Below are 57,671 nucleotides of genomic sequence, written 5' to 3'. Positions count from 1 at the left end.
TGCTAATATCACAATGATTGAGGTGAACCAACCGGTATCTTTATTCACAACAGGTTGTAAATTTGAAAATGTAAAATCATATGTAAAGAATGACCCGATAAACAGTAATACTACAACGACTGCTAAAATGACACAGAATATATATTGTAAATTCCCAGAAAAACTAGATCCTTTTATACTAATCCATGCGAAAAGCACTAATATAAGTGATGATAATATAATTTCAGTAATATATACATCCCAGCCTGCTACTGTATAAAGTTTTCCTTGTTCTAAAAATCCTGGCATTATAAATTTAAATAGTAAACTAAATGCCGATGCGTTTAAAGCTACGATACATATATACCCAAATGTTAAAAACCATGATGAGAAGAAGGATACATATTTCCCGAATCCTAAATAACCAAATGCAAAAGCGCCACCTGACACTGGGAACTTCTCAACTAATGCACCATAACTAACTGCAATGACAATCATTAATAAAGCACCAATAAATATCCCGATTGAAGCACCTATTGGGCCAGCTTGTCCTATCCAATCTCCAGGTAGGATAAATGCACCCCATCCTATACTTGAGCCATATGCTATCGCCCAAACGAATTTTTCGGATAGGTTTTGATCTAAATTACCTCTCGATAAATCTTTCTTCTTCCTTGCCATAAAATATGTTCCACCCTTATATTTTTAGTTTCGTGAAACTCTACAATTTCTTATCTATAACTTCCAAACAGCTATTACTAATAATAACCAACTAACAATAAATAATACACCACCGATTGGGGTAATTGCACCTAATATATTGATTTGAGTAACAGCTAAAATATATAACGAACCGCTAAAGAATACGATACCAAATGTCATTAACCAACCTGCAACATTTAAATTTGCCGTTGTCGTTCCTGATATAATTCCGATTAGAATTAACCCTAGTGCATGATACATTTGGTAAGTTGTTGCTTTTTCCCAAATATCTAAATATTTGGCCGATAATTTGTTTTCTAATCCGTGTGCACCAAATGCCCCAGCCGCGACTGCGATCATTGCATTGATTGCACCTATTATAATAAATAATTTCATAATTTTTCTCCCTTTCAATTTAAAAATCAAATAATGAATCGCCATTACCCACACCATCGTCGGTAGCTAATAGGTTATCATGTACCTTTATGTCTGGTTGTTGTGTTATTTTTCCACCCATTTTTCTAATTTCTTCATCAGAAACTTGTGGTTTCGATTGTTTAATCGATGTTGTGGAAGTCGAAGAAATGTTTTGTTTCACGTTTATATCGTGAGTATTCCCTTCTTCCTTAACAATTAACCCACTTAATGTGTGAATAGCATGTAAATGACGATTCAATACTTCGTTACTTGTTGCATTATCTGCTCCAACTAATTCTTGTTCAATTGCAGCTATTAATTGTTCTTTACTTATCACTTTCTTCACCTCCACACCAATTTATCGGCGTTTTGCCTTTAGAAATTAAGTATTGGTTTGTTTCACTGAATGGTTTCGATCCAAAGAAACCTCTATATGCTGATAAGGGACTCGGATGTACTGACGTTATAATATGATGTTTAGTTGTATCAATTAATTTAATTTTAGATTGAGCAGGTTTTCCCCATAAAATAAATACAACATCATCTAAATTTTGAGAAATGCTTTTAATCACTTCATCCGTAAAAACTTCCCAGCCAATATTTTTATGAGAATGTGCTTTATGAGCTTCTACCGTTAAAACAGTGTTCAACAACAGCACACCTTCTTTAGCCCAATCTTGCAGGTGAGGCGTTATTCTCTTACAACCGATATCTGTTTCTAATTCTTTAAAGATATTTCGAAGAGAAGGTGGTAAAGCAGCATCTGGTTGAACTGAAAATGCTAAACCATGTGCTTGATTCGGCCCATGATATGGGTCTTGGCCTAATATGACAACTTTAACATTGTCTAATGGTGTTAAATCAAATGCTTGATATATATTTCCTCTATCAGGATATACAGTTTGATTCTGATATGCATCTTCTAAAAACGCATCCATATCTGAAAAGTCATGCTGTGCTTTTATGTTGTGGAAAATTTCTTGCCAATTCATCATTTTCACCTCAATAAAAATGATAACATAGCACCGATAAAAAGGTCATAATTATTTTTTACATTCAAAAAACATGATATGATAAAAAATATGAATTATTGGGAGGAACAATCATGTCATTAAAAAAAGTTTTAACAATCGCAGGATCTGATACAAGTGCTGGAGCTGGAATGCAAGCAGATTTAAAAACATTCCAAGAACACGATACTTATGGAATGGTTGCTTTAGCAGCAATTGTCACAATGGATCCAAAAACTTGGTCTCACAATGTTACACCATTACCATTAGATTTATTAGACGAACAATTAAACACTGCTATCTCAATCGGACCTGATGCAATTAAAACAGGCATGCTAGGTTCAGAAGAAGTCATTAAACGCGCTAGACAAGCATATGATGAATCAGGATCTGAAATTTTCGTTGTAGACCCTGTTATGGTATGTAAAGGTGACGATGAAGTACTTAACCCGGGAAATACTGACGCAATGATTAAAGAATTATTACCTAAAGCAACTGTCGTTACACCGAACCTTTTTGAAGCGGGACAACTTTCAGGATTAGGTAAACTTACTTCAATAGAAGATATGAAGAAAGCCGCTGAAAAAATTCATGACCTAGGCGCTGAAAATGTAGTAATTAAAGGTGGTAAGGCATTAGAATCTGATAAAGCATTCGATTTATTCTATGACGGTAAGAAACACGTCTTACTTTCAACAGATAAATTCCAATCAAGTTACAATCACGGCGCAGGATGTACATTCGCAGCTGCAACAACAGCTAACTTAGCTAATGGGCAATCACCAGAAGAAGCCATTAAAAATGCAAAAGCATTCGTAGCATCTGCAATTAAAAATGGTTGGAAAATGAATGAATTCGTAGGTCCAGTAGATCACGGCGCAAGCAATAGAATCGAAAAAATCGAAGTATTCACAGAAGAAATTTAATCAAATATTATATACGCATGAAAAAGCCGGAACAAATACGTTCCGGCTTTTTTAATGTTCGATATATTAGGAAAGGGAGGCTAAATTCACCCATCTTATGGATTAACTGCCGCGTTTTTCCATGACTTTGCCTATCTCTTTAACTATCGAGTTTTTCCATGACTTTGCCTATCTCTTGGATTAACTTCCGACTTATTCCATGATTTGCACTATCTCTTGGATTAACTATCGAGTTATTCCATGACTTTGCCTATCTCTTGGATTAACTGCCCCGTTTTTCCATGACTTTGTCGTCCACTACAATAGTTGAAACAATACTTAACGAGAAAGGATGTTCAACCATGAAAAAACGAGAAAATCACTTTTCGCCATGATTTTCTCGTTTTGATTAAGCCTGAATCGCATGATGCTTCAGGCTTATCTATTTCATTTAACTACTTATGCTAAATTCTGCTACGATTTTAGCTATAACTTTATGATTCTTAAACAACTTCATTTGAAATTTATATAAAGTAATTCCCGCTGTCGTCTTTTTATCAAGGCATTCTAATGCTGCATTATATTGTTCTAAAGCCATTATACGTTCTGATTGTTCGAATTCACTTTTAATTTGTTTTAATTTGTTCTTTCTACTCATGAGAGGCTTAAAACTATCAAATTTGCGAAGAATACTCAACAAATACTGTACTGGTACTTCTTCATAGTAATGATATCCCATAATATTGCAATAATCCAAAACTGATTCGTCATTAAATGTGATACACTTTGTCTCCACTACTTTCACCCGCCGTTTCTTGAGGCTTATGTCTGTAGTTATTGTACGTTAAACCATATCATCATTCAAGCTAATCTATTACATCTAGCTTTTCTTTATCTGTTTCACTTAAATATGCATTATTATCTAGGATGATTTCTACGTTCGGATGATTGTACAGTGCTGATGCTGGTAAATCAGTTGTAACTTCACCTGTCAGTAGTTTTTGAATAGCTTGTGCTTTCTTAGGACCGTATGCTAATAATATGATACGTTTAGCTTTAAGTATAGATTTAATACCCATTGATACCGCTTCTTTCGGGACTTCTTCTACCGCTTCGAAATATCTACTATTTGCTTCTATTGTTGATTCCGTTAATCCAACTACACTTGTTAGACTGTTGAAATCTGTTCCTGGTTCATTGAACCCTATATGACCATTTTCACCGATTCCAAGTATTTGAATATCAATTGGCCCTTCTTCGTCTATTAATTTTTCATATCTTATTACTTCTTCTTGCAAATTTTCACTTGAACCATTTGGCAAATGAATACGTTCTTCGTTCCAACTCGGTAAATGATTGAATAATACATCATGCATATATGTGTAATAACTTTCTGGATGATCATAATCAATTCCGATATATTCATCTAAATTAAATGTGGTAATTTCACTTAAATCAATTTCATTTATTCTAATTAAATTTACCAACTGTTCATACACTCTTACCATTGTGCCACCTGTTGCTAAACCTAGCACACTGTTTTTGTTCTCAATTATTTGCTTTAATAATTCGTTTGACACGTAGTGACAAGCTTCTTCTTTAGTACCTAAATTAATTACTTTCATTATTATCCCTAATTTCTTTAACAAAACGTTTCGTAATTTCTAATGGTCTTGTAATAGCGCCGCCAACAACTGTACAATGTACGCCTAAATCTGTAACACGTTTGAGCATTTCTGGTGTGATCACATTTCCTTCAGCAATGACTTTAGCATTTACATTGTTTAGTACGTCTTTTAAAAATTGAAAATCATGTTCGTATAATACATGACCTTTCGTATATTCTGTATAACCTCTCAATGTTGTTCCTACATAATCAAACCCTAATTTATCAGCATTGATTGCTTCTTCTAAATCTGAAATGTCTGCCATAATTTCAACTTGTGGTGATTGTTCTCTAATATAACGTACAAGTTCTTCAAGAGATTCTTTAGGTCTTGTTTGTTTAGTAGCATCTAATGCTATGACGTCACATTTACTTTCTATTAACTCATCTACTTCTTTAGTTGTTGCTGTAATAAATACGCTTGACCCTTCATAATCACGTTTCACTATACCAATCACCGGTAAGTCTACTTCTTCTTTAATTGCTATAATATCTTCTTTAGTGTTTGCTCTAATTCCTTGAGCACCGCCTTGGTATGCTGCTAGTGCCATTTTACTCATAATAAATGATGAATGTAACGGCTCTTCTGGTAAAGCTTGACATGAAACGATTAATCCTTGTGGTAACATACACATACACTCCTTCTATTCTTCTAATGCTTCTTCTACTTCATTCTTAATAGTTGTTACGTGTGGTCCATATATAATTTGAACACCAGTACCATTCTTAATGATACCTTTCGACTCTGTAGTTTTAATGGTTTCTTCATTGAATAGATTAGGGTCATTAATTGTAATTCTTAACCTTGTTGCACAACAATCAACTGTATCTATATTGTCTTTACCACCTAATCCTTCAATAATTGTCTTCGCTCGTTCACTTGCTTCTACTACTTGAATATTCTCATCCTCTTCACGTCCAGGTGTCTTGAAATTGAACTTCGTTATAACAAATCTGAACGTTATATAGTATAAGAAGAACCAAACGATACCAATCGGTATAACTAATAAATAATTTGTTTTGCTATTCCCTTGTAGCACACCAAATAAAATATAATCAATAAAACCACCACTAAATGTTTGACCAACTGTAATATTAAAAATATCTGCCATCATAAATGCTAACCCATCAAATATCGCATGTAAAACATACAGTACTGGTGCTACAAATAAGAAACTAAACTCTAATGGTTCAGTTATACCTGTTAAGAAGGACGTCAATGCAGCTGATAACATCAAACCACCGACTACTTTTTTCTTTTCAGGTTTAGCTGTATGATAGATTGCCAGTGCTGCTCCAAGTAAGCCAAACATCATCGTAATAAATCTACCTGACATATATCTAGAAATCCCTGTATAGTAATGCGTTAAATCAGCATCACCTAATTGAGCAAAGAATATATTTTGAGTTCCTTGAACAACTTTACCATTGATTTCCATAGTTCCACCAAGCGCCGTTTGCCAGAATGGTAAATAGAATATATGATGAAGCCCAAATGGCCCCAACATTCTTAAAATAAATCCATAGAAAAATGTGCCAATTACGCCTGTTTTATTCACCAATCCACCTGCTGCAAAAATCCAACCTTGTATTGTTGGCCAAACAAAGAACAATATAACACCTAATCCAATTGATGCCACAGATGTGACAATTGGTATAAATCTTGACCCACCAAAAAACCCTAAAAATGGTGGTAAAGATATTTTGTTATATTTATTGTGTAATAGTGCAGTCATTATCCCTACTATGATTCCACCAAACACACCCGTCTCAACTGTTTGAATACCTAGAACCATTCCTTGACCTGCTTTAGCTAATGTTGCTTCACTTGCCAGATCATCCGTTATAGTTAATAACGCATTCATCGTTGCATTCATAATTAAGAAACCTAGCATCGCTGCTAATCCCGCAGTTCCTTTGTCACTTTTAGCTAATCCAATTGCTACACCTATTGCAAAAATAACCGGTAAATTTGCAAATACGATGTTACCAGCTGAAGACATTAATATGAATATATACTGTAAGAATTCAATATCTAATATTGGATATGCCTTAATTGTATTTGGATTACTTAATGCACCCCCAATACCCAGTAAAAGCCCAGCCGCTGGTAATATTGCGATTGGTAACATAAATGATTTCCCGAATTGTTGCGCTTTTTCAAAAACTTTACTCACACGAACACCTCCTATTTTTACTAAATATAACACCTTGAAAACATTAGTCAATGCAATCTGTTGTTTTGAAAAATATTTTCAAATATAATGGATTATACACTTAAAATTGGAGGTTTATCATGAATTTTGAAAATCGTATTCAGCAATTTTCATATCTTTTCACTAAATCTGACGAAAAAATTGCCCATTACATATTAAAACATCCTGTTGGTGATCATTTCTCTACAATTACATCATTGGCATATGCTATCGATGTATCTCCTTCCACAATTACAAGATTTAGTCACAAATTAAATTATCAGCATTTTCAAGATATGAAATTTAGTATTCAACAAACTTATGATAAAACCGATATTAAAAACGTTCCACTTATTCAACGTATCCATGAATATCATCAGTCTATTATTCAACAAAGTGGTGAGTTTATTTCTAATAAGAAAATTAATCAGCTCATCGATGTATTATTACAAAGTAAACAGACTTTATTCGCCGGGTTAGGTAGTTCAGGATTAACTGCAACTGAATTTTATTATCGTACTATGAGAATGGGTATTAATGGTAATGCTGTCACTGATGCACATCAAATGAGAATTGGCGCTGCTTTACTCACTCACCAAGATACTTTCATCGCATTTTCAAATAGTGGTCAAACTGAAGAATTAATTGCTGCAGCAAAAATTGCCCAACAACAAGGCGCTCACGTTGTTGCAATTACAAATTATGCTGGAAGTGAACTAACAAACTTCTCGGATATTGTGATCATGACCATTGATCAAACACGAGTAAATGATAAACAATTTATAAACACGCAAATATCTGCACATTTTCTTATAGATGTCGTAAGTTATATGCTACTAGAGCATCAGAATAACTTTAGTTCTTATCAACATACTAGAAGTGTCATTTTAAATAACAATAATTAATAAGCTGTGAGCAGATTATATATAAATTTACTCAAGAATTTAGTAGAATAGTAAAGTATATACTATGAGGAGTGAAAGGCATGGAATTAATTCAAGTAGATCAAGTCCAAAATTTAATATCAGAGTTTGAGAATAAGCCAGTTTATCTCCATGTAGAAACAACAAATGGTGCTTACGCTAACCATTTTGATAGCAAAGTGTTTAATGCTGGTACGTTCTTAAGAAACATACAAGTATCATTTACACACGCGCATTTAACAGGTGGTAACAAAGAACCTTATCGCGTAGGCTTAAAACTAGATAACAATGGTTGGGTTTACGTTCAAGGCTTAACGCATTTTGAAGTAACAGAAGATAAAGAATTACTTTTAGCAGGCTTAAATTATGAAGGACAACTTGCTGCAGCCTTAGAAATAAGTAGCAAGCCTTTCAAGGATTAAGAGGTGTTTAACATGAAAGACGAAAGACAAGTTTTAGTTATATTTCCACATCCAGACGATGAAGCATTTGGTACATCAGGAACGTTAAGCCAATTTGTAGATAATGATGTGCCTGTAACATACGCTTGCTTAACTTTAGGACAAATGGGTCGTAATTTAGGTAATCCTCCTTTTGCTACACGTGAATCTTTACCACAGATTAGAGAACGCGAACTAGATGAAGCGGCTAGTGCAATCGGAATCAAGGACTTAAGAAAGATGGGCTATCGAGATAAAACAATTGAATTTGAACCTAAAGAAGAACTTGATGCTATGGTAAAATCTTTAATAGATGAACTGAACCCATCACTTATCATTTCATTCTATCCTGGTTATTCCGTTCACCCTGACCACGAAGCAACTGCAGAAGCTGTTGTAAGAACAGTCAGCAACATGGAAAAATCATCTAGACCAACACTACACCTCGTTGCTTTCAGTAACGATGCATATAGTGATTTAGGTGAACCAGATGTAAACATAGATATAACTGGTTATGAAGATCGCAAGATGAAAGTACTTCAAGCACATGCATCTCAAACCGGTCCAATGTTACAAAAACTCGCTTCAAATACACAAGAAACAGAAGCAGCTAAAGATATGTGGTTGAAAACTGAACATTTCTGGACATATCATATTGAATAATTGTTGGAGGCAATGTGTATGACACAAATCGATTTATCAACACGTGAAGCTAGATGGAGACATTTCGGCTCAGTTGATCCTATTAAAGGAACTAAACCAACTGAGAAAGAGAACATGCCTGACTTGCAAAGTTCTAAGAAAGACTTCCTTTTCGAAATTGAACATGTTGGTATTAAAAACTTAATTTACCCTGTCAGAATTGACGACTTTCAAACAGTTGGAAACTTTGAATTTTCAACAAGTTTAAATCAAGATGAAAAAGGCATCAACATGAGTCGTATCATTGAAAGTGTTGAGAAACATTACGATAATGGTGTGAATCTTGACTTTGAAAGCTTAAAAGCACTATTAAATACTTTACAATCTGTTATGTTCCAAAATACTGCATCAGTAGATGTAGATGCTAAATGGTTCTTTAACCGTTATAGCCCTATAACAAAACAAAAAGCAGTAGGACATGCAGATGTTAGATATATTTTATCTGTAAATAATAGCAAAGTAACTAGAAAATCACTCGGTATTAAAGTACCCGTTACAACATTATGTCCATGTTCTAAAGAAATCAGTGAATATTCAGCACATAATCAACGTGGTATTATAACTGTGTTAATAGATTTAGATACAGAAATAACATTACCTTCTGACTACAAAGATATCGTATTAGACGGTATGGAGGCTAACGCAAGCTCAATGCTGTATCCAATCTTGAAGCGTACCGATGAAAAAGCAGTCACAGAACGTGCATATGAAAACCCTAGATTCGTTGAAGACTTAATCAGATTAGTTGCAGCTGATTTAGTTGAATTAGACTGGATTAAAGGATTTGAAATAGAATGCCGTAATGAAGAATCTATTCATCAACATGACGCATTCGCAAGGCTTAAATATAATAAATAAAATTTATTCAACATTACTTTCAGGCAAGATTTCTGTATTCTACAGGTATCTTGCCTTTTTCATGTTCAATATTTACATTATTATGTATGAGCCATAACTTAGATACCTATCTCTTGGATTAACTACTGACTTATTCCATGACTTCCGCCATTTCTTGGATTAACTGCCGACTTATTCCATGACTTCCGCCATTTCTTGGATTAACTGCTGCGTTATTCCATGACTTTGCCTATTTCTTGGATTAACTGCCGACTTATTCCATGACTTTGCCTATTTCTTGGATTAACTAACGAGTTATTCCATGACTTTACCCATTTCTTGGATTAACTGCCGACTTATTCCATGACTTCCGCCATTTCTTGGATTAACTGCCGACTTATTCCATGACTCCCGCCATTTCTTGGATTAACTGCCGACTTATTCCATGACTTTACCCATTTCTTGGATTAACTACTGACTTATTCCATGACTTTACCCATTTCTTGGATTAACTACTGACTTATTCCATGACTTCCGCCATTTCTTGGATTAACTGCTGACTTATTCCATGACTTGCATAAAGTTCAACTCAAAAAAACAAGCATATCACTACTGACATTCAGTTAAGTGATATGCTTGTTTTTTTATGAATGGACTTCTTCTGATTCTATCCATGGATTATTCTTAATTAGTTTTACAATTTGTTCTGAGAATAGTTTAACTCGTAATTTTATATCATCAACATCTACATAATAAGTACCATCTTCAGTCTTTCCGAAGTCTGCATCTTGTGTAGATATTTGAACTGGTACTGCAATACCCAGTAAATTTCTCATAATAATTCTTAAATGTGATAGTGGTTCTGTACTTCTCATACCACCGCTATTACAAATTAAGCCTACTGGTTTCATCTTAAATTGATCCATCGTTAAATGGTCTAGTCCATTTTTCAATATGCCTGAATATGAACCGTGATAGTTTGGTGTACCAATAATAATCGCATCTGCTTCGTCTGCGCTTTCACGAAGTTCACTCGCATTTAATTTGATTCGTTCATCATTTAAATGTTGTCCTGATACATCTAGAAATGGGATAGGCTTCTCATATAAATCAAAAACTGTAACTTCTGCACCTTCTTCTTCTAAATTACCACGTACAAATTGTGCAAGTGCATGTGTATGTGAAAATTGTTTGGCGCTACCCACAATTATTAATACCTTCACTGTTGTCACCTCAAAATTATTAATATATTTATTATACTAAATAGTATAGCATACTCAATAACTAAGAGTTTCATTTCTATTAAAAATCAGTCCATTGGACTATTCTTAACGGTCATAATTTTTCAAAGCATGGATAATTGCTTTGCCGACACCACTATTTTCATTTGTATCTGTAATGTAATCCGCGATTTCTTTAACTTCTGGTGCACCGTTTTCCATTGCGACAGCAAATCCTGCTTTCTCAAGCATTGAAACATCATTTAGATTATCCCCAATGGCCATCACTTCTGACATCGGAACATTTAATTGCTCAGCTATCGCTTCTAACGCAATGCCTTTTTGCGCATCTGAATGTGTAATTTCAATGTTGCCTCTAGAAGATGATGACACTGCCAAACTTTGCGATTCTGAAATTTCAGCTTTTGCTCTATCAATTTTTGTTAAATCACTCGCAAACGCTAAAATCTTTAGAATAATTTCACCCGGACGATTATTTATCTCATCGTAACTATCTACTGTTTTCAATGTGCCATTATCTATACGACTTTGTATATTTGATCTGATTTTTTTTACGTCTGCTTTTTGTCCTGCTTTCTCAGCAATATCGACGTAAATTTCTAAATCTTTCTCTGGGTCTTCTGTATATATACCAAAGTTTGTATACACTTGATAATAAATATCCTCTTTATTTAACACACCTGTAATTTTGTTAATTAACGAACTCGTTAATTTGGATGTGTGCACAATATTAAATTCTTCGTCTCTCACTTCTGCTCCATTTAAACAAATATACGGTAACGTTAAATCTGTTTTCTCAATCGGACTATTCGCTTCATAAAATGCTCTTCCCGTAGCGATAACTACTGTAATCCCTTTTGATTGTGCATACTTAATGGCTTCATAATTTTCATTTGAAATTTCATGAGCTGCATTCAATAATGTACCATCCATATCTGTTGCGATTAACCTTATCATTGAAAGTAACCTCTTTTCTTTATATTCATTTTAAATATTAACAAACTATCTGTATAAACACTAAGAATCTGTCCTCTTTAACTTGCTTTGTTTCTTCTGCGCTCTTTTTTCTTTAAAGAATGTACGTAACATATCTCCACATTCTTCTTCTAAAATTCCCCGTTCAACAATAGCCCGATGGTTAAATCTCGGCTCTTCTAATAAATTCATTAGGCTGCCGCTACACCCACCTTTCGGATCAGTCGCACCATATACAACATGAGGAATTCTACTCATTACAATTGCACCGGAACACATTACACAAGGTTCTAACGTTACATATAAAGTTGTATCTTCTAGCCTCCAAGAACCGATAACGCTTGATGCTTCTTGTATGGCAATCATTTCAGCATGTGCTACTGGACTTTGGCTTTCTTCTCTTAAGTTATGCCCTCTACCAATTACCTCACCTTGGTACACAACAATTGCACCAATTGGTACTTCATCCAATGCCCACGCTTTCTTTGCTTCATTAATCGCAAGTTTCATATATTTTTCATGCATGCTACATCGCACTCCGTTTAATTTATGATAGAATAAGTATGTCTATTTTAACACTTGGAGAGATAAATATGAAAAAAACCTTTATAGCTATCGAAGGACCTATCGGAGTCGGTAAGAGTTCCTTAACAAAGAAGCTATCAAAAACATTGAATTACACAGTAGAATTTGAAATTGTGGATGAAAATCCATACCTTAGTGACTTTTACGAAGATATTTCGAAATGGAGTTTTCAAACAGAAATGTTTTTCTTATGTCATAGATATAAACAACTAACTGATTTGAAAAATATAAATGGTATTGTGAGTGATTACCATATTTTCAAAAATAAAATCTTTGCGAAAAACACATTAAATGCTATGGAATATGATAAATTCAGTAGAATATACGACATCTTAACAGAAGATATCCGAATGCCTGACCAAATTATCTTCCTCGATGCTTCGCTTGAAGTATTGCAACAACGCATTGCAACTCGTAATAGATCTTACGAATCTCAAATAGAAAATTCATATTTAGCTCAATTAAAGCATGATTATAATCAGTTTTATGATGAAGTTAAACATGAAGTGGATGCGATTCAAATAGATACAACAACATTAGATTTTGTTCATAATACAGATGACTACCAACATATATTAACATTATTAAAACCTTTGATAGGAGAGATCGATCATGACAAATAAAGTCATACCAAGCAATGCTATCATAACGATAGCTGGGACTGTAGGTGTTGGTAAATCATCATTAACACATGCCCTAAGTGAACGTTTAAACTTCAAGACATCTTTTGAGAAAGTAGACAACAATCCATACTTAGAAAAATTCTATCATGACTTTGAGCGATGGAGTTTCCATTTACAAATATATTTCTTAGCAGAACGTTTCAAAGAGCAAAAAAGAATGTTTGAATACGGTGGTGGCTTTGTACAGGACCGTTCAATATATGAGGACGTTGATATTTTCGCAAAAATGCATGAAGAACAAGGTACTATGACCAAAGAAGATTACACAACTTACAAAGAACTATTCGAAGCCATGATTATGACACCATACTTCCCTAAACCAGATGTGTTAATCTATCTTGAATGCGATTATAATGATGTTTTACAACGTATCAAAAATCGTGGTCGCCAAATGGAAATAGAAACTGATGAAACTTATTGGAAAAAACTATTTGCTCGATATGATAATTGGATTGAAAATTTCACAGAATGTCCAGTTGTTCGTGTAAATATCAATGATTATGATGTATACGATGAACCAGAATCCATCAATCATATTATCGATAAAATTGCTCATGTAATAGAAACACACCGTTCTATTGATACAAGAACACATTAAAATACAACATATTAAACAGACATGTCGAAAAAATCATAATTTTTTCAGCATGTCTGTTTTTTTTATTCGCATATTTCATCTATTCCATTCAAATTCATTATCATAAAATTCATTGATATCTTTATATATATAATCTGCATCATTTAAGTCTTGTGGCTTTCCTGTTCCACTTAAGACACCGATAATTTTTTTAAAGTGTGCGTTTTTACCCATTTGAATATCAGTAGGTGTGTCTCCAATTATTACAATTTCTTCAGGTGAAACATTCCATTTTTCATAGAAATGCTCTACCATTTTGGGGTTTGGTTTTTGATATCCATTTATCGACGCCGTAATCGTTTCATCTATGAGATGTTGTACATTAGCATCTTTGATAAAACGATTTGTACCATCTTGATCATCGCTCGTAATAATTCCAATATGATAACCTTTTTCTTTGAATGCACTTAATGTCTGCACTAATCCATCAATCACAACCGTTTTTGGATTGTATTCCTTAATGAGTTTTTTACTTAATTGTATAGTCCAAGATTCGATTTCATTCCCCTTATCTGTTGGTGCAAACTGTTGAAATGTACGAACGATATCTGACAATGTTCCTGATGCTAATATACCACTTGCTAAAAACTTTCCATTCTTATAACCGAGTGCTTCTTTTAATTTTTGTGTATCTTTTATATTATATTTTTCTACAAATTGATTAATCATAACGAGAGAAATCTCTGACCAAGTCTCGTCAAACTTTAGAAGCGTCCCATCTTTATCAAATAATAACCATTTAATCATCGTCTATCTCCTTTAAAAAAGACAAACCATTTAAAATCTAGAGATTTTTCAGGTTTGTCTTTTCAATATTTTTATATCTTATCTAATGTATTAAACTGTTCCAATTTGAGCTTCTTGTCCAACTACAACTCTCCAACCGAATTTATCTTCTTTCTTACCAGTTTGAATTGCTGTATATTCTTCAAATAATTTTTGAGTAATTGGACCAGTTTCATTGTTGTTAATTGTAATTTCAGCATCTTCATACTTCAAGAAGCCAACTGGTGATATAACGGCAGCTGTTCCTGTACCGAATATTTCTGTTAAACGCCCATCATGATGTGCATTAATAACATCATCGATTGAGATTCGTTTTTCTTCAGTTTCATAACCTAACTCTTGAGCTAATTCGAGTACAGTTTTACGTGTAATACCAGGTAGAATACTTCCATTCAATTCTGGTGTTACAAGTTTTCCGTCTATAACAAAGAAAATATTCATACTGCCTACTTCTTCAATATATTTCTGTTCTATACCATCTAACCAAAGTACTTGGTCAAAACCAAGTTCATTAGCTCGTGTTTGCGCAATGAGACTCGCAGCATAGTTTCCACCACATTTAGCAAATCCTACACCACCACGAACAGCACGAACAAATTCATCCTCAACATAGATACTTGTTGGTTTTAACTGATCATCGCCATAATAAGCACCTACTGGAGATAGAATAACTAAAAATTCATAATCTGTAGAAGAACGTACACCTAAATAAGGCTCAGTTGCATATACGAAAGGTCTTACATATAATGATTGGCCTTCGCCACTTGGTACCCAATCACGCTCTAAATCAATAAGTTGATTTAGGGCAGCTAATACTTTCTCTTCGTCAACTTCAGGCATTTCTAATCGTTTTAAAGACAAATTAATTCTTTTGAAGTTTTCATCAGGTCTAAATAGTGTAACCTCATTACCATCTTTGTATGCTTTCATACCTTCAAATACTGTTTGTCCATAATGTAATCCTTGTGCACTTGGTGATAACGTAATTGGCCCATAGGGAATAATTTTTGGCTCTGACCAGCCTTCACCTTTTTTATATGACATTGATAACATATAATCAGTAAAGATTTCACCGAAGACTAACTTTTGAAAGTCCGGTTTTTCTTTAAGATGGTCACGCGTCTCTACATAAAATGGTTCTGTCATAAAAATTCCTCCTAGGCTAATTAATAATTAATGTTATCTAGTATATCAGTCATAGAGGTGTTATTCAATAAGTTTTTAGAAAATTTAAAAAATATCCACAATTATTTATTTCTGTGCTAATTTGTCTTTTTCTTTAATTGCATTTAGCATTAATTCTGTCATACTATCTAAATTATATTGTGGGCTAAATCCCCATTCTTCTTTAGCACAAGTTGTATCTATCGAATTTGGCCAACTGTCAGCTATTGCTTGTCTTTCAGGATCTACATCGTAGCCTAATTCAAATTCTGGCATTAATTTTTGGATAGATTCTTTAATTGTTTCAGGATCTACACTCATCGCACTTACGTTATAAGCATTACGATGAATTAATTTACTACCGTCCGCTTCCATAAGTTGAATAATTGATTTAATAGCATCATCCATAAACATCATATCCATATAAGTATCTTTAGCTATATAACTATTATATTTACCTTCACGAATTGCTTTGAAATATATTTCTACAGCATAATCCGTCGTTCCGCCACCTGGTTCTTTAATATAAGATATTAATCCAGGGAATCTCATACTTCTTGTATCCACACCAAATTTAGTATGGTAGTAATCGCATAATAGTTCACCTGCAACTTTATTTACACCGTACATTGAAGTTGGTCTTTGGATCGTTTCTTGTGGTGTCATATCTTTAGGTGTTGTTGGACCAAAAGCACCGATAGAGCTTGGTGTAAAGAATTGCATTTGATATTCTCTAGCCGCTTCTAGTGCATTCACTAATCCGCCCATGTTTAGTTCCCAAGCAAACAATGGGTTCTTTTCTGCTGTAGCTGAAAGTAAAGCTGCCATATGCATCATTGTATCTGCTTTAAAATCTTTCACTAACTCAAATAATTTATCTTTATCAGTTACATCTAATATTTCAAAAGGCCCGTCTAATATTTCACTACCTTGTTCAGGTTCTCTAATATCTGTTGCTAAAACATTTTCATTCCCGTATTTTTTTCTTAAATTAAGTACCAATTCTGTACCTATTTGTCCTAATGCACCTGTGATTATTATTTTTTGCATAATTAAAACCCTCCTGTATTATCTATATGTTCATTTGTATTTCTGAAGAGAACAAAATCGCTTTCATTACGTTTATTTTAACTTATTTGCGTATTTTTGTATACCAGAGAAGTACATTACAAAAGTAAAATAAGTTACTTTCTACAAAAAATGTGTTTGTTATATAAATTTTGCTTAAAAAAAGACGCCCACTTAAACAATTGTTTGGGCGTCTTGTTATTTATTTAAATTAAACCTAATTCTTTTCCGATTTTCTCATAAATATCGATTGCTTTATCTAATTGTTCTTTCGTATGAGCAGCTGTTGGCATATTTCTAACACGACCAGTTCCTCTTGGTACAGTTGGGAATACGATTGCTTTCGCATATACACCTTCGTCCATAAGACGTTTACTAAATGTTTGTGCCTTCTTCTCTTCACCGATGATAACTGGCGTAATCGGTGTTTCAGAATGACCGATATCAAAGCCTTTAGCTTTCAAGCCTTCTTTTAAGTAGTTTGCATTATCCCATAATTTATCATGTAACTCAGTAGAAGCCATTAGTTTTTTAACTGATTCAGTAATAGCTTTCGTATCTCCAGGCGCTAATGATGTTGAGAATAAAAATGGTCTTGAAGCTACTTTTAACCAGTCGATTAAATCTTTCGTACCTGCTACGTAACCACCAACAACTCCGATTGCTTTTGATAATGTACCGATTTGGAAATCAATTTTGTCTTGTAATCCGAAATGCTTAACCGTTCCAGCGCCTTTACCCATTACACCAGATCCATGTGCATCATCTACATAAGTAATTAAGCCAAATTCTTCAGCTATTTCAACGATTTCAGGTAATTTAGCTACATCACCGTCCATTGAGAATACGCCATCAGTTATATACATTACTTTATTATATTGACCCGATTCTACCGCTTCTTTAGCTTTGTTTCTTAAATCTTCCATATCAGAATGGTTTACTCTAATTATTTTAGCTTTTGATAAACGACAACCATCAATAATTGAAGCGTGATTTAATTCATCAGATAAAATAGCATCATGTTTGTTCATAACAGCTGATATAGCAGCCATATTACAATTAAACCCTGATTGGTATGCGATAGCACTTTCTGTACCTTTAAATTGAGCTAGTGTTTCTTCAAGCTCTTTATGAAGATCAAGTGTACCATTAATCGTACGTACTGCCCCCGCTCCAACGCCATGAGAATCAATAGCATCTTTAGCTGCTTTCTTTAAATCTTCGTTTGTAGCTAATCCAAGATAGTTATTTGATGATAAATTGATATATTGTTTCCCACCAATTGTAATCTCTGCCCCATTAGCACCTTCAACGATATCTATTTCATTGTATAACCCATTATCTTTTAATTCATTTAGATTTGATTCTAAAAATGTATTTAACGTTTGTACCATTTTAATTTGCTCCTTTAGCACCTTTTTTTTAATCATAACACAACAAAATCAAAGTATTAAGCGTTATCATAGTAAATTGAATTGTTTAAATTTTCTATAAATTTTGCTACACTTATCATATTATATTTTGAAACATTGAAAGAAGGGTTAGCAATGATAAAGTGGCAAACGCAAATTGAAAGTAAGTTTGAACAAATGGTTGAAATGAGAAGATATTTACATATGCATCCTGAATTATCATTTCATGAGATTGAAACACACAAATTCATATTATCTCATTTAAGAAAATTAGATAAATTAGACATAATTGAACCTGTTGGGGAAAGAGGAATCGTTGCAAAGATTGAAGGTAAGAAACCCGGGAAAACAATTGCCTTTCGAGCTGATTTTGATGCGTTACCTATTCAAGATGAAAAAGATGTCCCTTACAAATCAACGATAGATGGCGCTATGCATGCTTGTGGGCATGACGGCCATACAACAACTTTATTAACTTTATGCACGTTACTTAACGAAAATTATGACGCTATAAACGGTAACGTCGTATTTATATTCCAATATGCTGAAGAAGTAAGTCCTGGCGGTGCAAATCCAATGATAATAGATGGCGCATTAGATGGCGTTGATACAGTATATGGCAATCACTTCTGGAGCGGGCATGAAACATCTTCTATTAAAACAAATCCGTCAGAAATGATGGCATCTCCAGATTATTTTAAAATAACGATTCAAGGTAAAGGCGGTCATGGAGCTAAGCCACATACATCCATTGATCCAATCGTTATTGCTGCTGAATATATTTCTAGCTTACAAAAAATCATTTCTAGAAAACTTGACCCTATTGATAGAGGTGTCCTTACTGTTGGAAAGATTGAAGCCGGGACTGCCTTTAACATTATTAGCGATACTGCAACACTTGAAGGTACTGTAAGAACCTTTAAACCTGAAGTCAAAGAAATTATCGAAGTTGAACTTGAACGATTACTTAAAGGAATCTGTATAGCAAATGACGCTACTTATGATTTTTATTATCGTCATGGATACCCTACTGTTGTTAATCATAATGAACAATATGAAATTGTAAAACAAGCTGCTGAAGAACTAGGGTTAACTTATGATGATATCGATCCAATGATGATTGGTGAAGACTTCTCATATTACCTATTAGAACGTCCTGGTTGCTTCTTCTTAACAGGCAGTGGTAATGAATCGAAAGGCTCAACAATTCCACACCATCATCCTATGTTTGACTTAGATGAAGATGCTATGAAGACGACGACCGCAATGTTTATTAAAATTCTTGAGATAGAAGGTGTTCTTTAACAAATGAACAATATATTACTTAATAAAGTCGAAGCGTACTATGATGAAATGATTCAGATTAGGAGACATTTGCATATGTATCCTGAACTATCTTTTGAAGAAGTTAAAACACCTGCATACATTGCAGATTATTTAAGAAATTTAGATATCGATGTGAGAGAAGGTGTAGGTGGCAGAGGTGTTGTCGGTACACTTAACAAAGATAAACCCGGTCCAACGTTAGCCATCCGAGCTGATTTTGATGCGCTACCTATACAGGATGAGAAAGAAGTACCATACAAATCAACTGTTGATGGTGTGATGCACGCTTGTGGTCATGATGCACATACGGCTGTCCTATTAATGACAGCTAAAATTTTATCCGAACATCGGGATGAAATTAATGGAAGAGTAGTCTTTATACATCAACATGCTGAAGAAGTAGACCCAGGTGGTGCTATTCAAATGATAGCAGACGGCTGCTTAACAGGTGTTGATGCTATTATCGGCCAACACGTTTCTAGCACTTTAGATGTTGGTAAAGTTGGTTATAAATATGGCACGACTACCGGTATTCCTGATGACTTCTGGATCACTTTAAAAGGTAGAGGTGGACATGCAGCACACCCAGATCAACTAATAGATCCTTTAGCTGCAGGTATACAATTGTGTAACGATTTACAATACATTGTTTCACGTAAAACAAATGCCTCAAATCCTGCAGTACTATCTATTACGATGTTTAATGCTGGAGAGACAAATAATGTTATTCCTGACACTTGTAAAATTGGTGGTACTATTAGAACTTTTGATTCAAATACGCAATCTAGTGTTATAGAAGGTTTCAAGAAAGTTTTAGAAGGTATCGCTACATCAACAGATGTCACTTATGATTTAAAATATAGTAAAGGTTATCCACCTGTTATAAATACAGAAAAAGAAACGGATTTAATTTTAGAAGCAACTAAAGAAATTAGTAATGTTAAAGAATTAGTTGAATTAGAAGCAAGTTTAGGTGGGGAAGACTTTTCATATTATCAACAGAGAGTCCCTGGCGCATTCTTCTATACAGGTACACGTAATGAACATTTCAAAGCAGACTTTCCCCACCATCACCCAAAGTTTGATATTGATGAAAAAGGATTAATTAATGCCGTTCAAATATTTTTATTAACGACATTCAAGTTTATGGAAGGAGATAATAAACATGAGCTTAGTTAATCAAGTCGAAACTCATTTAAACGAACTTATTGAAATCAGAAGATACTTACATCAACATCCTGAGCTATCTTTTAAAGAAGAAAATACAAAAAAATATATTGCTGATTATCTCGAAAATTTAGGGATAAAAGTAAAAAAAGATGTCGGAGGAAATGGTCTTCTCGGATATATTAAAGGCGATCATCCTGGACCTACTATTGCATTTAGAGCAGATTTTGACGCTTTACCTATTCAAGATGAGAAAGACGTACCCTATAAATCGACTGTCGATGGTGTGATGCATGCTTGTGGTCATGATGCTCATACAGCTAGTTTATTAATAACTGCTAAAATTCTTCAAGAAAATACGCAAGATATTCATGGTAATGTTGTACTTATACATCAACATGCCGAAGAAGTATTACCTGGTGGCGCAAAATCAATGGTAGATGCAGGTGCACTTAAAGATGTAGATTATTTATTTGGTACACATACTGCGAGTCATATTGATGCCAATAAAATTGGTTTTTGTGCTGGTCCAGCATATGCTGCAGCAGATTCATTTGAAATAGAAATCCAAGGACAAGGCGGACATGGTGCTATGCCTCAATTGGCTAAAGACCCTATCGTTGCTGCATCATCGTTTATCGTGCAAGCTCAAACGATTGTTTCAAGAACTTTAGATCCATTAGAATCTGCTGTAGTTACATTTGGAACCTTCAATGGAGGGAATGCATTCAACGTTATCGCAGATAAAGTTAAATTGTCAGGTACTGTTAGAACATATTTGCCGACTGTTAAACAACAAATTAAAGAACGCTTAAACGGTATATTAAATGGTATTGAATCAAGTTTTGGAGTCAAATGTCATCTATCATATCAAGATGGTTATCCTCCAGTTGTAAATCACGAAGCAGAAACAATGTGGGTCAAACAACTTGCGAGCCAAATTGATAGCGTTGAAGAAGCATTTGATTATCCACCATCATTAGGTGGCGAAGACGTTGGATATTACTTACAACATGTTCCTGGAAGTTATTTCTTTACAGGCGTGGGAAATCAATCGTTAAATTCCACATACCCACACCATCATCCAAAATTTGATTTAGATGAACAATCACTACAAAATAGTGTTAAAATCTTTCTTTCAATTGTAGAAAACAGTAAAGACTTAAAATTAAATAAATAAAAAATGGAATGGCATTTGCCATCCCACCATAAAAAGTTAAGAACAAAAAAAGAACCAATCCAAGGGATTGGTTCTTTCTTCGTTATATCAAGTTTGTTGTAAACGAATTAAGCTTCGATTACTGTAACAACGCCTGATCCAACTGTACGTCCACCTTCACGGATTGAGAAACGAGTACCGTCTTCAATAGCGATTGGTGAAATTAATTCAACGTCCATTTCAACGTTATCGCCAGGCATAACCATTTCAGTACCTTCTGGTAAGTTAACTACACCAGTTACGTCAGTAGTACGGAAATAGAATTGTGGGCGGTAGTTAGTGAAGAATGGAGTATGACGTCCACCTTCATCTTTAGATAATACATAAACTTCTGCTTTAAATTTAGTGTGAGGTGTGATTGAACCTGGTTTAGCTAATACTTGACCACGGTTAACGTCTTCACGAGCAACACCACGTAATAATGCACCGATATTATCTCCAGCTTCAGCGAAGTCTAATAATTTACGGAACATTTCTACACCAGTTACAGTAGTTTTAGATGATTCTTCAGTTAAACCGATGATTTCGATTTCTTCACCGACTTTAACTTGTCCACGTTCAACACGGCCAGTTGCAACTGTACCACGACCAGTAATTGAGAATACGTCCTCAACTGGCATCATGAATGGTTTGTCAGAATCACGTTCTGGAGTTGGGATGAATGAGTCAACAGCATCCATTAATTCCATAATTTTGTCTTCGTATCCTTCGTCGCCTTCTAATGCTTTTAATGCAGAACCAGCGATTACAGGAACGTCGTCTCCAGGGAAGTCATATTCAGATAATAAGTCACGAACTTCCATTTCAACTAATTCTAATAATTCTTCGTCGTCAACCATGTCAACTTTGTTTAAGAATACTACTAATGCAGGAACACCTACGTTACGTGATAAAAGAATGTGTTCACGAGTTTGAGGCATTGGACCGTCAGCAGCAGATACTACTAAGATACCACCGTCCATTTGAGCAGCACCAGTGATCATGTTTTTAACATAGTCAGCATGTCCTGGGCAGTCAACGTGAGCGTAGTGACGTTTTTCAGTTTCATATTCGATGTGTGAAGTATTGATTGTAATACCACGTTCTTTTTCTTCTGGAGCGTTATCGATTTGGTCGTAAGAACGAGCTTCTCCGTCACCAGAACGTTTTGCTAATACAGTTGCAATTGCAGCTGTTAATGTAGTTTTACCATGGTCAACGTGACCGATAGTACCAATATTGGCATGTGTTTTTGAGCGATCAAATTTTTCTTTAGCCATTATAAAATCTCTCCTATTCATATTAAAAAATGTATTTTTTTATTAAGCCTCATAATGGTTACTCACCATTATGAGGGTAACCTATAGTTAATTTATAAATCATTTTGAGATAAAAATCAATTTATTAGGGCGAATTAATTATTCACCTTTGTTTTTCTTGATAATATCTTCAGAAATTGATTTAGGAACTTCTTCGTAGTGATCAAATACCATAGTATAAGTACCACGACCTTGAGTGTTAGAACGTAAGTTTGTTGCGTAGCCGAACATTTCTGAAAGTGGAACAAATGCACGAACAACTTGTGCGTTACCGCGTGCTTCCATACCTTCAACACGTCCACGACGACTTGTTACGTCACCCATGATGTCACCCATGTACTCTTCAGGCATAACGATTTCAACTTTCATCATTGGCTCTAAGATTACAGGGTCACAACGTTTAGCAGCTTCTTTAAGTGCTAATGATGCAGCTACTTTGAAGGCCATTTCTGATGAATCGACATCATGGTATGAACCGTCATATAGTTTAGCTTTAACATCAACTAGTGGATATCCAGCTAATACACCGTTTTCCATAGCATCTTTAAGACCAGCTTCAACAGATGGAATGTATTCACGAGGAACTACACCACCGACAATAGCGTTTTCGAATTCGAAACCGCCACCTTGTTCGTTAGGTGTGAATTCGATATGAACATCACCATATTGTCCACGTCCACCAGATTGACGAGAGAATTTACCTTGAACTTGAGCAGCTGTTTTGAACGTTTCACGGTAAGAAACCATTGGCGCACCAACAGTACATTCTACTTTGAATTCACGTTTCATACGGTCTACTAAAATATCAAGATGTAATTCACCCATACCACCAATGATAACTTGTCCAGTTTCTTGGTCTGTATGTGCATGGAATGTTGGATCTTCTTCTTGTAATTTAACTAATGCGTTAGTCATTTTATCTTGGTCAGCTTTTGATTTAGGCTCAACAGATAAGTGGATAACTGGCTCTGGGAATTCCATTGATTCTAAGATGATGTCATCTTTTTCATCACATAAAGTATCACCAGTAGCAGTATCTTTAAGACCAACCGCACCTGCTATATCACCTGAGTATACAGTAGAAATCTCTTCACGAGAGTTAGCGTGCATTTGTAGGATACGACCTACACGTTCACGTTTACCTTTAGTTGAGTTTCTAACATATGAACCAGATGACATTGTACCTGAATAAACACGGAAGAATGTTAATTTACCAACGAATGGGTCAGTCATTACTTTAAATGCTAACGCAGCGAAAGGTGCTGAGTCATCAGGTTCTGCAATAACTTCTTCATCTTCGTTATCAGCTCTATGTCCGATAATTGGTTTAACATCTAATGGTGATGGTAAGTAATCAATAACTGCGTTCAACATTAATTGAACACCTTTGTTTTTGAATGCTGTACCACAAAGTACTGGGTAGAATTCAACGTCACAAGTAGCTTTACGGATTGCCGCTTTAAGCTCAGCAAGTGAAATTTCTTCTCCACCTAAATATTTTTCCATTAATTCGTCATTTGATTCAGCAACAGCTTCAATTAAAGCTTCACGCGCTTCTTCAGCTTGTTGTTTGTGAGATTCAGGAATCTCTACTTCTTCAATTTCAGTACCTAAGTCATTGTTATATTGGAAACATTTCATTTCAACTAAGTCAATGATAGCGCTGAAGTCATCTTCTGCACCGATTGGTAACTGAATTGGGTGAGCATTTGCTTGTAAACGTTCATGTAAAGTACCAACTGAATATTCAAAGTTTGCACCCATTTTATCCATTTTATTAATGAATACAATACGTGGAACTCCGTATGTTGTAGCTTGACGCCAAACTGTTTCAGTTTGAGGTTCAACACCTGATTGAGCATCAAGTACAGTAACGGCACCATCAAGTACACGTAGTGAACGTTCAACTTCAACTGTGAAGTCTACGTGTCCAGGTGTATCTATAATGTTTACACGGTGACCATCCCATTGAGCAGTTGTTGCAGCAGAAGTAATTGTGATACCACGCTCTTGCTCTTGTTCCATCCAGTCCATTTGTGAAGCACCTTCGTGTGTTTCACCAATTTTATGGATACGGCCTGTGTAATAAAGAATACGTTCTGTAGTGGTAGTTTTACCAGCATCGATATGTGCCATGATACCGATGTTACGAGTATTTTTCAAAGAGAAATCTCTTGCCATAGTATTCTTACTCCTTCCAAAAACATTGGATATTTTGTGATTAATAAGTAGATACTTTGATACCCTAAGTGTTTAAAATAAGAGATGTCTCGCTAAAGATATCTTTAAGATTTTAACGCTTAGGGATCTAAGTTCTATCTTACCAACGGTAATGAGCAAACGCTTTGTTAGCTTCTGCCATTTTATGAGTATCTTCACGTTTCTTAACTGCACCACCAGTGTTATTGGCTGCATCTAAGATTTCATTAGCTAAACGCTCTTCCATAGTTTTTTCACCACGAAGACGCGCATAGTTAACTAACCAACGTAAACCTAAAGTTGTACGACGCTCTGGACGTACTTCTACAGGTACTTGATAGTTTGAACCACCTACACGGCGTGCTTTAACTTCAAGTACAGGCATGATGTTGTTGATAGCTTCATCAAATACTTCAATTGCATCTTTACCTGAACGTTCTTGAACAAGTTCAAATGCTGAATAAAGAATTTTTTGAGCAGTACCACGCTTACCATCAAGCATAATTTTGTTGATTAATTTAGTTACTAATTTTGAGTTGTGAATTGGATCTGGTAAAACATCTCTTTTTGCAACTGGACCTTTACGAGGCATAATCGAAATCCTCCCTTCTCATTATAAAGTTTAAATATATTATCGTCATTTAAAAAACTGTTATTTACAGAAATTTAACGTTAGATTATTTTTTTGCAGCTTTAGGTTTTTTAGCACCATAAAGTGAACGGCTTTGCATACGGCCATCAACACCAGAAGTATCTAAAGCACCACGTACGATATGATAACGTACACCAGGTAAGTCTTTTACACGTCCACCACGAATAAGAACAACACTGTGTTCTTGTAAGTTATGACCAATACCAGGAATATACGCGTTTACTTCTAAGTTGTTAGATAAACGAACACGAGCATATTTACGTAATGCTGAGTTTGGTTTTTTAGGTGTCATAGTTCCTACACGAGTACAAACACCACGTTTTTGAGGAGAGTATACAGTAGTCATTTTTTTCTTCATGCTATTGTAACCTCTGTTTAATGCAGGTGCTGTAGATTTTTGTGATTTACTAGTACGTGGTTTACGCACTAATTGGTTAATAGTAGGCATCTTTAATGTCCTCCTCTCTTATTTTCTTAATCCCACACATCCAGGTGGTTCATTTTAAGGCAAATAAAAATAGTAAGCTCAGCTTACAGATTTATTTAAGCAACGCAACTACAGTTGCATTAACTTCTATTCCATAATGCGATCCTAGTTCTTGTCTTGTAGGACGAAAATCTATCGGAACGCCAGTCTCAAATGCTAATGATAACACTTTTGACAAAATATGAATATTGACATCTTGAGCAATAATGACCATTTGGACATTATGCTTCATTAATGCTTTAGTGGTTTGTTTTAAACCAATGACATAACTGTCTTGATTTAAGCTTCTGGCTTTTTCATTAGACATTCGATATCCTCCAAAGCGTCTGCTTTCATCAACCTTAACAATAATAACATCGTACAAATATAAAGTCAATATTTTTTGCAGTGTTTTTATAATAATATATAAGCTGTTCTAGTCACCTAGAACAGCTTATATCATTTATTCAGAAATAACTGTTTCAGCAGGTGTTTCTTTTTGTACTTTTTCAAATCCTACACCAGTATATCGTCTCATACCTGTACCAGCAGGGATCAATTTACCGATGATAACATTTTCTTTAAGTCCAAGTAAGTTATCTCGCTTACCTTTAATTGCAGCATCTGTAAGAACTCGAGTTGTTTCTTGGAATGAAGCTGCAGATAAGAAGCTTTCTGTTTCGAGTGATGCTTTAGTAATACCTAGCAAGACAGGTTTAGCAGTTGCAGGACGCTTACGAGCTGCAAATACTTCTCTGTTTGCATCAGTAAATGTATGAATATCAACTAATGCACCAGGTAATAATTTCGTATCACCAGCTTCGATAATTCTTACTTTACGTAACATTTGTCTAACCATAACTTCAACGTGTTTATCTGAAATTTCAACACCTTGCATACGGTAAACTTTTTGTACTTCTTTAAGTAGATATTTTTGAGTCGCGTTTAAGCCAGCAACAGCAAGCAATCCTTTTGGTTCAATTGAACCTTCAGTCATAACTTCACCGCGCTCTACATATTGGCCTTCTTCGACTTTAAGTCTAGCAGTACCAGGAGCAAGATAAGTACGGATTTCATTTTCGCCTTTAACTTTAATTTCTTGTTGACGATCTTTAACAATCGTAATTTCAGTTACTTGACCATTAATTTCAGAAATAACCGCTTGTCCTTTAGGGTTACGTGCTTCAAATAATTCTTGAATACGAGGTAAACCTTGTGTAATATCGGCTCCTGCTACACCACCTGTATGGAATGTACGCATTGTAAGCTGTGTACCTGGTTCACCGATTGATTGTGCAGCAATTGTACCAACTGCCTCACCAACTTCAACTTGTTCACCAGTTGCCAAGTTCTTACCATAACATTTTTCACATACACCATGACGTGTGTTACATGTAAATGCTGAGCGAATATGCATTTCAGTTATACCAGCATCAATAATTTGTTTAGCAATTTCAGCTGTGATTAATTCATTAACTTTAATGATGATTTCATCTGTCTCTGGATGACGAAGCGTTTCTTTAGAGTAACGACCTTCGATACGATCGATGAATGATTCAATAAGTTCTGAACCTTCTCTAATATCAGAAACTAACAATCCACGGTCTGTTCCACAATCTTCTTCTCTGACGATAACATCTTGTGCTACGTCAACTAGACGACGTGTTAAGTAACCTGAATCGGCTGTCTTAAGTGCTGTATCGGCAAGACCTTTACGCGCACCGTGAGTTGAGATGAAGTATTCAAGTACTGTTAAACCTTCACGGAATGATGATTTAATAGGTAACTCGATGATTTTACCAGATGGGTTGGCCATCAAACCACGCATACCAGCAAGCTGTGTAAAGTTAGATGCGTTACCACGGGCTCCTGAATCACTCATCATGAATATTGGGTTTAAAGTATCAAGAGACATCATTAATTTAGATTGAATAACGTCTTTAGCTTTAGTCCAAATATCAATAACTGCAGCATAACGTTCACTTTCAGTAATTAAACCACGGCTAAATTGTTTTTGAACTTTATCAACTTTAATTTCAGCTTTTCCGATAATATCTTGTTTCTCAGCAAGAACCACAATATCAGAAACACCAACAGTAATACCAGCACGTGATGAATATTTAAATCCTAAATCTTTCATCTTATCTAGCATCATTGAAGTATCTGTAATATGGAACTTGTTAAATATTTCTGCAATGATTTGACCTAAGAATTTTTTGTTGAATGGCTTAACGAGTTCAACGTCTTTAAGATATTCTATTAAACCACCTTCAGGTAGATCTGTTGCAGAGATAAAGTATTTATCTGGAGTTGATTTTTCTAAATTGAAATTAGTCGGTTCATTAATATACGGGAATGATTCCGGCATAATTTCATTAAATATAACTTTACCTACAGAAGTAAGTAATAATTTGCTGTTTTGCTCGTCAGTAAATGTAGGGTTCTTGAATGAACTTGCATTTACTGCGATACGTGAATGTAAATGTACATATCCGTTTGCATAAGCTTTAATAACTTCTTCTGTATCACTAAAGATATCACCTGCGCCGATTGCACCTTTACGTTCAAGTGTTAGGTAATAGTTACCTAAAACCATATCCTGTGAAGGCGTAACAACTGGTTTACCATCTTTAGGGTTCAAGATATTTTGAGCTGCAAGCATTAACATACGTGCTTCTGCTTGTGCCTCTTTAGATAAAGGTACGTGAACCGCCATTTGGTCACCATCAAAGTCTGCGTTATAGGCAGTTGTAACAAGTGGGTGAAGTCTGATTGCACGACCTTCTACCAATGTAGGTTCAAATGCTTGAATACCTAGACGGTGAAGTGTTGGTGCACGGTTCAATAGCACTGGGTGTTCTTTGATTACATCTTCAAGAACGTCCCAAACTTCTTCTTCCATTCTTTCAATTTTGCCTTTAGCATTTTTGATGTTTGTAGCAATTTCACGTTCTACTAATTCTTTCATAATGAAAGGTTTAAACAATTCTAATGCCATCTCTTTTGGTAAACCACATTGATACATTTTCAAGTTTGGTCCAACAACAATTACTGAACGACCTGAATAGTCAACACGTTTACCAAGTAAGTTTTGACGGAAACGTCCTTGTTTACCTTTTAACATATGTGAAAGAGATTTAAGCGGACGGTTACCTGGTCCTGTGACAGGACGGCCACGTCTACCATTATCGATTAACGCATCTACAGCTTCTTGTAACATACGTTTTTCGTTTTGAACGATAATACCTGGTGCACCAAGATCTAATAAACGTTTTAAACGATTATTACGGTTGATAACACGACGATATAAATCATTTAAATCACTTGTCGCAAAGCGACCACCATCTAATTGAACCATCGGACGAATTTCAGGTGGGATAATTGGTAATACATCTAAAATCATCCAAGATGGATTATTGCCAGAATGACGGAATGATTCAACAACTTCTAAACGTTTGATTGCTCTTGTCAATCTTTGTCCAGTTGCTGACTCTAATTCTTCACGTAAATTCTTCAATTCGCTGTCTAAATCAATGTTGTCTAATAGGTCGCGAATTGCTTCGGCACCCATTTTAGCTGAGAATTTACCTGGGAATTTATCATAATACTCACGATATTCCCCTTCTGTTAACAATTGTTTTTTCTCCAATCCAGTTGGACCTGGATCAATTACAGTATAAGAAGCAAAGTAAATTACTTCTTCAAGTGAACGCGGTGACATATCAAGTAATAGTCCCATACGACTTGGGATACCTTTAAAGTACCAAATGTGAGAAACTGGTGCTGCTAATTCAATGTGCCCCATTCTTTCGCGACGCACTTTAGATTTAGTAACTTCTACACCACATCTGTCACAAACCATGCCTTTATAACGTACTCTTTTATATTTACCACAACTACATTCCCAGTCCTTAGTTGGACCGAAGATTTTCTCACAGAATAAACCATCTCTTTCAGGTTTTAACGTACGGTAGTTAATTGTTTCTGGTTTTTTCACTTCACCAAATGACCAAGAACGGATCTTTTCAGGTGAAGCGAGTCCTATTTTCATGTAATGGAAATTATTTACATCAATCAAGGAGCCTACCTCCTTCAAATTAAATTAGTTGTGCTTGTTGATTGATAATGTATAACAATGAAAGCGCAATTGTATAACAAATGCGCTTTATTAACTTTTAGTCAGTTACTTGTTGTCCTTCTACTGATGCATTTTGTGAAACCCCTAAATCAACTTTCTTTTCTATCATATCTTCATCTTCTAAATCACGCATTTCGATTTCGTTATCATGTTCATCCATGACTTTAACGTCAAGTCCTAAACTTTGTAATTCTTTCATCAATACGCGGAATGATTCTGGCACACCCGGTTTAGGGATGTTTTCGCCTTTTACGATAGATTCATAAGTTTTAACACGACCTACAGTATCATCAGATTTATAAGTTAAAATCTCTTGTAATGTGTATGCTGCACCGTATGCTTCAAGTGCCCACACTTCCATCTCACCGAAACGTTGTCCACCAAACTGAGCTTTACCGCCAAGTGGTTGTTGTGTAACAAGTGAGTATGGACCAGTAGAACGTGCATGTAATTTATCATCAACCATGTGTGCAAGTTTAAGCATGTACATAACACCTACAGAAACACGGTTATCAAATGGTTCACCTGTACGGCCGTCATAAAGTACTGTTTTACCATCACGAGCCATACCAGCTTCTTCAATAGTTGACCAAACATCATCATCACTTGCACCATCAAATACTGGTGAAGCAACATGAATACCTAAATTCTTAGCTGCCATACCTAAATGAAGTTCTAATACTTGTCCGATATTCATACGAGAAGGAACACCTAGTGGGTTTAACATGATATCAATTGGCGTACCATCTGGTAAATAAGGCATATCTTCTTCTGGTAAGATACGAGAAATTACACCTTTGTTACCGTGACGTCCACACATTTTATCCCCAACGTGTATTTTACGTTTTTGAACGATATACACACGTACTAATTGGTTTACACCAGGAGATAATGAATCATCGCCTTCTTCTCTATTGAATACTTTCACGTCTAATACAATACCACCTGCACCATGAGGTACACGTAATGATGTATCACGAACTTCACGCGCTTTTTCACCAAAGATTGCATGTAACAATCTTTCTTCAGCAGTTAATTCAGTAACACCTTTAGGCGTTACTTTACCAACTAGAATATCCCCATCTTTAACTTCTGCACCAACGTAAACGATACCACGATCATCTAAGTTTTTAAGTGCATTATCAGAAACATTTGGAATATCACGCGTAATTTCTTCAGGTCCTAATTTAGTATCACGAGCTTCTGATTCATATTCTTCAACATGAATAGAAGTATAAACGTCATCTTTAACAAGACGTTCACTCATGATTACAGCATCCTCATAGTTATAACCATCCCATGTCATAAATCCAACAACAACGTTACGGCCAAGTGCCATTTCACCAAGTTCCATTGAAGGACCATCAGCTAAAATTTCACCTTTTGTAACAACATCGCCAGCTGAAATAATTGGGCGTTGGTTATAACATGTACCAGAGTTACTACGTTTGAATTTAGATAATGGGTAACGGTCTAATTCCGTTTCAATTTCTTTACCATTTTCTTCTACAATACGTCTAACAAGAATTTCTTTAGCTTCAACATGTTCAACTCTACCTTTATATTTAGCAACAATAGCTGCACCTGAATCACGTGCTGTTACGTGTTCCATACCCGTACCAACAAATGGTGCTTCTGGGTTCATTAAAGGTACCGCTTGACGTTGCATGTTTGCACCCATCAAGGCACGGTTAGAGTCATCGTTTTCAAGGAATGGGATACATGCTGTCGCAGCAGAAACAACCTGCTTAGGTGATACATCCATGTAGTCCATACGTTCTTTAGGTTTAGTCGTGTTATCTCCACGGAAACGACAAAGAACTTCATCTTCAACGAATTTACCTGTTTCATCTAAAACAGAATTTGCCTGCGCTACTACATAACTGTCTTCTTCATCTGCAGTTAAGTAATCAATTCTTGATGTAACTTGGTTTGTTTCAATATTAACTTTACGATACGGTGTTTCAATAAATCCAAACTCATTCACTCTAGCGTAACTAGATAATGAGTTGATTAAACCAATGTTTGGTCCCTCTGGTGTCTCAATCGGACACATACGACCGTAGTGAGAATAGTGAACGTCACGTACTTCCATACCAGCACGTTCACGTGTTAAACCGCCGGGTCCAAGTGCTGATAAACGACGTTTATGCGTTAATTCAGCTAATGGATTTGCTTGGTCCATGAATTGTGACAACTGAGAGCTACCGAAGAACTCTTTAATTGAAGCAATTACAGGACGTATATTAATTAATTGTTGTGGTGTGATTGAATCAGTATCTTGAATTGACATACGTTCACGTACAACACGTTCCATACGTGATAAACCAATTCTGAATTGGTTTTGTAGTAATTCACCAACTGAACGCAGACGACGGTTACCTAAATGGTCAATATCATCTGTATAACCTACACCATGTAACAAGTTGAAGAAATATGATAATGAAGAAATAATATCTGCTGGTGTAATACATTTCACTGCTTCATCAGGGAATGCATTACCAATCACTGTTGTCGTGCGTTTTTCTTCATCGCCAGGGATATAAATTTTTACTGATTGAACTTCAACAGGCTCATCTAATACACCACTATTTAATTCATATACATGAATGTTGGCATTAGACTCTAAAACGTCGATAATTTTATCTAAATTACGACGATCTAAAACTGTTCCTTCATCAGCTGCAATTTCACCTGTTTCAACATCAACAATAGGCTCTGCTAAAGTTTGATTAAACAAACGATGTTTAAGGTGTAATTTTTTGTTCATTTTGTAACGACCAACACTTGCTAAGTCATAACGTTTTGGATCAAAGAAACGAGAATATAATAAACTTTTAGCATTTTCTACAGTTGGTGGTTCACCCGGACGTAAACGCTCATAAATTTCTAGTAACGCTTGATCAGTTGTTTCAGTATTATCTTTATCTAATGCATTACGTAGGTATTCATTATCACCAAGTAAATCTAAAATTTCTTGATCAGTTGAAAAACCTAAAGCACGGACTAATACTGTAATCGGCAACTTACGAGTTCTATCAATTCTTACATAAGGAACGTCTTTAGCATCTGTTTCATATTCTAACCATGCTCCACGGTTAGGTATAACAGTAGTTCCAAAACTTACTTTACCGTTTTTATCAACTTTTTCATTGAAATACACGGATGGTGAACGTACAAGTTGTGATACAATTACACGTTCTGCACCATTAATTACGAAAGTACCTGTATCCGTCATTAATGGGAAATCACCCATAAATACTTCTTGGTCTTTCACTTCGCCTGTTTCTTTATTAATTAAACGGACTTTAACACGTAATGGTGCAGCATAAGTTGCATCACGGTTTTTAGACTCTTCTAAATCATACTTTGGTTCACCTAAGCGATAATCTACGAATTCTAAAGATAAATTACCTGTAAAATCATCGATTGGAGAAATGTCTCTGAACATTTCTAGCAATCCTTCTCTAAGAAACCATTCATATGATTTCGTTTGAATCTCGATTAAGTTAGGTAATTCTAAAATTTCGGAAATCCTCGCATAACTTCTACGAACACGATGTCTTCCATACTGGATAAGTTGACCTGTCAACAGATTCACCCCTCAAATATTGTGAATATAACTTTGCGTCTTTCAAAAAATAAAGACAATAAGACAAATAGAAAACGGAAAGTCAATTATTCCATTTTCTACTTCGTACGACTTATTCCTAACATTCAATTAAGGGCGACGCAAAAGTACACACTTATTGAATTTAAATTTTTACATTCTATTACTATATCAGAACGAAATAGCAAAATCAAGCTTTTACACTTTTTAGAATGTAATAACCCTTGCTTTTTTCTACTATTTCTGCATTCCCGAAAATTTCTTGCATTTTCTTCTTGGCAGAGGGCATACCTTGTTTTTTCTGAATCACAACATAAAGCGCCCCTCCACTTACCAATACATCTACACTTTGTTCAAGAATGCGATGTACAACTTCTTTACCAGCTCTAATTGGAGGATTAGTTAACACAAAATCAAATGTTTTATCGATCATGTTGTCCAAGCAATTACTCACTTTAACTTCTACATTATCGATATGATTATGTTTTTGGTTGTCTGACGCTAACCCTAACGCGCGTTCATTTACATCAACAAGCGTTACTTCACTATGCGGCAATACTTTAGCGCACGTTAACCCAATCGGTCCATAACCACAACCTACATCTAAAATACGTTTCTTAGGACCCGGTGGATTCAAATTTAAGAACGTTGAAATTAATAAATCTGAACCAAAATCGATTTTCCCTTTCGAAAAAACGCCATGGTCTGTGAGAAAAGAAAGTTTAGTATCGCGATAAAAATAATCGAAACTTGTTCGCTCCGACCTCACATTTGGATCATTATCATAATAATGACTCATTACGCCACCTCTTTAATACATTTAATGAGTAAAGAAAAACCCGTTATCATGATAATAACGGGTTTTTGATTTAATACAGAGATTATTTTAATTCTACAGATGCGCCAACTTCTTCTAATTTTTCTTTTAAAGCTTCAGCGTCTTCTTTAGATAAGCCTTCTTTTACTACTTTAGGAGCGTTATCTACAACTTCTTTAGCTTCTTTTAAGCCTAAGCCAGTTGCTTCTTTAACAGCTTTAACAACTTTGATTTTTGAATCTCCTACAGAAGTTAATTCAACATCAAATTCAGTTTTTTCTGCTGCTGCTTCTCCACCAGCTGCGCCAGCTGCTGCTACAGGAGCTGCTGCTGTTACACCAAATTCTTCTTCGATAGCTTTAACTAAGTCGTTTAATTCTAATACTGACATTTCTTTAATTGCTTCAATAATTTTTTCATTAGACATGATATATTCCTCCGTTAATTAATTTTTTTAGTTACTGAATTATTCAGCACTTTCTTCTTTTTGTTCTCCAATAGCTTTAACTGCATAAGCAAAGTTACGAACTGGAGCTTGTAATACAGATAGTAACATTGATACAAGACCGTCTTTTGATGGTAATGAACCAATAGTAATAACTTCTTCTGCTGTTACAACTTGTCCTTCAATAACACCTGCTTTGATTTCTAATGCTTCGTTCGCTTTTGCGAAGTCAGCAAGAATCTTAGCTGGTTCAACTACTTCTTCGTTAGAAAAAGCAATCGCATTAGGACCAGTTAAATGATCTTCTAAACCTTCGATTCCCGCATTTTCAGCAGCACGGCGAACTAGAGTATTTTTCAATACTTTATATTCGATACCAGCTTCACGTAATTGTTTACGTAATTCTGTTACTTGCGCTACAGTTAAACCACGATAATCCACAACGATTGTTGATACAGAATTTTTGAACTTTTCTGTGATAGCATCAACTTTTTGTTGTTTCACTTCAACGATTTTTGAATTAGACATCTCTACACCTCCATATTATTTGTACCGTGCTTTTATGATGAGGTATCTCAACAAAAAAGCACTTTTTACCCACGGCAAAAAGTGCTTGAAATTTATACGTTCAAGTCAATTTAAGCCTCGGCAGGATTGGATTTTAAGTTCTAAGAAGAACTCCTACTGTCTTAGGTTAAATATTACACATCCAAAACTATAACGCGTTTTGGATGTGAAGTCAATATTTTTTATTATAATTTAAAGCTACTAGAATCAACTTTGATACCAGGACCCATTGTTGTTGTTACAGCAACAGACTTGAAGTAAGTACCTTTAGATGATGCTGGTTTAGCTTTTGTTAATGTATCTTGGATAGTTTTGAAGTTCTCAACTAATTGTTGCTCATCAAATGAAACTTTACCAATAGACGCATGAACAATACCAGATTTTTCAGCGCGGTATTCTACTTTACCTGCTTTAATTTCTTCTACTGCTTTTTTGATGTCCATTGTAACTGTTCCAGTTTTAGGGTTTGGCATTAAACCTTTAGGTCCTAATACACGACCAAGTTTACCAACTTCACCCATCATGTCAGGTGTTGCAACGATTACATCAAAATCAAACCAACCTTGGTTAATTTTGTTAATGTATTCTTCACCTACATAGTCTGCTCCAGCTTCTTCTGCTTCTTTGATTTTATCGCCTTTAGCGAATACTAATACACGTTGTGTTTTACCAGTACCGTGTGGTAATACTACTGCTCCACGGATTTGTTGGTCGTTTTTACGAGTATCAATACCTAGACGAAATGCAACTTCTACAGATGCATCAAAGTTTACAGTACTTGTTTCTTTTGCTAATTTGATTGCTTCTTCTACTGAGTAGAATGAAGTACGGTCAACTTTAGCAATTGCTTCTTGATACTTTTTACCTTTTTTAGCCATCTTGATTTCCTCCTTTAGTGGTTTTAGCGGAATGTTACCTCCCACGCGCATTGTTGAAAGACAATGCAATAGCAGACAGCGATTTAGCCGCCTGCTTAAACTTTAAATTATTCTACGACAATACCCATACTACGAGCAGTACCTTCAACGATACGCATAGCTGCTTCTTCTGATGCTGCATTTAAGTCAGGCATTTTAGAGATAGCAATTTCACGCACTTGATCTTTAGATACTGTAGCAACTTTAGTTTTATTAGGTTCGCCTGAACCTTTTTCTACTTTAGCTGCTTTTTTAAGTAATACTGCTGCAGGTGGTGTCTTAGTGATGAAAGTAAATGAACGATCTTCAAATACTGTAATTTCAACTGGAATGATTAAACCTGCTTGCTCTTGTGTACGAGCGTTGAATTCTTTACAGAATCCCATAATATTCACACCGGCTTGACCTAATGCAGGACCAACTGGTGGTGCTGGGTTTGCTTTACCTGCAGGTATTTGCAATTTAACTACTTTTACTACTTTTTTAGCCACGATGTGCACCTCCTTGATATCGTGATGTGGTCATGGGGTAATGATATTTTACCCTCCCACTCTTCATTTCGTGATGAAATGGTTGCGCATAGTCCGAGCGCGACCTTTAAATAATAACATTGAAATCATCAAAATTCAAGTGTTTTTTTACAACTTTTCTATTTGATCAAATTCAACTTCCACTGGTGTTTCTCTACCAAACATATCGACAAGAACAGTGAGTTTGTATTTTTCAATATCTATTTCTTTAATCTCGCCAACTTGGTTACTAAACGGTCCACTTGTAACGCGAACTTGTTCTCCTAGTTCTACTTCAACATCAACTGTTTTCTCAACCATACCCATTTGTTTCAAGATGAATTTAGCTTCATCAGGTAATAATGGATTAGGCTTTGATCCTGCTCCAGCTGAACCAACAAAACCAGTTACACCAGGTGTGTTTCTAACTATATACCATGATTCATCTGTCATTATAAGTTCTACTAAAACATAACCAGGAAAAGTCTTTTTGATTTGAGTTTTAGCTTTACCATCTTTAATTGATGTTTCTTCCTCTTCAGGAATTACAACTCTAAAGATTTGTTCTTGCATATTCATTGTTTCAACACGTTTTTCTAGGTTTGTTTTGACTTTATTCTCATAACCCGAATATGTGTGCACTGCGTACCAGCGTTTAGCACCTATCTCTTCTGACATTTTGCCACTCCTTACTATTTAATCAAATTAATTATCTCAGTAATTCCTAAATCTAATGCATAGAAAAAGATTAAGAAAAAGATTACCGTACATACTACTATTGTTGTATATTTAGCAAGTTCTTTACCTGTTGGCCAACTTGTCTTTTGCATTTCTGATTTTACGCCTTGAAAGAAATTTTCTTTTTTAGCCATTGATTTTCCTCCTTCTATTTGGATTCTTTATGCAATGTATGCGTATTACAAGTTTTACAAAACTTCTTTAACTCTAACCGATTATTTGTATCTTTTTTGGGGACTGTATAATTTCTAGTTCCGCATTTTTCGCAATTTAAAGGGACTTTTCTCATTTTCTCACCTAACTCATTCTAATCCTAGACTAATATACAAAACAATACACCTAATTGTCAAACAGTGCGGAAATGATTTCTGATTTATTCAGCTTCTTTTTGATTCGATATTGCGCATTGTAAATGTGCTTTATTGGCACATTTAGTCTTTCAGATATTTCTTTTTTAGTTTGTCCTTCTAATACATATTTTACAATATTTACTTCAAAAACTGTCAATCGTTGTTCTACCAATAGATATGATAAAAACTGTTCGATTAGAATCGATTCTTCAAGTGGTTTAACATGACAATCTGGAACTTTCTCATACAAACATAAATCTTCTCCAAATGGATTACCATCAATTGTCAAAGCAGAATTATGAAAGTGATATTTTTCGCTTTTAATTTTTCTTATATAATCGATTTTGACATTTTTGATGATGACATTAACACAATGAGCAAATGATTGTGTATCTTGACAGTCGTAAGTCAAGACTTGCTTGTATAACTTATATCTAATAATTTGAGCCAAATCCTCACTATCTTCTTTTGATATATTGAGAGATTTTATGCGGTTTATTATCGCTTGATCAAAAGTTTTCAACACTTTAGCAAATAATTCAGTTTGTCCATTTTGAACTGCTTTGATACAATTTAACATTTCACTTTCCGTAGTCGTTTTATTCATGATGTTCAGTCCTTATACAAAGTGGTGAACATCATTCTACGAAATTATGATTGTTTTAATCAAATACCAAAATTTCAAAATCACTTGTTATTTCTACGCCATTTTTCAAATTGCTGTAACACTTCATCTGGTAAATTCAATCTATTTCGCGGTGTCTTCGTTTCAATCTCAGATAAATGTTTTGTAACGACTGATTCTTGGTTCTCTATCGTTCTCCACATTTCTCTCGAAGAAATCCTATAGGCTCCTGAACCAAAAATAGCATGTTGCTCACTCATATCACTAGTCACAACTGTAATATGCGTTATATGTTTTCGATACAATTCGTAAGTTAACTTTTCGATATAACTATCTGCAGTTTCTTTTCCTTTTGTAAAGACAACTTTGACACCATGCTTGATTTCAATTGATTCTGTACCTTCAACGCCATAAGCATCGAATACAACAATCATTTCGCCATCATGCTGCGTATTGTAATTGATTAATGTTACGAGCAATTTATCTCTTGCTTCTTCTAGAGAAACTTGTGCTATTTTTATTAATTCATTCGATTGTCCCATTAAGTTATAACCATCGATAATCAAATAAATATCTTTCATTATGATTGACCTATTGGGTTTCTTTTTCTATATACTTCATACATCAACAAGCTCGCTGCAACTGACGCATTAAGACTGTTTACGTGACCAACCATTGGTAATTTAATATAGAAATCACATTTTTCTTTAACGAGTCTACTCATACCTTCACCTTCACTGCCAATTACAATAACAAGTGGCATATTCGCATCCATTTCGCGGTAGTCTGTAGCATTATTGGCATCTGTACCTGCGACCCAGTAACCAACTTCTTGCAGACGCGTCATCGTTTGTGGCAAGTTCGTCACTCGTATAACTGGAACATGTTGAATAGCACCGGTAGATGCTTTTGCAACTGTAGCATTTAATTGTACTGATCTTCTCTTCGGTATAATGATTGCATCAATGCCTATTGCATCTGCAGTTCTCATAATTGAACCAAGGTTATGAGGATCTTCAAGCCCATCTAACATGAGTACGCAAGGATTATGATCGATATCTTTTGATTCGGTTATAAAATCTTCTAATTCTTTATAAGGATATGGCGCAATTTGTGCAGCAATGCCTTGATGAGGTACATCTGTTAAAAAGTCGATTTTAGATTTTGGTACTGTTTGTACTACGATTTTTTCATTTTTTGCAAGTTTTAATATTTCACCAATTTGTTTCTTATTGATACCTTCTTGAATAAGTATTTTGTTAATCGTATGTCCAGAGGTAATTGCTTCCTTCACAGCATGTCTACCAACTATTACTGATTCATCCATCTGTATTCACCCTTTCTTCTGTAATGTTTATGATTCTATTTATTAATACTTCTAAACGTTCTGTTTCATCTGTCAAAAACAAATATCCAATAACCGCCTCTATTGCCGAACTTTTACGGTATGTTTGTATATCTGTGTTTTTTGCTTTAGTGTGACTTTTAGCGTTGCGTCCACGTTGTATAATTTCAAACTCTTCTTCATTAAAAAAAGATTCTTCTAACAATATATTTAATGCGTATGCTTGACCTTTTGCAGATACATATTGTTTTGATAATTGATGTAGACGGTTAGGTTTTCCTTTAATCTTGATAATGATATGTTTTCTTATATAGGTATCTAAAATCGAGTCCCCCATATATGCCAACGATAACGGATTCAACATTTTTGCCGTTAATTTATCCACGTCTAAATCTCACACCTTGAGCTGTGTCTTCAAGTATAATGTTTTGCTCTTTCAACATGTCTCTAATTTCATCAGCACGTTTGAAATCTTTAGATTTTCTCGCTGCATTTCGTTCTTCGATTAATTTCTCAATCTCTTCATCAAGTAACTGTTGTGTTTGTCCAACTAATGGAACACCTAATACATCACTGAAGATTTGATACACTTCCTCGAAATATTGAATCGTACGAACTGAAGTTGTATTTTCTAATAAATATTTATTAGCTAATTTATTTAAATCATACCATGCTGTTATTGCATTAGCTGTATTAAAGTCATCATCCATATACATTTCAAAATCTTTCAATACTTGATCTATACCTTTAATATAGTAATCTGAACTATCTTCATCTTTTATTGCTAGTTCTTTTCTTTCTGTCAATGCAAGATAACTGTTACGAATTCTTTCCAGACCTTTTTTAGCAGCTTGCACCAAATCTAAATCATAATTTACAGGACTTCTATAATGAGCACCGACCATAAAGAATCTCAAAACATCTGGATCAATTTCTTTAATGATATCGTGAACTAAAATAAAGTTACCTAATGATTTACTCATCTTCTCGTTATTAATGTTCACAAAGCCATTATGCATCCAATAATTAGCAAATGTCGTATCATTATGTGCTTCCGATTGAGCAATTTCGTTTTCATGATGAGGAAATTGTAAATCTGTTCCACCTGCATGAATGTCAATTGTATCTCCTAAATGCACTTGCGCCATAACAGAACATTCAATATGCCAACCTGGACGTCCTTCTCCCCAAGGGCTTTCCCACTTGATTTCGCCCGGTTTAGCTTGTTTCCATAATGCAAAGTCAAGGTCATCTTCCTTTTGTTCGCCAGATTCGATTCTCGCACCGACTTTTAAATCGTCTATTGATTGATGACTCAATTTACCATAACCATCAAAATGACGTGTGCGATAATAAACATCACCGCCACTTTCATAAGCATAACCTTTATCTACCAACACTTTAATAAATTGAATAATATCGTCCATATGGTCCATAACTCTAGGATTAGACGTACCACGTTTACAGTTTAGTGCGCCAGTATCTTCGTAGAATGCTTCAATAAATCGATCAGCTATTTCAGGAACTGTTTCACCAAGTTCATTTGCAGTTCTAATTAATTTGTCATCTACGTCAGTAAAGTTAGAAACGTATTCTACTTCATAACCACGATATTCTAAATAACGTCTAACGACATCGAAAGCTACTGTTGATCTAGCATTACCGATATGAATATAATTGTAGACTGTTGGTCCACAAACATACATTTTTACTTTGCCTTCTTCTATAGGAATAAATTCTTCTTTCTTTCTCGTTAATGTGTTATATAACGTAATCATCAACAATCTCTCCATTCTTAGTCTTTTCAAGGTGACGCTCTAATTCTTTAAGCTGTTCATATATAGGGTCAGGCAAATTAGTATGATTAAAGTTTTTGCCAACTTTTAGTCCATCTTGTTTAACGATTCTACCCGGAATTCCAACCACTGTTGAATAATCAGGGACATCTTTTAAGACAACTGAATTTGCACCAATATTTACGTTACTTCCAACTTCTATATTACCTAAAACTTTCGCCCCGGCTGCTATTAAGACATTATCTCCAATATCCGGATGACGTTTACCTCTTTCTTTTCCTGTGCCTCCTAAAGTGACACCTTGATAAATCGTGACATTATTTCCAATATTACAAGTTTCGCCAATTACAATCCCCATACCATGATCGATAAATAATCTCTTCCCAATAGTTGCGCCTGGATGTATTTCAACACCTGTAAAGAATCTTGAAATTTGGGAAATCGACCTTGCTATAAAATACATCTTCTTCTTAAAAAACCAATTGGCAATTAAATAACTCCAAATAGCATGTAATCCTGAGTAAGTCATGACCACTTCAAACGAAGACCTTGCAGCTGGATCTTGATCAAATACCATTTGAATGTCATCTTTGACTCTTTTAAACATAAAATCCCCCTCCTCAGATACAAAAAAGCATCTCTAACAATAATTGCTAGAGATGCTGTATATGCACGGTTCCACTCTTTTTAGCATATAAATATGCTCACTCATTTAAGTATTTATATGTTCTTTACAATAAAGGTGCATTCGTAAATATTATGTGGTACATTTCCACCAAACATGTACTCTCTTTGTTTCACATAATTTAAACTACTTATCCTTTAAGTCAATTTTATAATAGTGTCTAGTTTGAAAAAAATCAAACGAAACGTTTTAATCTAGTCAACACTTTATCTCTACCTAATAATGCAATCGTATTTGGTAACTCTGGACCATGTGTTTGTCCAGTGACAGCAACACGAATTGGCATGAATAATTGTTTGCCTTTAACACCTGTTTCTTTTTGCACTGCTTTAATTGATTTTTTAATTTCTGCTGGTTCAAAAGGCTCTAACGTTTCAAGTTGTTTTGCAAGTTCTGCCATTACGGTTGGAACTTGTTCACCGTCAAGCACACTTTGAGCTTCGTCGCTAAATTCTAAGTGTTCTCTGAAGAACAACTCTGATAAAGGAACAATTTCTCCAGCATAGCTCATTTGTTGTTGATATAAGCCAACTAAATCTTTAGCCCATTGTAATTCAGCTTCTGAAGGACTGTCAGATAATAATCCTGCCTTAATCATATGAGGCATCGTCATTTCAAACAATGTTTCAGAATCTTTTTCTTTCATGTATTGGTTGTTAATCCATTCTAATTTTTTCTTATCGAAAAATGCTGGTGATTTAGAAAGTCGTTTTTCATCGAAAATTTTGATGAACTCTTCTTTAGAAAAGATTTCTTCTTCACCTTCTGGAGACCATCCTAATAATCCAATAAAATTAAAGATAGCTTCTGGTAAATAACCTAAATCTTTATATTGTTCGATGAATTGTAATATTTGACCATCACGTTTACTTAATTTCTTACGCTCTTCATTTACGATTAACGTCATGTGTGCAAATTTTGGTGGTTCAAATCCTAATGCTTCATAAATCATAAGCTGTTTAGGTGTATTTGAAATATGATCATCACCACGAATAACATGAGAAATTTCCATGAAATGATCATCGATTGCTACTGCGAAGTTATAAGTTGGAATACCATCTTTTTTGACGATAACCCAGTCACCGATACCATTTGAATCGAATGCTACATCACCTTTAACGATATCGTTAAAAATATATTCTGTATCTTGTGGTACTCTAAATCGAATACTTGGTTGTCTGCCTTCAGCTTCAAAAGCATCTTGCTCTTCTTTAGTTAAGTGTGCATGTTTCCCACTATATCTAGGCATTTCGCCTCTCGCAATTTGCTCTTCTCTTTCCGCTTCTAATTCTTCTGAAGTCATATAACATTTGTATGCTTTATCTTCTGCTAATAATTGTTCAATAATCGGTTGGTATATATGACCACGTTCTGATTGACGATATGGACCGTATCCTCCGTCTTTATTAACTGATTCATCCCAACCTAAACCTAACCATTCAAGATTAGAAAATTGTGATGCTTCTCCATCTTCTAAGTTTCTCGCTAAATCTGTATCTTCAATTCGTATAACGAAGTCACCATCATAATGTTTTGCAAATAAATAGTTAAATAATGCGGTTCTTGCGTTACCGATGTGTAAGTAACCAGTTGGACTTGGCGCATATCTTACTCTTACTTTGTTACTCATCGTCTCACTCCTGTTTTTATTCTTTATTTGTTAATAATACCACAGCTTGTGCTTGTATGCCTTCTTCTCTTCCTAGAAAACCTAACTTTTCATTCGTTGTGGCTTTCACATTGACATCCTCTATCGAAACTTCAAAAATAGATGCTATTGTTTCTCTCATATTATCAACATGTGGTCTGAATTTTGGTTTTTCAGCAATAATTGTAGCATCTACATTTCCAAGTTGATATCCTTTTTTCAAAACTTGTTTATATGCTTCTGCCAAAAGTATTTTTGAGTCTGCATTTTTAAATGCCATATCTGTATCCGGAAAAAGTTTTCCGATATCACCTAAACTTGCTGCTCCTAATATAGCATCTGTTATCGCGTGAAGTAACACATCTGCATCACTATGCCCTTTTAATCCATATTTATGTTCAATCTCAATTCCACCTATAATAAGTGGTCTATTCGCATCAAACTCATGTACATCATAGCCATAACCAACTCTAAACATCTTTCATACCTCGTCTTTCTATTATCGAATCTGCCACTACTAAATCTTCATTAGTTGTAATTTTGATATTATTGTAATCACCGTTTGTCACATGTACTTTATAACCTGCTCTTTCAACTAATGAAGCGTCATCAGTACCTAAAAACTGATCTTCTTCGGCTAATTGATAAGCATTTAAAATTACATCTCTTTTGAATGACTGTGGCGTTTGAACTTGCCACATTGTAGAACGATTATACGTTTCTTCCACAACGCCATCGACTACTCTCTTGATAGTATCCTTCACTTGAACAGCTAAAATAACAGCCTCATGGACTAATGTATCTTTATAAACTTGTTCAATACTTTCACTTGAAACTAGTGGTCTCGCACCATCGTGAACCATCACTACATCTGTATTACCTATCACTTTTAGCACTTCGTAAATACTATGTTGTCTTTCTTTACCACCAGATATAACAGCAGCTACTTTATCAAAGTCCTTTAAATGCGCTGCCATCATATTCACTTCATCTGGATGTGCTGCTATAAATATTTGTTCACATGATTTAATATTTTGAAAGATGCTTACAGTGTGACGAATAATAGTTTCATCGTTTATTTCAAGAAATAATTTATTGATTTTTTTGCCCATTCTTTTTCCTTGTCCAGCTGCTGGAATAATCACTGTAAAACCCAATGTTATGACACCTTCTTCGCAAAAATAATTCTACCCGATGATGTTTGTAATAAACTCATCACTTCAACCGTAATTGTTTGACTAATATATTCTCTACCTTTTTCAATAACGACCATCGTGCCATCATCTAAATAACCCACACCTTGGCCATCTTCTTTTCCAATTTTAGAGATTAGCAATTTAAAAGTGTCACCTTGATGAACAACTGGTTTAATGGCTTCTGATAAATCATTCACATTTAATACTTTAATATCTTGAACTGCACAAACTTTATTTAAATTATAATCAGTCGTAATAATACTTGCGTTATATTTTTTAGCTAATTTAATGAGTAATGCATCAACGTCTTTATGAGTTGAATTAGGTTCAACTATCGAAATCGGAAAATCGGTATCCCTTAATTCACTTAATATATCAAGACCTCTTTGACCTTTATCTCTCTTAATACTATCTTTAGCATCTGCAATAACTTGTAATTCTTCAATTACACCTTGTGGGACTAATATCTCGCCATCTAAGAAATGACATTTTACAACATCTAAAATTCTGCCATCTATAATAGCACTCGTATCTAGTAACTTTGAATTTCTTGCGGATGTTTGTCTCGTTAAAGAATTAGAAATATTTTCTGGAAACAATCTTAATATTTCCTCACGCTTTTGCAAACCAATTTGAAACCCTAAATAACATAGAAAAGCAGCAATAATAATGGGTAGGATATGTTTCAAAACTGGTGCGCCTATCATCTCTAATATAAATGAAACCATAACTGCAATCATCAAACCTATCATGACACCAATGGTAGCAAAGAATATTTCAAGAATACTTCGTTTTAATAAGTATTTCTCACCTTGATCCGCAATATCTACAATTTTGTCTATTAAAAATCCAAATAATAAAAACATGATAACAGCGCCTATCAAACTATCTATATAAGGGTTTGAAAGTACGTGTTCTGGTTGAATGCTAAATGTATTGATAAGTTCAGGAATCACCAAAATACCTAGCGAGGATCCTATGACTAAATAACATAAGATGATTAGCCCTTTTAAAATTTTCATTCGTTAACCTCCTAATGGTTAATCAGACACTAAAAGCTATCTTTAATGCTTCTCTCGTAGTTGATACACCTATTACTTCTGTCCCTTCTGGGAATTCTAGTCCTTTAATATTATTCTTAGGAATGATGATACGTTTAAATCCTAATTTAGCCGCTTCTTGAACACGTTGGTCAATTCTTGCAACTCTTCTAACTTCACCTGTTAATCCAACTTCACCAACAAAGCAATCGTCTCCTTTTGTTGGCTTATCTTGGAAACTTGAAGCAATTGCGATAATAATACTTAAGTCTACTGCAGGTTCGCTTAGTTTAACACCACCAGCAATTTTGATATAAGCATCTTGTTGTTGTAGCAAGAAATTTTCTTTCTTCTCTAAGACTGCCATGAGTAAGCTCAAACGATTGTGATCTATACCTGTTGCCATTCTTCTTGGATTATGAAATGTCGTTGGTGTAACTAACGCTTGTACCTCTACCAATATAGGACGAGTACCTTCCATTGTAGCAACTATCGTTGAACCTGCAACATGTTTTGAACGTTCTTCCAAAAACATTTCTGAAGGGTTTTTAACTTCATTCAATCCAGTTTGCTTCATTTCAAAAATACCCATTTCGTTTGTTGATCCAAAACGGTTTTTCACTGCTCTTAATATACGGTATGCATGATGTGTATCTCCTTCGAAATACAATACTGTATCCACCATATGTTCTAACAATCTTGGTCCAGCTATTTGACCATCTTTAGTAACATGACCAACTATAAACGTAGCGATGTTCATTTGTTTAGCGATATGCATTAAATTTTGAGTACACTCTCTTACTTGTGAAACAGAACCAGGAGCCGATGTCACTTCCGGGTGATACACCGTTTGAATAGAGTCGATAATTAACAAATCTGGTTTAATTTTTTGAACCATACTATGTATAATTTCTAAATTTGTTTCAGCATATACATTTAGTTCTCCTGAATCTTCAACTAATCTTTCTGCTCTTAGTTTTGTTTGTCTTACTGATTCTTCTCCTGAAACATATAACACGTTTTTGTTTTGAGATAGCGCTGCAGATATTTGTAATAATAAAGTTGATTTACCTATACCTGGATCCCCTCCAATTAAGACAAGTGAACCTTCTACGATTCCGCCACCTAACACTCTATTAAATTCATTGATTTTCGTTTTAATTCTAGGTGTATCTTCCTCTTTAATATCTTTAAGTTTTTCGACTTTTTGAGCTGGCGCATCTGATTTAAAGGTATTTTTGGGACCTTTCGTTTCTTTATGTTCTATCGATTCTTCCATTTGGTTCCAAGCACCACAATTAGGACATTTCCCCATCCATTTTGGTGACTGATGACCACAGGCTAAACATTCAAATATTACTTTCTTCTTTGCCATTCATGTTACCTCCGAGTTAATTGACTATTTATATTTTAAACTTCACCGACTGTAAAAACAAATTAATATACTTCATCCCAATAATAAAAGCCCACAAAACCATATTCATATATGGTTGCGGACTTTTGTGTTCAATTAAATATTTACCTTTAGACTTTACTGACTATGACTGAGTAGTCGCTTCTTTTGCTTTGTCATCTTTATGATCAGATAAATCAAATTTAAATTCATCGTCTCTATAATCAACGATAACATCTTTACCTACTAATTCTTGACCAGATAAAATCAATTCACTTAAGTTATCTTCTACATTTTTTTGAATTGATCTAGTTAACGGTCTAGCACCGTATTCAGGATCATAACCTTCATCTGCAATTTTATCTTGAGCTGCATCTGATAACGTAATATGAATTCCTTGTTCTGATAAACGTTTAGTTAAGTTGTTAGCCATTTTAGCTACAATTTCTTTTAAGTGTGTTTTTTCCAACTTATGGAAGACGATAATGTCATCCACACGGTTTAAGAATTCAGGTCTAAATTGTTGTTTTAGTTCGTCCATCATTGTTTTTCTAATTGTTTCATAGTCAGGACCACTTTCTTTCGCACCAAATCCAACAAATTTAGAATTTTGTAACTCTTGTGCACCAACATTTGAAGTCATAATAATAACTGTGTTTCTAAAGTCTACTTTACGACCTTTAGAATCTGTTAAGTGACCGTCATCTAATACTTGTAATAAGATATTGAATACATCTGGGTGTGCTTTTTCTATTTCATCAAATAGAATAACTGAATATGGTTTACGTCTTACATTCTCAGTTAATTGACCACCATCATCATGACCTACATATCCTGGAGGTGAACCAACTAATCGACTGACAGAATGTTTTTCCATAAACTCACTCATGTCAACTCTAATCATTGCATCTTCTTCACCAAACATTGCTTCTGCTAATGTTCTTGCAAGTTCTGTTTTACCTACACCTGTTGGTCCTAAGAAGATAAAGCTACCAATTGGTCTCTTAGGATCTTTCAATCCTGCTCTTGCACGTCTTACTGCTTTTGAAATTGATTGAACAGCGTTATTTTGGCCGATTACGCGATCGTGTAAGATTGTTTCTAAATTTAACAGTCTTTCTGATTCTGTTTCATTCAATTTAGTAATCGGTATGCCTGTCCAGTTTGCTACTACTACTGCAATGTCTTCAGCAGTAACACATGTGTTTTTCTCACCTTGTGCTTTTTTCCATTCGTTTTTTGTATCTTCTAATTGTTTTTCAAGTTTAGTTTGTTTATCTCTCAAGTTTGCTGCATTTTCAAATTCTTGTGAATGTACAGCAGAATCCTTTTCTTTTTTAACTGTTTCTAATTCCGCTTCTAGTTCTTTAAGACTTGGCGGCGTTGTGTAATTTCTTAGTCTAACTTTTGAACTTGCTTCATCTATTAAATCAATCGCTTTATCTGGTAAGAATCTATCAGATATATAGCGATCACTCATATTCACTGCCGCTTCAATTGCATCGTCAGAAATATTGATTCTATGATGTGCTTCATAGCGATCACGTAAGCCTTTTAAGATTGAAATAGAATCCTCAGTATTAGGTTCTTCTACTTTAACTGGTTGGAACCTTCTTTCTAACGCAGCGTCTTTTTCAATGTATTTACGGTATTCATCTAATGTAGTAGCACCTATACATTGTAGTTCGCCTCGTGCTAATGCTGGTTTTAAGATATTAGATGCATCAATTGCACCTTCAGCGCCACCAGCACCAATTAATGTGTGAAGCTCATCAATAAATAGAACAATATTACCTGCTTGATGAATTTCTTCCATTACTTTTTTCAATCTTTCTTCAAATTCGCCTCGATATTTCGTACCTGCAACAACTGTACCCATATCTAATGACATAACACGTTTACCTTTTAACGTTTCAGGCACTTCATTTTGAATGATAGCTTGTGCTAAACCTTCTACTATTGCAGTTTTACCTACACCTGGCTCACCAATTAATACAGGGTTGTTTTTAGTTCTTCTACTTAACACTTCAATTACACGTGTAATTTCATCAGAACGTCCAACAACTGGATCTAAAGTACCATCTTGAGCAATAACTGTTAAATCTCTCGCTAATCCATCTAGAGTAGGTGTCGCTTGGTTTTTTGTTGTTTGGGCATTTTTAGAACCTTGTTCTGGACTGCCTAGTGATTTCACAACTTGTGCTCTAGCTTTCGTAATATTTAAATCTAAATTAGCAAAAACTCTAGCCGCAACGCCTTCATTTTCACGAATTAATCCGAGAAGTAGATGTTCTGTTCCAACGAAAGTGTGATTTAACTTTCTTGCCTCATCCATTGATAGTTCAATGACTTTTTTAGCTCGTGGTGTATAGTGAATAGCACCAACTTGTTCTTGGCCTTGGCCGATTAAGTTTTCAACTTCTTTTGTGACTTTTTCTTCTGTTATACCAAAAGCATCTAGTACTTTCGCCGCAATGCCTTCTGGTTCTTTCATTAAGCCTAATAATAAATGCTCTGTACCTATATTTGAATGATTTAATCTCATTGCTTCTTCTTGTGCGTGCGCCAATACACGTTGGGCACGTTCTGTTAATCTACCGAATAGCATAAACTAACCTCCTATTTATTTATATATGTTCTCTTAAAAATGTAGCTCGTTTTTCATCCACTGATTGTTTAGATTCTTCATCTTCAAAGAACGGTGTCTGTATTGTAACCATTAAATGATCAAAATTAAAATCATCATGCTCAATGTATCCTAAATCTATACCCAGTTTCATTTCACTTAACCTTAATGAAGCTTCTTCGACAGATATTAATTGTGCCGATTTAAGTATACCTGCTGCACGATGCACTCTATCTTTAGTTTCCATATGATTGAATCTATTTAACCTGCTTCTAATTTGCTCTTCTTCACTTATAATTTGCTCTACTATTTGCGTTAAATCTTCAATAATTTCTTGTTCAGTTTTACCTAATGTTAATTGATTAGATATTTGATAAACATGACCTAATGCACCTGTTCCTTCACCATATATGCCTCTAATAGTGTAACCAAACCTATTTATCGCTTGTCCAATTCGTTTCATTCGTTTCATAATGCTTAAGCCTGGTAAATGCAACATCACACTTGCACGTAATCCAGTTCCTATATTAGTAGGACAAGTTGTTAGAAAGCCATGCTTCTCGTCATAAGATATCGTTAAATGTTTATCTAATTCATCATCTACTTTGGAAGCTACATCATAAAGTTCCTTCAATACAAGGTTATTCCCCATGACTTGAATTCTTACGTGATCTTCCTCATTTATCATTACACTCGTCGACTCTTCTTCATTTAATAATACCGCTCCCGTATCTTGTTTAGTCAGTGCTGGACTTATTAAATGTTTGAATACGAGTTGGTTTTTTTCAAGATCTGATAAATCTGATAATCGAACTAGCTTTAAATCAGATAATGCATTTGTCACTTTTTCTATAACTCTGTTTCCTATTTGATCATCATCATATTTGAGCGGATGAACTTCATCTTGAAGGTTACGTGCAAGTCTTATTCTTGAACTCATTATAATTGGGGTATCTGTTTTTTCTTTCATCCAATCACTAATATGTTCATTAATATGTTCTTCCATTTACTTGACCTCACCTTCTGCTTTCAAAGCTTTAATTTCGTCTCTTACAACTGCGGCATCTTCAAATGCTTGTTCCTCTATTAATTCTTGAAGCATTTTTTCTTTTTCAGCAATTTGCTGTTTAAGCTGGATTTTACTTCTTGAAGAAACCGGAATTTTACCGGTATGTTCTCCACTACCTGCTTGAACGCGTCTAATAATTTGAGGTACATCATCTTTGAATGTTTCGTAACAATCATGACATCCAAATTTACCAACTTTAGCTATATCAGGTAACGTCATACCACATGTTGGACAGTGCTTCTCTTCTTGTGGCTGAACTTGTTTAAAATTAATGCCATGTTTTCCTACAAGATATTGTAAAAATTGATTCACTACAAATTCTTGGTCTAAATTTTGATCATTCATTTGATCATCTTGAAAATAAAAATGTTCAGAAGCACAACTTTTACAAATCCATTGTTCTGTATTATGTTTTTTTCCAGTAGATGTTAATTGAATCGTCGCTTCTTCTTTACCACAGATTTCACAAAGCATACTGTCACTCCTTTTTAACTATAATGTATAACGGCTAGTATTCTTTTCAATATATTTGCTCGTATTATATCTCGATATGGTATTTCTATTTGTAATGTATCTCTATGAATCGTTTGAACGATCATTTTTTTCTCTCTATCTGTTATTAAATTATTCTCATATAAACCATCTAGAATTCTAAATGCATTTGCCTGAGAAATTTGATCACCGATTAACTCTAACAAATGTTGTATAAATGCTGATTGGCTATTCGTCTCTACCTTAGATATGCGAATGTATCCTCCGCCACCTCTTTTACTTTCAATAGAATAACCATGTTCATTTGTAAATCTAGTTTTAATAACGTAATTTAATTGGGAAGGAACACAGTCAAACTTTTCAGCAATATGTGCTCTCTTTATTTCAACAGCATTATCTTGAGCTTCTTCCAATAGTTGCTTTAAGTATCTTTCAATAATATCAGACATGTTGTGCATAAACATCACCTCTTTTGACCTTCTTTGACTATATTATATGTTGTGAAGTTTATTATTTCAATTAATTTGTTTCTTAAAGTTTTTTTAAATTATTGTACCGCTTTCATTAAAAATAAGTTATGATATATGATAGGTTATTCAAGAGAGAATTACATTGGGAAAGGTGTGTGTATTATGCATATTATTATCGGGATTATCGGAATCTTACTATTCTTAGCCTTAGCATGGCTCGTAAGTTCAGATAAAAAAAGCGTAAAATGGAAATACATAGGTATCATGATTGTTATACAATTTATATTTGCATTTTTACTCTTAAAAACAACTGGGGGTATCTACTTCGTAGGTAAGTTGTCTGAGGGATTTAACTATATTATTATGAAAGCAATGGAAGGTGTTAACTTCGTATTTGGTGGAATGGCCAACTTAGATCCTAAATCTAAGCAACCAACAAACGTTTTCTTCCTAAACGTTCTTCTACCAATCGTGTTAGTTTCAGCTTTAATTGGTATACTTCAATATACAAAAATATTGCCGTTTATCATAAAATATTTAGGCTTTATCATTTCAAAAGTAAATGGTATGGGGAAATTAGAATCATATAATGCTGTTGCATCTGCAATTTTAGGACAATCTGAAGTTTTTATTTCAATCAAGAAACAACTTCCTTTTATTCCTAAAAATCGTATGTACACATTGACTGCTTCTGCTATGTCAACAGTCTCAGCTTCTATTATCGGTGCTTACTTCACTATGGTAGAACCGAGATACGTTGTTACAGCTGTCGTGTTAAACTTATTTGGCGGTTTTATTATTGCATCTATTATTAACCCTTATACGGTTGATCCTGACAAAGATGACATCATTATTGAAGAGGGTGAACATAAACAATCATTCTTCGAAATGTTAGGTGAATATATTCTAGACGGCTTTAAAGTTGCTGTAATTGTTGCAGCTATGTTGATTGGTTATGTTGCATTAATCGGATTATTAAATGGCTTAACAGGAAATATCCTTCATACAGTTTCAGGTGGCTCAATTGATTGGGACTTCCAAACATTAATCGGATTTGTATTTGCACCGCTTGCATTCATTGCAGGGATTCCTTGGAGTGATGCTGTAGAGGCAGGAAGTATTATGGCTACTAAGCTATTATCTAACGAATTTGTTGCTATGGGATTACTTCCAGATGCAGAACTTTCTAAACGTGCTACAGGTATTATTTCAGTATTCTTAGTTTCATTTGCAAACTTTGGATCCATCGGTATAATTGCTGGTGCCGTTAAATCATTAAATGATGAACAAGGAAATACAGTTGCTCGCTTCGGTATTAAATTATTATTCGGTGCAACGCTTGTATCATTTATCTCAGCTACAATTGCAGGATTCTTCTTGTAAGATATAAAAAACACGAGACGCGTAAAGTCTCGTGTTTTTTTATTTAATATATTCTGTTTGATATTGCGCTACAATTTCTTCAATAAAATATTTCATAATTTTATAATCATCTGTTAACTCTGGATGAAATGAAATACCTAAATATTGATTTTGTCGAACGGCAACTATTCTATCTTCTACTTTAGATAAGATTTCCACACCGTCATTCACATATTCAATATGAGGTGCTCTAATAAATACTGCATTAACCTTCTCTTCTATACCTTTTACTTCTAAAAATTGCTCGAAACTATCCACTTGTCTTCCAAATGAATTTCTTTCAACACATACATCTAATTTATTTAAGTGGCTTTCTTGAGAGACAACTTCTGTTGCAAGTAATATAAGACCTGCACATGTGCCATACATAGGTATCTCACTCTCTCTAAGTGCCTCTGTAAAACCATATAAATCCATTAACCTTCTCATAGTAGTAGATTCACCACCAGGTAACACTAGTCCATCTATACCTTCTAGTTGTTCAACCTTCTTTATTACGATACCTTCATGACCAGCATGATTAATATGATTCAGATGCTCTCTAATAGCACCTTGTAAGCCTAGAACGCCTATTCTCATATTACCATCCTCGCTCTTGCATACGCTCTTCTAAAGATAATTGATTAATATCTAAGCCTTTCATTGCTGGACCTAATTCTTTAGATAGTTCTGCAATTAATTTATAATCTTGGAAATGTGTTGTTGCTTGTACAATTGCTTTAGCAAACTTTTCTGGTGCTTCTGATTTAAAGATTCCAGATCCTACAAACACACCATCTGCACCTAATTCCATCATTAAAGCTGCATCTGCTGGTGTTGCTACTCCACCTGCTGCAAAGTTAACAACAGGTAAACGACCTAATGTTTTAATTTCTTTCAAAATTTCATAAGGTGCACCAATATTTTTAGCTTCAGTCATGATTTCATCATCACTCATAACCACTAATTTACGCACTTCACTATTAACTTGTCTCATATGTCTAACTGCTTCTACGATATTACCTGTACCTGGCTCACCTTTTGTACGTAACATTGCAGCACCTTCACCAATTCTTCTTGCTGCTTCTCCTAAATTACGACATCCACAAACAAAAGGTACTGTAAAATCATCTTTCTTTAAATGATATTCTTCGTCTGCTGGCGTAAGTACTTCTGATTCATCTATATAGTCTACACCCATTGACTCTAATATACGTGCTTCAGTTATATGACCAATTCTCCCCTTAGCCATAACTGGTATAGAAACAGCATTCATAACTTCTTCTACAATGCGTGGGTCTGCCATTCTAGCTACGCCACCTGCCGCTCTTATATCAGATGGTACTCTTTCTAATGCCATAACTGCTACAGCACCTGCTTCTTCTGCTAACTTCGCTTGTTCTGCATTGACAACGTCCATAATGACGCCACCTTTTTGCATTTCTGCCATACCTCTTTTTACTTTATCTGAACCTGTTATTTTAGACATTAATATTCCTCCTTTTAAAACGCTTACTAGTAGGTTATACTAAATTCTGAACTGGTAAAAGTGCCACATTTAATAAATATTTAGTGGTCAGTTAATGGAGGAACTTATGGAAATGCTTATGTTTAACATTAATAGAAATATTAATGTACCAATATATAAACAACTTTATGAAAATATTAAGAAAAACATTATAAACAACGTGTTACAACATGACGAGAAGCTACCCTCAAAGAGGCAACTTAGCCATTATTTATCAGTTAGTCAAACAACAATTGAACATGCATATCAATTACTAGCAGATGAAGGCTATATATACAGCAAAAATAGATCAGGTTTCTATATAAATGATATAGTAAATCTACCTGTAACGTATAAAACAAAATTAACCAATGATACTCAACACCAACCACGACATTTTAAATATTCTTTTAAACTTGGTGCGGTTGATCAATCACATTTTCCGAACGGCCTTTTTAGAAAATACGCTAAAGAGGCTTTCGATGAAGCACAACTTTACATGTTAGATAGTGGACATAAACAAGGTGATTATCGTTTAAGAAAAGAAATTAGAAACTATATTTTTCATAGTAGAGGCGTAAATGCTTCTCCAGATCAGATTATCGTAGGGTCCTCAACTGAACAATTACTTTCAATAATAACGGATACGATTGCTTCAGCTACATACATGATTGAAGATCCATTATATAAACAAGTTCGTGATTTACTGAAAAGAAAGCACATCCCTTTTGAATTTATTTCTGTAAGAAAAAACGGTATTGATATAGAAGAAATTAATAAAGCAAACAAAGATATTGTATATATTACACCTAGTCATCAATTTCCAACAGGCGTGATTATGGATTTAAAGAGGAGAACGCAGCTTATTAAATGGGCCTCTGAAAAGCCATCTCGTTATATTATAGAAGACGACTACGATTCAGAATTCAGATATAGTGGAAAGCCTATTCCTGCGCTTCAAAGCATTGATAATACGGACAGTGTTATTTATGTCAGTACATTTTCTAAGTCAATATCTCCATCTATTCGAGTTGCTTATGCAGTATTACCTAAAAAGTTACTTAAACAATATCAAGAAAAATCAAACATAGAAGGTGGTACAGTACCTAGACACACACAATTTATTCTGAGTAGATTTATGGAGGAAGGACATTTTGAAAGACATTTAAATCGTATGAGGAAAATATATAGACACAAGAAAAATACAATTATAAATGAGCTTCATAAATATCCTAATCATTTTACTGTATCAGGAGAACTAACAGGTATGCACTTTATTCTTACGGTTAGAAATGGATTAACTTTAGATGAATGCATTAAACGTGCAGAAGAATGCAGTATTGACATTAAACCACTCTCTCATTATCGGTTTAAAAAAGGAGATGATACCCCCCATTTCGTATTAGGCTTCGGTGGTATAGAGAATAAAGATCTTCAAAGCCATATTGAAGCACTTATTACATGCTGGAGAACTGATAAATAACATAAAAGCTATCCTTACATTAAATATATAATGTAAGGATAGCTTAATTTATATAAAAAAAGAGACCTAACAGGTCTCGAGTGCGGCTCATCGCATCCATTTTTATTACTTGCCCGGCAACGTCCTACTCTCGCGGAACGTAAGCCCAAC

The 57,671-nt window shown here is 34.7% G+C and carries 59 protein-coding genes and 1 other annotated feature (1 of these 60 running past the window's edge); of the genes, 12 read left to right on the top strand and 47 right to left on the bottom strand.

Annotation, left to right across the window (positions count from 1 at the left end):
* The 4 genes in view from CD111_RS05100 to CD111_RS05085 are tightly spaced (at most 54 nt apart) and all read right to left on the bottom strand, a layout consistent with a single transcriptional unit that may run on beyond the window.
* Positions 1 to 660, bottom strand: partial view of an APC family permease gene (locus tag CD111_RS05100; RefSeq protein WP_095089696.1) — the 5' end (the start) only. It extends 819 nt beyond the left edge of the window; only the first 660 of its 1,479 coding nucleotides appear in the window; its start codon is at positions 658 to 660; its stop codon lies beyond the left edge, outside the window.
* A gap of 54 nt (positions 661 to 714) precedes the next feature.
* Positions 715 to 1,077, bottom strand: coding sequence for a DUF423 domain-containing protein (locus CD111_RS05095; RefSeq protein WP_188350490.1), 363 nt, complete (start codon positions 1,075 to 1,077; stop codon positions 715 to 717).
* A 19-nt stretch (positions 1,078 to 1,096) separates the two neighbouring features.
* Positions 1,097 to 1,435, bottom strand: a complete 339-nt coding sequence (locus tag CD111_RS05090) for a DUF5327 family protein (protein ID WP_095089698.1) — start codon at positions 1,433 to 1,435, stop codon at positions 1,097 to 1,099.
* Complete coding sequence (locus CD111_RS05085) at positions 1,425 to 2,090, bottom strand: uracil-DNA glycosylase (protein WP_095089700.1); 666 nt, start codon at positions 2,088 to 2,090, stop codon at positions 1,425 to 1,427. Before CD111_RS05085 ends, CD111_RS05090 begins: the two co-directional genes overlap by 11 nt.
* Before the next feature lie 113 nt (positions 2,091 to 2,203).
* Between CD111_RS05085 and thiD the strand changes: the two genes are divergently transcribed.
* Complete coding sequence (gene thiD / locus CD111_RS05080) at positions 2,204 to 3,034, top strand: bifunctional hydroxymethylpyrimidine kinase/phosphomethylpyrimidine kinase (protein WP_095089702.1); 831 nt, start codon at positions 2,204 to 2,206, stop codon at positions 3,032 to 3,034.
* Between the two features lie 430 nt (positions 3,035 to 3,464).
* Here the strand turns inward: thiD and CD111_RS05075 are convergent, their stop codons facing one another.
* The 4 genes from CD111_RS05075 to CD111_RS05060 all read right to left on the bottom strand — a co-directional run bounded on the left by CD111_RS05075 (position 3,465) and on the right by CD111_RS05060 (position 6,856).
* The gene (locus tag CD111_RS05075; RefSeq protein WP_095089704.1) at positions 3,465 to 3,809 is read right to left on the bottom strand and encodes a hypothetical protein; all 345 of its coding nucleotides are present in this window, start codon (positions 3,807 to 3,809) and stop codon (positions 3,465 to 3,467) included.
* Positions 3,810 to 3,879: 70 nt separating this feature from the next.
* The gene (gene nagB / locus CD111_RS05070) at positions 3,880 to 4,638 is read right to left on the bottom strand and encodes a glucosamine-6-phosphate deaminase (RefSeq protein WP_095089706.1); all 759 of its coding nucleotides are present in this window, start codon (positions 4,636 to 4,638) and stop codon (positions 3,880 to 3,882) included.
* Positions 4,625 to 5,308, bottom strand: a complete 684-nt coding sequence (locus CD111_RS05065; protein ID WP_095089708.1) for an N-acetylmannosamine-6-phosphate 2-epimerase — start codon at positions 5,306 to 5,308, stop codon at positions 4,625 to 4,627. The genes nagB and CD111_RS05065 overlap by 14 nt, the downstream gene beginning before the upstream one ends.
* A gap of 15 nt (positions 5,309 to 5,323) precedes the next feature.
* Entirely contained in the window at positions 5,324 to 6,856 is a 1,533-nt protein-coding gene (locus CD111_RS05060) for a PTS transporter subunit EIIC (protein WP_095089710.1), read from the bottom strand.
* A gap of 119 nt (positions 6,857 to 6,975) precedes the next feature.
* Here CD111_RS05060 and CD111_RS05055 point away from each other — a divergent pair, with 119 nt between their 5' ends.
* The 4 genes from CD111_RS05055 to folE2 all read left to right on the top strand — a co-directional run bounded on the left by CD111_RS05055 (position 6,976) and on the right by folE2 (position 9,797).
* Positions 6,976 to 7,779, top strand: a complete 804-nt coding sequence (locus CD111_RS05055; protein WP_095089712.1) for a MurR/RpiR family transcriptional regulator — start codon at positions 6,976 to 6,978, stop codon at positions 7,777 to 7,779.
* An 80-nt stretch (positions 7,780 to 7,859) separates the two neighbouring features.
* Positions 7,860 to 8,219: a YojF family protein gene (locus CD111_RS05050; RefSeq protein ID WP_095089714.1), complete on the top strand. Its 360-nt coding sequence runs from the start codon at positions 7,860 to 7,862 to the stop codon at positions 8,217 to 8,219.
* A 12-nt stretch (positions 8,220 to 8,231) separates the two neighbouring features.
* Positions 8,232 to 8,900 (top strand): bacillithiol biosynthesis deacetylase BshB2, encoded by a 669-nt coding sequence (bshB2, locus tag CD111_RS05045; protein WP_095089715.1) that lies wholly within the window; start codon positions 8,232 to 8,234, stop codon positions 8,898 to 8,900.
* Between the two features lie 18 nt (positions 8,901 to 8,918).
* Positions 8,919 to 9,797, top strand: a complete 879-nt coding sequence (gene folE2, locus CD111_RS05040; protein WP_095089716.1) for a GTP cyclohydrolase FolE2 — start codon at positions 8,919 to 8,921, stop codon at positions 9,795 to 9,797.
* A gap of 623 nt (positions 9,798 to 10,420) precedes the next feature.
* Here folE2 and CD111_RS05035 read toward each other — a convergent pair.
* The 3 genes from CD111_RS05035 to tadA all read right to left on the bottom strand — a co-directional run bounded on the left by CD111_RS05035 (position 10,421) and on the right by tadA (position 12,517).
* The gene (locus tag CD111_RS05035) at positions 10,421 to 10,999 is read right to left on the bottom strand and encodes an NADPH-dependent FMN reductase (RefSeq protein WP_095089718.1); all 579 of its coding nucleotides are present in this window, start codon (positions 10,997 to 10,999) and stop codon (positions 10,421 to 10,423) included.
* Positions 11,000 to 11,104: 105 nt separating this feature from the next.
* On the bottom strand, positions 11,105 to 11,974 hold the full coding sequence (locus CD111_RS05030; RefSeq protein ID WP_095089720.1) for a Cof-type HAD-IIB family hydrolase: 870 nt from the start codon (positions 11,972 to 11,974) through the stop codon (positions 11,105 to 11,107).
* A 60-nt stretch (positions 11,975 to 12,034) separates the two neighbouring features.
* Entirely contained in the window at positions 12,035 to 12,517 is a 483-nt protein-coding gene (tadA, locus tag CD111_RS05025) for a tRNA adenosine(34) deaminase TadA (protein WP_095089721.1), read from the bottom strand.
* A 68-nt stretch (positions 12,518 to 12,585) separates the two neighbouring features.
* Between tadA and CD111_RS05020 the strand changes: the two genes are divergently transcribed.
* A complete protein-coding gene (locus CD111_RS05020; RefSeq protein ID WP_095089722.1) occupies positions 12,586 to 13,200 on the top strand; it encodes a deoxynucleoside kinase in 615 nt (204 codons plus the stop codon).
* Positions 13,190 to 13,858: a deoxynucleoside kinase gene (locus CD111_RS05015; protein WP_095089724.1), complete on the top strand. Its 669-nt coding sequence runs from the start codon at positions 13,190 to 13,192 to the stop codon at positions 13,856 to 13,858. The genes CD111_RS05020 and CD111_RS05015 overlap by 11 nt, the downstream gene beginning before the upstream one ends.
* Before the next feature lie 75 nt (positions 13,859 to 13,933).
* Here the strand turns inward: CD111_RS05015 and CD111_RS05010 are convergent, their stop codons facing one another.
* The 4 genes from CD111_RS05010 to CD111_RS04995 all read right to left on the bottom strand — a co-directional run bounded on the left by CD111_RS05010 (position 13,934) and on the right by CD111_RS04995 (position 18,309).
* Positions 13,934 to 14,644 (bottom strand): HAD family hydrolase, encoded by a 711-nt coding sequence (locus CD111_RS05010; protein WP_095089725.1) that lies wholly within the window; start codon positions 14,642 to 14,644, stop codon positions 13,934 to 13,936.
* A 90-nt stretch (positions 14,645 to 14,734) separates the two neighbouring features.
* The gene (locus CD111_RS05005) at positions 14,735 to 15,829 is read right to left on the bottom strand and encodes a branched-chain amino acid aminotransferase (protein WP_095089728.1); all 1,095 of its coding nucleotides are present in this window, start codon (positions 15,827 to 15,829) and stop codon (positions 14,735 to 14,737) included.
* 105 nt (positions 15,830 to 15,934) lie between these two features.
* Complete coding sequence (locus CD111_RS05000; protein WP_095089730.1) at positions 15,935 to 16,897, bottom strand: L-threonine 3-dehydrogenase; 963 nt, start codon at positions 16,895 to 16,897, stop codon at positions 15,935 to 15,937.
* A 224-nt stretch (positions 16,898 to 17,121) separates the two neighbouring features.
* Positions 17,122 to 18,309 (bottom strand): glycine C-acetyltransferase, encoded by a 1,188-nt coding sequence (locus CD111_RS04995; RefSeq protein WP_095089732.1) that lies wholly within the window; start codon positions 18,307 to 18,309, stop codon positions 17,122 to 17,124.
* Between the two features lie 153 nt (positions 18,310 to 18,462).
* On the opposite strand from CD111_RS04995, the gene CD111_RS04990 reads away from it, so the two are divergent.
* From CD111_RS04990 to CD111_RS04980, 3 genes are read left to right on the top strand one after another with little or no spacing between them, the layout of a single operon-like run.
* Entirely contained in the window at positions 18,463 to 19,632 is a 1,170-nt protein-coding gene (locus CD111_RS04990; protein ID WP_095089734.1) for an amidohydrolase, read from the top strand.
* A gap of 3 nt (positions 19,633 to 19,635) precedes the next feature.
* Positions 19,636 to 20,832 (top strand): amidohydrolase, encoded by a 1,197-nt coding sequence (locus tag CD111_RS04985; protein ID WP_095089736.1) that lies wholly within the window; start codon positions 19,636 to 19,638, stop codon positions 20,830 to 20,832.
* Positions 20,819 to 22,000 carry a M20 metallopeptidase family protein gene (locus CD111_RS04980; RefSeq protein ID WP_095089738.1) on the top strand — a complete coding sequence of 394 codons (1,182 nt, stop codon included), beginning with the start codon at positions 20,819 to 20,821 and terminating at the stop codon, positions 21,998 to 22,000. The genes CD111_RS04985 and CD111_RS04980 overlap by 14 nt, the downstream gene beginning before the upstream one ends.
* A gap of 107 nt (positions 22,001 to 22,107) precedes the next feature.
* Here CD111_RS04980 and tuf read toward each other — a convergent pair whose 3' ends face one another.
* The 30 genes from tuf to CD111_RS04830 all read right to left on the bottom strand — a co-directional run bounded on the left by tuf (position 22,108) and on the right by CD111_RS04830 (position 53,118).
* A complete protein-coding gene (tuf, locus tag CD111_RS04975) occupies positions 22,108 to 23,298 on the bottom strand; it encodes an elongation factor Tu (protein WP_095089740.1) in 1,191 nt (396 codons plus the stop codon).
* 138 nt (positions 23,299 to 23,436) lie between these two features.
* Positions 23,437 to 25,518, bottom strand: coding sequence for an elongation factor G (fusA, locus tag CD111_RS04970; protein WP_095089742.1), 2,082 nt, complete (start codon positions 25,516 to 25,518; stop codon positions 23,437 to 23,439).
* A 139-nt stretch (positions 25,519 to 25,657) separates the two neighbouring features.
* A complete protein-coding gene (gene rpsG / locus CD111_RS04965) occupies positions 25,658 to 26,128 on the bottom strand; it encodes a 30S ribosomal protein S7 (protein WP_095089746.1) in 471 nt (156 codons plus the stop codon).
* Between the two features lie 85 nt (positions 26,129 to 26,213).
* Positions 26,214 to 26,636: a 30S ribosomal protein S12 gene (rpsL, locus tag CD111_RS04960; protein ID WP_095089749.1), complete on the bottom strand. Its 423-nt coding sequence runs from the start codon at positions 26,634 to 26,636 to the stop codon at positions 26,214 to 26,216.
* A gap of 91 nt (positions 26,637 to 26,727) precedes the next feature.
* The gene (locus tag CD111_RS04955; protein WP_095089752.1) at positions 26,728 to 26,982 is read right to left on the bottom strand and encodes a ribosomal L7Ae/L30e/S12e/Gadd45 family protein; all 255 of its coding nucleotides are present in this window, start codon (positions 26,980 to 26,982) and stop codon (positions 26,728 to 26,730) included.
* 135 nt (positions 26,983 to 27,117) lie between these two features.
* On the bottom strand, positions 27,118 to 30,732 hold the full coding sequence (gene rpoC, locus CD111_RS04950) for a DNA-directed RNA polymerase subunit beta' (protein WP_095089754.1): 3,615 nt from the start codon (positions 30,730 to 30,732) through the stop codon (positions 27,118 to 27,120).
* 97 nt (positions 30,733 to 30,829) lie between these two features.
* Positions 30,830 to 34,384, bottom strand: coding sequence for a DNA-directed RNA polymerase subunit beta (gene rpoB, locus CD111_RS04945; RefSeq protein ID WP_095089756.1), 3,555 nt, complete (start codon positions 34,382 to 34,384; stop codon positions 30,830 to 30,832).
* Positions 34,385 to 34,592: 208 nt separating this feature from the next.
* Positions 34,593 to 35,201, bottom strand: coding sequence for a class I SAM-dependent methyltransferase (locus CD111_RS04940; RefSeq protein WP_095089758.1), 609 nt, complete (start codon positions 35,199 to 35,201; stop codon positions 34,593 to 34,595).
* Positions 35,202 to 35,283: 82 nt separating this feature from the next.
* Positions 35,284 to 35,646 (bottom strand): 50S ribosomal protein L7/L12, encoded by a 363-nt coding sequence (gene rplL, locus CD111_RS04935; protein ID WP_371868693.1) that lies wholly within the window; start codon positions 35,644 to 35,646, stop codon positions 35,284 to 35,286.
* Between the two features lie 39 nt (positions 35,647 to 35,685).
* Positions 35,686 to 36,192 (bottom strand): 50S ribosomal protein L10, encoded by a 507-nt coding sequence (gene rplJ / locus CD111_RS04930; protein ID WP_095089761.1) that lies wholly within the window; start codon positions 36,190 to 36,192, stop codon positions 35,686 to 35,688.
* A gap of 43 nt (positions 36,193 to 36,235) precedes the next feature.
* Positions 36,236 to 36,376, bottom strand: a sequence feature (ribosomal protein L10 leader region).
* Positions 36,377 to 36,416: 40 nt separating this feature from the next.
* On the bottom strand, positions 36,417 to 37,109 hold the full coding sequence (gene rplA, locus CD111_RS04925; protein WP_095089762.1) for a 50S ribosomal protein L1: 693 nt from the start codon (positions 37,107 to 37,109) through the stop codon (positions 36,417 to 36,419).
* 107 nt (positions 37,110 to 37,216) lie between these two features.
* Entirely contained in the window at positions 37,217 to 37,639 is a 423-nt protein-coding gene (gene rplK, locus CD111_RS04920) for a 50S ribosomal protein L11 (protein ID WP_095089764.1), read from the bottom strand.
* Between the two features lie 147 nt (positions 37,640 to 37,786).
* Complete coding sequence (nusG, locus tag CD111_RS04915; RefSeq protein ID WP_095089765.1) at positions 37,787 to 38,335, bottom strand: transcription termination/antitermination protein NusG; 549 nt, start codon at positions 38,333 to 38,335, stop codon at positions 37,787 to 37,789.
* A 14-nt stretch (positions 38,336 to 38,349) separates the two neighbouring features.
* Positions 38,350 to 38,529, bottom strand: coding sequence for a preprotein translocase subunit SecE (gene secE / locus CD111_RS04910; protein WP_095089767.1), 180 nt, complete (start codon positions 38,527 to 38,529; stop codon positions 38,350 to 38,352).
* A gap of 14 nt (positions 38,530 to 38,543) precedes the next feature.
* Positions 38,544 to 38,684 (bottom strand): 50S ribosomal protein L33, encoded by a 141-nt coding sequence (gene rpmG / locus CD111_RS04905; RefSeq protein WP_095089769.1) that lies wholly within the window; start codon positions 38,682 to 38,684, stop codon positions 38,544 to 38,546.
* Between the two features lie 50 nt (positions 38,685 to 38,734).
* Entirely contained in the window at positions 38,735 to 39,352 is a 618-nt protein-coding gene (locus tag CD111_RS04900) for a sigma-70 family RNA polymerase sigma factor (protein ID WP_095089771.1), read from the bottom strand.
* Between the two features lie 80 nt (positions 39,353 to 39,432).
* On the bottom strand, positions 39,433 to 39,951 hold the full coding sequence (locus tag CD111_RS04895; RefSeq protein ID WP_095089773.1) for an NYN domain-containing protein: 519 nt from the start codon (positions 39,949 to 39,951) through the stop codon (positions 39,433 to 39,435).
* Positions 39,951 to 40,697 carry a 23S rRNA (guanosine(2251)-2'-O)-methyltransferase RlmB gene (rlmB, locus tag CD111_RS04890; RefSeq protein WP_095089775.1) on the bottom strand — a complete coding sequence of 249 codons (747 nt, stop codon included), beginning with the start codon at positions 40,695 to 40,697 and terminating at the stop codon, positions 39,951 to 39,953. Before rlmB ends, CD111_RS04895 begins: the two co-directional genes overlap by 1 nt.
* Positions 40,690 to 41,079 carry a Mini-ribonuclease 3 gene (locus tag CD111_RS04885; RefSeq protein ID WP_229726472.1) on the bottom strand — a complete coding sequence of 130 codons (390 nt, stop codon included), beginning with the start codon at positions 41,077 to 41,079 and terminating at the stop codon, positions 40,690 to 40,692. The genes rlmB and CD111_RS04885 overlap by 8 nt, the downstream gene beginning before the upstream one ends.
* Before the next feature lie 13 nt (positions 41,080 to 41,092).
* Positions 41,093 to 42,493 carry a cysteine--tRNA ligase gene (gene cysS, locus CD111_RS04880; protein ID WP_095089779.1) on the bottom strand — a complete coding sequence of 467 codons (1,401 nt, stop codon included), beginning with the start codon at positions 42,491 to 42,493 and terminating at the stop codon, positions 41,093 to 41,095.
* Positions 42,477 to 43,118 (bottom strand): serine O-acetyltransferase, encoded by a 642-nt coding sequence (cysE, locus tag CD111_RS04875; RefSeq protein WP_095089781.1) that lies wholly within the window; start codon positions 43,116 to 43,118, stop codon positions 42,477 to 42,479. Before cysE ends, cysS begins: the two co-directional genes overlap by 17 nt.
* Before the next feature lie 253 nt (positions 43,119 to 43,371).
* Positions 43,372 to 44,826 (bottom strand): glutamate--tRNA ligase, encoded by a 1,455-nt coding sequence (gene gltX, locus CD111_RS04870; RefSeq protein ID WP_095089783.1) that lies wholly within the window; start codon positions 44,824 to 44,826, stop codon positions 43,372 to 43,374.
* A 16-nt stretch (positions 44,827 to 44,842) separates the two neighbouring features.
* Positions 44,843 to 45,322, bottom strand: coding sequence for a 2-C-methyl-D-erythritol 2,4-cyclodiphosphate synthase (ispF, locus tag CD111_RS04865; protein WP_095089785.1), 480 nt, complete (start codon positions 45,320 to 45,322; stop codon positions 44,843 to 44,845).
* A complete protein-coding gene (gene ispD, locus CD111_RS04860) occupies positions 45,315 to 46,001 on the bottom strand; it encodes a 2-C-methyl-D-erythritol 4-phosphate cytidylyltransferase (RefSeq protein WP_095089787.1) in 687 nt (228 codons plus the stop codon). The genes ispF and ispD overlap by 8 nt, the downstream gene beginning before the upstream one ends.
* A gap of 2 nt (positions 46,002 to 46,003) precedes the next feature.
* A complete protein-coding gene (locus CD111_RS04855; protein WP_095089789.1) occupies positions 46,004 to 47,062 on the bottom strand; it encodes a PIN/TRAM domain-containing protein in 1,059 nt (352 codons plus the stop codon).
* A 22-nt stretch (positions 47,063 to 47,084) separates the two neighbouring features.
* Complete coding sequence (radA, locus tag CD111_RS04850; RefSeq protein WP_095089791.1) at positions 47,085 to 48,455, bottom strand: DNA repair protein RadA; 1,371 nt, start codon at positions 48,453 to 48,455, stop codon at positions 47,085 to 47,087.
* A gap of 163 nt (positions 48,456 to 48,618) precedes the next feature.
* Positions 48,619 to 51,081 (bottom strand): ATP-dependent Clp protease ATP-binding subunit, encoded by a 2,463-nt coding sequence (locus tag CD111_RS04845; protein WP_095089793.1) that lies wholly within the window; start codon positions 51,079 to 51,081, stop codon positions 48,619 to 48,621.
* Between the two features lie 19 nt (positions 51,082 to 51,100).
* Positions 51,101 to 52,105, bottom strand: a complete 1,005-nt coding sequence (locus tag CD111_RS04840; protein WP_095089795.1) for a protein arginine kinase — start codon at positions 52,103 to 52,105, stop codon at positions 51,101 to 51,103.
* A complete protein-coding gene (locus CD111_RS04835; RefSeq protein WP_095089797.1) occupies positions 52,106 to 52,642 on the bottom strand; it encodes a UvrB/UvrC motif-containing protein in 537 nt (178 codons plus the stop codon).
* Between the two features lie 14 nt (positions 52,643 to 52,656).
* A complete protein-coding gene (locus CD111_RS04830) occupies positions 52,657 to 53,118 on the bottom strand; it encodes a CtsR family transcriptional regulator (RefSeq protein WP_095089799.1) in 462 nt (153 codons plus the stop codon).
* Between the two features lie 174 nt (positions 53,119 to 53,292).
* Between CD111_RS04830 and CD111_RS04825 the strand changes: the two genes are divergently transcribed.
* Complete coding sequence (locus CD111_RS04825) at positions 53,293 to 54,513, top strand: NupC/NupG family nucleoside CNT transporter (RefSeq protein WP_095089801.1); 1,221 nt, start codon at positions 53,293 to 53,295, stop codon at positions 54,511 to 54,513.
* 39 nt (positions 54,514 to 54,552) lie between these two features.
* On the opposite strand, the gene pdxT is transcribed toward CD111_RS04825, so the two are convergent.
* Positions 54,553 to 55,131, bottom strand: a complete 579-nt coding sequence (gene pdxT / locus CD111_RS04820; protein ID WP_095089803.1) for a pyridoxal 5'-phosphate synthase glutaminase subunit PdxT — start codon at positions 55,129 to 55,131, stop codon at positions 54,553 to 54,555.
* Between the two features lies 1 nt (position 55,132).
* Positions 55,133 to 56,020 carry a pyridoxal 5'-phosphate synthase lyase subunit PdxS gene (gene pdxS, locus CD111_RS04815; protein ID WP_095089805.1) on the bottom strand — a complete coding sequence of 296 codons (888 nt, stop codon included), beginning with the start codon at positions 56,018 to 56,020 and terminating at the stop codon, positions 55,133 to 55,135.
* Between the two features lie 106 nt (positions 56,021 to 56,126).
* Between pdxS and pdxR the strand changes: the two genes are divergently transcribed.
* Positions 56,127 to 57,521 carry a MocR-like pyridoxine biosynthesis transcription factor PdxR gene (gene pdxR / locus CD111_RS04810; RefSeq protein WP_095089807.1) on the top strand — a complete coding sequence of 465 codons (1,395 nt, stop codon included), beginning with the start codon at positions 56,127 to 56,129 and terminating at the stop codon, positions 57,519 to 57,521.
* The last annotated feature ends 150 nt before the right edge of the window (positions 57,522 to 57,671 follow it).

The organism is Mammaliicoccus stepanovicii (assembly GCF_002902525.1).
GTDB lineage: Bacteria > Bacillota > Bacilli > Staphylococcales > Staphylococcaceae > Mammaliicoccus > Mammaliicoccus stepanovicii.
The sequence above is the reverse complement of the archived record's forward strand: the minus strand, read 5'-3'. Positions and strand labels throughout refer to the sequence as shown.

Coding starts and splice junctions, on each gene's coding strand:
- CD111_RS05095 (WP_188350490.1), bottom strand. CDS start 1,077: ATGAAATTATTTATTATAATAGGTGCAATCAATGCAATGATCGCAGTC.
- CD111_RS05085 (WP_095089700.1), bottom strand. CDS start 2,090: ATGAATTGGCAAGAAATTTTCCACAACATAAAAGCACAGCATGACTTT.
- thiD (WP_095089702.1), top strand. CDS start 2,204: ATGTCATTAAAAAAAGTTTTAACAATCGCAGGATCTGATACAAGTGCT.
- nagB (WP_095089706.1), bottom strand. CDS start 4,638: ATGAAAGTAATTAATTTAGGTACTAAAGAAGAAGCTTGTCACTACGTG.
- CD111_RS05065 (WP_095089708.1), bottom strand. CDS start 5,308: ATGTTACCACAAGGATTAATCGTTTCATGTCAAGCTTTACCAGAAGAG.
- CD111_RS05055 (WP_095089712.1), top strand. CDS start 6,976: ATGAATTTTGAAAATCGTATTCAGCAATTTTCATATCTTTTCACTAAA.
- CD111_RS05050 (WP_095089714.1), top strand. CDS start 7,860: ATGGAATTAATTCAAGTAGATCAAGTCCAAAATTTAATATCAGAGTTT.
- bshB2 (WP_095089715.1), top strand. CDS start 8,232: ATGAAAGACGAAAGACAAGTTTTAGTTATATTTCCACATCCAGACGAT.
- folE2 (WP_095089716.1), top strand. CDS start 8,919: ATGACACAAATCGATTTATCAACACGTGAAGCTAGATGGAGACATTTC.
- CD111_RS05030 (WP_095089720.1), bottom strand. CDS start 11,974: ATGATAAGGTTAATCGCAACAGATATGGATGGTACATTATTGAATGCA.
- tadA (WP_095089721.1), bottom strand. CDS start 12,517: ATGCATGAAAAATATATGAAACTTGCGATTAATGAAGCAAAGAAAGCG.
- CD111_RS05020 (WP_095089722.1), top strand. CDS start 12,586: ATGAAAAAAACCTTTATAGCTATCGAAGGACCTATCGGAGTCGGTAAG.
- CD111_RS05015 (WP_095089724.1), top strand. CDS start 13,190: ATGACAAATAAAGTCATACCAAGCAATGCTATCATAACGATAGCTGGG.
- CD111_RS05010 (WP_095089725.1), bottom strand. CDS start 14,644: ATGATTAAATGGTTATTATTTGATAAAGATGGGACGCTTCTAAAGTTT.
- CD111_RS05005 (WP_095089728.1), bottom strand. CDS start 15,829: ATGACAGAACCATTTTATGTAGAGACGCGTGACCATCTTAAAGAAAAA.
- CD111_RS05000 (WP_095089730.1), bottom strand. CDS start 16,897: ATGCAAAAAATAATAATCACAGGTGCATTAGGACAAATAGGTACAGAA.
- CD111_RS04995 (WP_095089732.1), bottom strand. CDS start 18,309: ATGGTACAAACGTTAAATACATTTTTAGAATCAAATCTAAATGAATTA.
- CD111_RS04990 (WP_095089734.1), top strand. CDS start 18,463: ATGATAAAGTGGCAAACGCAAATTGAAAGTAAGTTTGAACAAATGGTT.
- CD111_RS04985 (WP_095089736.1), top strand. CDS start 19,636: ATGAACAATATATTACTTAATAAAGTCGAAGCGTACTATGATGAAATG.
- CD111_RS04980 (WP_095089738.1), top strand. CDS start 20,819: ATGAGCTTAGTTAATCAAGTCGAAACTCATTTAAACGAACTTATTGAA.
- tuf (WP_095089740.1), bottom strand. CDS start 23,298: ATGGCTAAAGAAAAATTTGATCGCTCAAAAACACATGCCAATATTGGT.
- fusA (WP_095089742.1), bottom strand. CDS start 25,518: ATGGCAAGAGATTTCTCTTTGAAAAATACTCGTAACATCGGTATCATG.
- rpsG (WP_095089746.1), bottom strand. CDS start 26,128: ATGCCTCGTAAAGGTCCAGTTGCAAAAAGAGATGTTTTACCAGATCCA.
- rpsL (WP_095089749.1), bottom strand. CDS start 26,636: ATGCCTACTATTAACCAATTAGTGCGTAAACCACGTACTAGTAAATCA.
- CD111_RS04955 (WP_095089752.1), bottom strand. CDS start 26,982: ATGTCTAATGAAAAAGCCAGAAGCTTAAATCAAGACAGTTATGTCATT.
- CD111_RS04940 (WP_095089758.1), bottom strand. CDS start 35,201: ATGAGTCATTATTATGATAATGATCCAAATGTGAGGTCGGAGCGAACA.
- rplL (WP_371868693.1), bottom strand. CDS start 35,646: ATGTCTAATGAAAAAATTATTGAAGCAATTAAAGAAATGTCAGTATTA.
- rplJ (WP_095089761.1), bottom strand. CDS start 36,192: ATGTCTAATTCAAAAATCGTTGAAGTGAAACAACAAAAAGTTGATGCT.
- rplA (WP_095089762.1), bottom strand. CDS start 37,109: ATGGCTAAAAAAGGTAAAAAGTATCAAGAAGCAATTGCTAAAGTTGAC.
- nusG (WP_095089765.1), bottom strand. CDS start 38,335: ATGTCAGAAGAGATAGGTGCTAAACGCTGGTACGCAGTGCACACATAT.
- secE (WP_095089767.1), bottom strand. CDS start 38,529: ATGGCTAAAAAAGAAAATTTCTTTCAAGGCGTAAAATCAGAAATGCAA.
- rpmG (WP_095089769.1), bottom strand. CDS start 38,684: ATGAGAAAAGTCCCTTTAAATTGCGAAAAATGCGGAACTAGAAATTAT.
- CD111_RS04900 (WP_095089771.1), bottom strand. CDS start 39,352: ATGAATAAAACGACTACGGAAAGTGAAATGTTAAATTGTATCAAAGCA.
- CD111_RS04895 (WP_095089773.1), bottom strand. CDS start 39,951: ATGAAAGATATTTATTTGATTATCGATGGTTATAACTTAATGGGACAA.
- rlmB (WP_095089775.1), bottom strand. CDS start 40,697: ATGGATGAATCAGTAATAGTTGGTAGACATGCTGTGAAGGAAGCAATT.
- CD111_RS04885 (WP_229726472.1), bottom strand. CDS start 41,079: ATGTTGAATCCGTTATCGTTGGCATATATGGGGGACTCGATTTTAGAT.
- cysS (WP_095089779.1), bottom strand. CDS start 42,493: ATGATTACGTTATATAACACATTAACGAGAAAGAAAGAAGAATTTATT.
- cysE (WP_095089781.1), bottom strand. CDS start 43,118: ATGTTTAAAAGAGTCAAAGATGACATTCAAATGGTATTTGATCAAGAT.
- gltX (WP_095089783.1), bottom strand. CDS start 44,826: ATGAGTAACAAAGTAAGAGTAAGATATGCGCCAAGTCCAACTGGTTAC.
- ispF (WP_095089785.1), bottom strand. CDS start 45,322: ATGTTTAGAGTTGGTTATGGCTATGATGTACATGAGTTTGATGCGAAT.
- CD111_RS04855 (WP_095089789.1), bottom strand. CDS start 47,062: ATGAAAATTTTAAAAGGGCTAATCATCTTATGTTATTTAGTCATAGGA.
- radA (WP_095089791.1), bottom strand. CDS start 48,455: ATGGCAAAGAAGAAAGTAATATTTGAATGTTTAGCCTGTGGTCATCAG.
- CD111_RS04845 (WP_095089793.1), bottom strand. CDS start 51,081: ATGCTATTCGGTAGATTAACAGAACGTGCCCAACGTGTATTGGCGCAC.
- CD111_RS04840 (WP_095089795.1), bottom strand. CDS start 52,105: ATGGAAGAACATATTAATGAACATATTAGTGATTGGATGAAAGAAAAA.
- CD111_RS04835 (WP_095089797.1), bottom strand. CDS start 52,642: ATGCTTTGTGAAATCTGTGGTAAAGAAGAAGCGACGATTCAATTAACA.
- CD111_RS04830 (WP_095089799.1), bottom strand. CDS start 53,118: ATGCACAACATGTCTGATATTATTGAAAGATACTTAAAGCAACTATTG.
- CD111_RS04825 (WP_095089801.1), top strand. CDS start 53,293: ATGCATATTATTATCGGGATTATCGGAATCTTACTATTCTTAGCCTTA.
- pdxT (WP_095089803.1), bottom strand. CDS start 55,131: ATGAGAATAGGCGTTCTAGGCTTACAAGGTGCTATTAGAGAGCATCTG.
- pdxS (WP_095089805.1), bottom strand. CDS start 56,020: ATGTCTAAAATAACAGGTTCAGATAAAGTAAAAAGAGGTATGGCAGAA.
- pdxR (WP_095089807.1), top strand. CDS start 56,127: ATGGAAATGCTTATGTTTAACATTAATAGAAATATTAATGTACCAATA.